58 protein-coding genes and 1 riboswitch (2 of these 59 running past the window's edge) are annotated in these 57671 nt (G+C 71.1%); of the genes, 56 read left to right on the plus strand and 2 right to left on the minus strand.

The features are described 5' to 3' along the window. The 19 genes from aspS to nusB all read left to right on the plus strand — a co-directional run. Positions 1-314 carry the end of an aspartate--tRNA ligase gene (aspS, locus tag HC028_RS17505; protein ID WP_168078418.1) on the plus strand. It extends 1537 nt beyond the left edge of the window, so 314 of the gene's 1851 nt are visible here — the last part of the coding sequence; the start codon falls outside the window, past its left edge; its stop codon occupies positions 312-314. A 116-nt stretch (positions 315-430) separates the two neighbouring features. Then, the gene (locus HC028_RS17510; RefSeq protein WP_373313986.1) at positions 431-1840 is read left to right on the plus strand and encodes a replication-associated recombination protein A; all 1410 of its coding nucleotides are present in this window, start codon (positions 431-433) and stop codon (positions 1838-1840) included. Positions 1841-1924: 84 nt separating this feature from the next. Then, complete coding sequence (locus HC028_RS17515; RefSeq protein WP_168078480.1) at positions 1925-2380, plus strand: DUF948 domain-containing protein; 456 nt, start codon at positions 1925-1927, stop codon at positions 2378-2380. Between the two features lie 12 nt (positions 2381-2392). Next, positions 2393-2647 carry a hypothetical protein gene (locus tag HC028_RS17520; protein ID WP_168078419.1) on the plus strand — a complete coding sequence of 85 codons (255 nt, stop codon included), beginning with the start codon at positions 2393-2395 and terminating at the stop codon, positions 2645-2647. A gap of 5 nt (positions 2648-2652) precedes the next feature. Continuing rightward, the gene (gene alaS, locus HC028_RS17525) at positions 2653-5337 is read left to right on the plus strand and encodes an alanine--tRNA ligase (protein ID WP_168078420.1); all 2685 of its coding nucleotides are present in this window, start codon (positions 2653-2655) and stop codon (positions 5335-5337) included. A gap of 72 nt (positions 5338-5409) precedes the next feature. Continuing rightward, entirely contained in the window at positions 5410-5853 is a 444-nt protein-coding gene (gene ruvX / locus HC028_RS17530; RefSeq protein ID WP_168078481.1) for a Holliday junction resolvase RuvX, read from the plus strand. After that, positions 5853-7049: an endolytic transglycosylase MltG gene (gene mltG, locus HC028_RS17535; RefSeq protein ID WP_168078421.1), complete on the plus strand. Its 1197-nt coding sequence runs from the start codon at positions 5853-5855 to the stop codon at positions 7047-7049. The genes ruvX and mltG overlap by 1 nt, the downstream gene beginning before the upstream one ends. 1 nt (position 7050) lies before the next feature. After that, positions 7051-7863, plus strand: a complete 813-nt coding sequence (locus tag HC028_RS17540) for a shikimate dehydrogenase (protein ID WP_168078422.1) — start codon at positions 7051-7053, stop codon at positions 7861-7863. A gap of 130 nt (positions 7864-7993) precedes the next feature. Then, positions 7994-8857, plus strand: coding sequence for an STAS domain-containing protein (locus HC028_RS17545; RefSeq protein WP_168078423.1), 864 nt, complete (start codon positions 7994-7996; stop codon positions 8855-8857). Next, positions 8857-9270: an STAS domain-containing protein gene (locus HC028_RS17550; RefSeq protein WP_168078424.1), complete on the plus strand. Its 414-nt coding sequence runs from the start codon at positions 8857-8859 to the stop codon at positions 9268-9270. The genes HC028_RS17545 and HC028_RS17550 overlap by 1 nt, the downstream gene beginning before the upstream one ends. A 29-nt stretch (positions 9271-9299) precedes the next feature. Further along, positions 9300-9710 (plus strand): anti-sigma regulatory factor, encoded by a 411-nt coding sequence (locus tag HC028_RS17555; protein WP_168078482.1) that lies wholly within the window; start codon positions 9300-9302, stop codon positions 9708-9710. Beyond that, complete coding sequence (locus HC028_RS17560; RefSeq protein WP_239075610.1) at positions 9698-10741, plus strand: ATP-binding SpoIIE family protein phosphatase; 1044 nt, start codon at positions 9698-9700, stop codon at positions 10739-10741. Before HC028_RS17555 ends, HC028_RS17560 begins: the two co-directional genes overlap by 13 nt. 44 nt (positions 10742-10785) lie before the next feature. Further along, positions 10786-12120 (plus strand): PP2C family protein-serine/threonine phosphatase, encoded by a 1335-nt coding sequence (locus HC028_RS17565; protein ID WP_168078425.1) that lies wholly within the window; start codon positions 10786-10788, stop codon positions 12118-12120. A 131-nt stretch (positions 12121-12251) separates the two neighbouring features. Beyond that, on the plus strand, positions 12252-13430 hold the full coding sequence (gene aroC / locus HC028_RS17570; protein WP_203981458.1) for a chorismate synthase: 1179 nt from the start codon (positions 12252-12254) through the stop codon (positions 13428-13430). Further along, positions 13427-13942, plus strand: coding sequence for a shikimate kinase (locus HC028_RS17575; protein ID WP_203981457.1), 516 nt, complete (start codon positions 13427-13429; stop codon positions 13940-13942). The genes aroC and HC028_RS17575 overlap by 4 nt, the downstream gene beginning before the upstream one ends. Beyond that, on the plus strand, positions 13939-15015 hold the full coding sequence (gene aroB / locus HC028_RS17580) for a 3-dehydroquinate synthase (RefSeq protein ID WP_168078427.1): 1077 nt from the start codon (positions 13939-13941) through the stop codon (positions 15013-15015). The genes HC028_RS17575 and aroB overlap by 4 nt, the downstream gene beginning before the upstream one ends. Then, entirely contained in the window at positions 15012-15452 is a 441-nt protein-coding gene (aroQ, locus tag HC028_RS17585; protein ID WP_168078428.1) for a type II 3-dehydroquinate dehydratase, read from the plus strand. The genes aroB and aroQ overlap by 4 nt, the downstream gene beginning before the upstream one ends. A gap of 404 nt (positions 15453-15856) precedes the next feature. Beyond that, positions 15857-16414, plus strand: coding sequence for an elongation factor P (efp, locus tag HC028_RS17590; protein ID WP_168078429.1), 558 nt, complete (start codon positions 15857-15859; stop codon positions 16412-16414). A 55-nt stretch (positions 16415-16469) separates the two neighbouring features. Next, a complete protein-coding gene (nusB, locus tag HC028_RS17595; protein WP_168078484.1) occupies positions 16470-16880 on the plus strand; it encodes a transcription antitermination factor NusB in 411 nt (136 codons plus the stop codon). A gap of 64 nt (positions 16881-16944) precedes the next feature. Here the strand turns inward: nusB and bldD are convergent, their stop codons facing one another. Further along, positions 16945-17433 (minus strand): transcriptional regulator BldD, encoded by a 489-nt coding sequence (bldD, locus tag HC028_RS17600; protein ID WP_168078430.1) that lies wholly within the window; start codon positions 17431-17433, stop codon positions 16945-16947. Positions 17434-17858: 425 nt separating this feature from the next. Here bldD and pyrR point away from each other — a divergent pair, with 425 nt between their 5' ends. The 22 genes from pyrR to ribH all read left to right on the plus strand — a co-directional run bounded on the left by pyrR (position 17859) and on the right by ribH (position 41394). Next, complete coding sequence (gene pyrR, locus HC028_RS17605; RefSeq protein WP_373313985.1) at positions 17859-18356, plus strand: bifunctional pyr operon transcriptional regulator/uracil phosphoribosyltransferase PyrR; 498 nt, start codon at positions 17859-17861, stop codon at positions 18354-18356. Then, positions 18353-19267, plus strand: coding sequence for an aspartate carbamoyltransferase catalytic subunit (locus tag HC028_RS17610; RefSeq protein WP_168078431.1), 915 nt, complete (start codon positions 18353-18355; stop codon positions 19265-19267). The genes pyrR and HC028_RS17610 overlap by 4 nt, the downstream gene beginning before the upstream one ends. Next, complete coding sequence (locus HC028_RS17615; protein WP_168078432.1) at positions 19264-20547, plus strand: dihydroorotase; 1284 nt, start codon at positions 19264-19266, stop codon at positions 20545-20547. The genes HC028_RS17610 and HC028_RS17615 overlap by 4 nt, the downstream gene beginning before the upstream one ends. After that, positions 20544-21656, plus strand: coding sequence for a glutamine-hydrolyzing carbamoyl-phosphate synthase small subunit (carA, locus tag HC028_RS17620; RefSeq protein WP_168078433.1), 1113 nt, complete (start codon positions 20544-20546; stop codon positions 21654-21656). Before HC028_RS17615 ends, carA begins: the two co-directional genes overlap by 4 nt. Beyond that, positions 21649-25047, plus strand: a complete 3399-nt coding sequence (carB, locus tag HC028_RS17625) for a carbamoyl-phosphate synthase large subunit (protein ID WP_168078434.1) — start codon at positions 21649-21651, stop codon at positions 25045-25047. Before carA ends, carB begins: the two co-directional genes overlap by 8 nt. Before the next feature lie 129 nt (positions 25048-25176). Then, entirely contained in the window at positions 25177-26184 is a 1008-nt protein-coding gene (locus HC028_RS17630) for a quinone-dependent dihydroorotate dehydrogenase (RefSeq protein WP_168078435.1), read from the plus strand. 10 nt (positions 26185-26194) lie between these two features. Next, complete coding sequence (gene pyrF / locus HC028_RS17635; RefSeq protein ID WP_168078436.1) at positions 26195-27043, plus strand: orotidine-5'-phosphate decarboxylase; 849 nt, start codon at positions 26195-26197, stop codon at positions 27041-27043. A 144-nt stretch (positions 27044-27187) separates the two neighbouring features. Beyond that, positions 27188-27511 carry an integration host factor, actinobacterial type gene (gene mihF, locus HC028_RS17640; protein ID WP_168078486.1) on the plus strand — a complete coding sequence of 108 codons (324 nt, stop codon included), beginning with the start codon at positions 27188-27190 and terminating at the stop codon, positions 27509-27511. 20 nt (positions 27512-27531) lie between these two features. Continuing rightward, positions 27532-28119 carry a guanylate kinase gene (gmk, locus tag HC028_RS17645; RefSeq protein ID WP_203981456.1) on the plus strand — a complete coding sequence of 196 codons (588 nt, stop codon included), beginning with the start codon at positions 27532-27534 and terminating at the stop codon, positions 28117-28119. Positions 28120-28156: 37 nt separating this feature from the next. Further along, the gene (gene rpoZ, locus HC028_RS17650; protein WP_168078437.1) at positions 28157-28420 is read left to right on the plus strand and encodes a DNA-directed RNA polymerase subunit omega; all 264 of its coding nucleotides are present in this window, start codon (positions 28157-28159) and stop codon (positions 28418-28420) included. Between the two features lie 71 nt (positions 28421-28491). Next, on the plus strand, positions 28492-29715 hold the full coding sequence (gene coaBC, locus HC028_RS17655; RefSeq protein WP_168078488.1) for a bifunctional phosphopantothenoylcysteine decarboxylase/phosphopantothenate--cysteine ligase CoaBC: 1224 nt from the start codon (positions 28492-28494) through the stop codon (positions 29713-29715). A 71-nt stretch (positions 29716-29786) separates the two neighbouring features. Next, complete coding sequence (gene metK / locus HC028_RS17660; protein ID WP_168078438.1) at positions 29787-30980, plus strand: methionine adenosyltransferase; 1194 nt, start codon at positions 29787-29789, stop codon at positions 30978-30980. A 99-nt stretch (positions 30981-31079) separates the two neighbouring features. Further along, entirely contained in the window at positions 31080-33182 is a 2103-nt protein-coding gene (locus HC028_RS17665; RefSeq protein WP_168078439.1) for a primosomal protein N', read from the plus strand. Positions 33183-33310: 128 nt separating this feature from the next. After that, positions 33311-33862, plus strand: a complete 552-nt coding sequence (def, locus tag HC028_RS17670; RefSeq protein WP_168078440.1) for a peptide deformylase — start codon at positions 33311-33313, stop codon at positions 33860-33862. Between the two features lie 2 nt (positions 33863-33864). Then, positions 33865-34791, plus strand: a complete 927-nt coding sequence (gene fmt / locus HC028_RS17675; RefSeq protein ID WP_168078441.1) for a methionyl-tRNA formyltransferase — start codon at positions 33865-33867, stop codon at positions 34789-34791. Positions 34792-34804: 13 nt separating this feature from the next. Then, positions 34805-36265, plus strand: a complete 1461-nt coding sequence (locus tag HC028_RS17680) for an RsmB/NOP family class I SAM-dependent RNA methyltransferase (RefSeq protein ID WP_168078442.1) — start codon at positions 34805-34807, stop codon at positions 36263-36265. A gap of 98 nt (positions 36266-36363) precedes the next feature. Beyond that, positions 36364-37047 carry a ribulose-phosphate 3-epimerase gene (rpe, locus tag HC028_RS17685; protein WP_168078443.1) on the plus strand — a complete coding sequence of 228 codons (684 nt, stop codon included), beginning with the start codon at positions 36364-36366 and terminating at the stop codon, positions 37045-37047. Positions 37048-37075: 28 nt separating this feature from the next. Beyond that, a complete protein-coding gene (locus HC028_RS17690) occupies positions 37076-38050 on the plus strand; it encodes a GGDEF domain-containing response regulator (protein ID WP_239075609.1) in 975 nt (324 codons plus the stop codon). Positions 38051-38122: 72 nt separating this feature from the next. Next, positions 38123-38271: riboswitch (FMN riboswitch) on the plus strand. Positions 38272-38389: 118 nt separating this feature from the next. Continuing rightward, a complete protein-coding gene (locus HC028_RS17695) occupies positions 38390-38986 on the plus strand; it encodes a riboflavin synthase (protein ID WP_168078444.1) in 597 nt (198 codons plus the stop codon). After that, the gene (gene pnuC, locus HC028_RS17700; protein ID WP_168078490.1) at positions 38986-39681 is read left to right on the plus strand and encodes a nicotinamide riboside transporter PnuC; all 696 of its coding nucleotides are present in this window, start codon (positions 38986-38988) and stop codon (positions 39679-39681) included. Before HC028_RS17695 ends, pnuC begins: the two co-directional genes overlap by 1 nt. Further along, on the plus strand, positions 39678-40913 hold the full coding sequence (locus tag HC028_RS17705; protein WP_168078445.1) for a bifunctional 3,4-dihydroxy-2-butanone-4-phosphate synthase/GTP cyclohydrolase II: 1236 nt from the start codon (positions 39678-39680) through the stop codon (positions 40911-40913). The genes pnuC and HC028_RS17705 overlap by 4 nt, the downstream gene beginning before the upstream one ends. Positions 40914-40917: 4 nt before the next feature. Next, positions 40918-41394 (plus strand): 6,7-dimethyl-8-ribityllumazine synthase, encoded by a 477-nt coding sequence (gene ribH / locus HC028_RS17710; protein ID WP_168078446.1) that lies wholly within the window; start codon positions 40918-40920, stop codon positions 41392-41394. Positions 41395-41425: 31 nt separating this feature from the next. Here ribH and HC028_RS17715 read toward each other — a convergent pair whose 3' ends face one another. Then, positions 41426-42424: a class I SAM-dependent methyltransferase gene (locus tag HC028_RS17715; protein WP_168078447.1), complete on the minus strand. Its 999-nt coding sequence runs from the start codon at positions 42422-42424 to the stop codon at positions 41426-41428. A 40-nt stretch (positions 42425-42464) separates the two neighbouring features. Between HC028_RS17715 and HC028_RS17720 the strand changes: the two genes are divergently transcribed. The 15 genes from HC028_RS17720 to HC028_RS17790 all read left to right on the plus strand — a co-directional run. Continuing rightward, positions 42465-42923: a nitroreductase family deazaflavin-dependent oxidoreductase gene (locus HC028_RS17720; protein ID WP_168078491.1), complete on the plus strand. Its 459-nt coding sequence runs from the start codon at positions 42465-42467 to the stop codon at positions 42921-42923. A 71-nt stretch (positions 42924-42994) separates the two neighbouring features. Further along, positions 42995-43258, plus strand: a complete 264-nt coding sequence (locus tag HC028_RS17725; RefSeq protein ID WP_168078448.1) for a phosphoribosyl-ATP diphosphatase — start codon at positions 42995-42997, stop codon at positions 43256-43258. A gap of 49 nt (positions 43259-43307) precedes the next feature. Beyond that, positions 43308-44156, plus strand: a complete 849-nt coding sequence (hisG, locus tag HC028_RS17730; RefSeq protein WP_168078449.1) for an ATP phosphoribosyltransferase — start codon at positions 43308-43310, stop codon at positions 44154-44156. 29 nt (positions 44157-44185) lie between these two features. Then, positions 44186-44665 carry a PH domain-containing protein gene (locus HC028_RS17735; RefSeq protein ID WP_239075608.1) on the plus strand — a complete coding sequence of 160 codons (480 nt, stop codon included), beginning with the start codon at positions 44186-44188 and terminating at the stop codon, positions 44663-44665. A 329-nt stretch (positions 44666-44994) separates the two neighbouring features. Continuing rightward, positions 44995-45678, plus strand: a complete 684-nt coding sequence (infC, locus tag HC028_RS17740; RefSeq protein WP_168078493.1) for a translation initiation factor IF-3 — start codon at positions 44995-44997, stop codon at positions 45676-45678. A gap of 16 nt (positions 45679-45694) precedes the next feature. Next, positions 45695-45889: a 50S ribosomal protein L35 gene (gene rpmI, locus HC028_RS17745; protein ID WP_168078450.1), complete on the plus strand. Its 195-nt coding sequence runs from the start codon at positions 45695-45697 to the stop codon at positions 45887-45889. A gap of 77 nt (positions 45890-45966) precedes the next feature. Further along, positions 45967-46329, plus strand: a complete 363-nt coding sequence (gene rplT / locus HC028_RS17750; RefSeq protein WP_168078451.1) for a 50S ribosomal protein L20 — start codon at positions 45967-45969, stop codon at positions 46327-46329. A gap of 2 nt (positions 46330-46331) precedes the next feature. Continuing rightward, complete coding sequence (locus HC028_RS17755; RefSeq protein WP_168078452.1) at positions 46332-47156, plus strand: TrmH family RNA methyltransferase; 825 nt, start codon at positions 46332-46334, stop codon at positions 47154-47156. A gap of 144 nt (positions 47157-47300) precedes the next feature. Continuing rightward, complete coding sequence (gene pheS / locus HC028_RS17760; RefSeq protein ID WP_168078453.1) at positions 47301-48383, plus strand: phenylalanine--tRNA ligase subunit alpha; 1083 nt, start codon at positions 47301-47303, stop codon at positions 48381-48383. 1 nt (position 48384) lies between these two features. Next, positions 48385-50859: a phenylalanine--tRNA ligase subunit beta gene (gene pheT / locus HC028_RS17765; RefSeq protein WP_168078454.1), complete on the plus strand. Its 2475-nt coding sequence runs from the start codon at positions 48385-48387 to the stop codon at positions 50857-50859. A 245-nt stretch (positions 50860-51104) separates the two neighbouring features. Next, positions 51105-53831: an AAA family ATPase gene (locus tag HC028_RS28515; protein WP_168078455.1), complete on the plus strand. Its 2727-nt coding sequence runs from the start codon at positions 51105-51107 to the stop codon at positions 53829-53831. Between the two features lie 103 nt (positions 53832-53934). Next, positions 53935-54942 carry an N-acetyl-gamma-glutamyl-phosphate reductase gene (gene argC / locus HC028_RS17775; protein ID WP_168078456.1) on the plus strand — a complete coding sequence of 336 codons (1008 nt, stop codon included), beginning with the start codon at positions 53935-53937 and terminating at the stop codon, positions 54940-54942. Positions 54943-54964: 22 nt separating this feature from the next. Next, on the plus strand, positions 54965-56134 hold the full coding sequence (gene argJ / locus HC028_RS17780; RefSeq protein ID WP_168078457.1) for a bifunctional glutamate N-acetyltransferase/amino-acid acetyltransferase ArgJ: 1170 nt from the start codon (positions 54965-54967) through the stop codon (positions 56132-56134). Next, positions 56131-57015, plus strand: coding sequence for an acetylglutamate kinase (argB, locus tag HC028_RS17785; protein ID WP_168078458.1), 885 nt, complete (start codon positions 56131-56133; stop codon positions 57013-57015). Before argJ ends, argB begins: the two co-directional genes overlap by 4 nt. Then, a protein-coding gene (locus HC028_RS17790) for an acetylornithine transaminase (protein ID WP_168078459.1) crosses the window boundary here: on the plus strand, positions 57012-57671 show its 5' portion. The gene runs 507 nt beyond the window's last position; only the first 660 of its 1167 coding nucleotides appear in the window; its start codon is at positions 57012-57014; its stop codon lies beyond the right edge, outside the window. Before argB ends, HC028_RS17790 begins: the two co-directional genes overlap by 4 nt.

Genomic DNA, 57671 nt, shown 5'->3' on the forward strand with positions numbered 1-57671 from the left:
ACCTGCTGGGCATCTCGCCGGAGGAGGCCGACGAGAAGTTCGGCTTCCTGCTGGAGGCGTTCAAGTACGGCCCGCCGCCGCACGCCGGCATCGCGTTCGGCTGGGACCGGGTCACCATGCTGCTGGCCGGGGCCGACTCGATCCGCGAGGTCATCGCGTTCCCGAAGACCCGCGGTGGGTACGACCCGCTGACCGGCGCGCCCACGCCGATCACTCCGCAGCAGCGGGCCGAGGCCGGCGTGGACGCCAAGCCGAAGACGGCCGCCATCCCGGGCACGTCCGGGGTCGCGGTGCCGGTGGACAACGCCAGCTAGCTGTTTTCTGCGGAGGGCGCCCCTCTTGGGGGCGCCCTCCGCAAGAACAGGGGAACTTAGCCGCACCGTATCCGACCGGGCCGGGGTGGCTCGGTTGCCCAGATAGGGTCTGCGCAGTGGACGACACGGGACTTTTCGAACTCGATGGCTCACGGCCGCGCGCCGACTCCGGTGACGCGGTCGCGAGCGAGATGTTCGCGCCGCCGCCCGGGGACGCCCCGCTGGCCGTGCGCATGCGTCCGCGTACCCTCGACGAACTTGTCGGCCAGGACCACCTGCTCACGCCGGGCGCGCCGCTGCGCCGGCTGGTCGAGGGCGACACCCCGATGTCGGTGATCCTGTGGGGGCCGCCAGGCTGCGGCAAGACCACGATCGCCCACCTGGTCGCCGGTGCCACCAACCGCCGGTTCGTCGCGATGTCGGCGCTGTCGGCCGGCGTCAAGGACGTGCGCGCGGTGATCGCGGAGGCCCGCCGGACCCGGCGCTCCGGTGGCGCGCAGACCGTGCTGTTCATCGACGAGGTGCACCGCTTCTCCAAGACCCAGCAGGACTCGCTGCTCGCGGCGGTGGAGGACCGGACCGTCACGCTGCTCGCCGCGACCACCGAGAACCCGTACTTCTCGGTGATCTCGCCGTTGCTGTCGCGCTGCGTGCTGCTCACGCTGCAGCCTCTCGACGACGACGCGGTCCGTTCGCTGCTTCGGCGCGCGATCACCGACGAGCGCGGCCTCGCCGGCGCCGTCACCCTCGCCGCCGACGCAGAAGATCACCTGGTACGCCTGGCCGGCGGCGACACGCGTAAGGCGCTGACCGCTCTCGAGGCGGCCGCGGGCGGTGCGCTGGCTGTCGGCGCTACGGAGATCGATCTGCCGACCGCGGAGAAGGCGGTCGACGTGGCGGCGCTGCGCTACGACCGGGCCGGCGACGCCCACTACGACGTGGTGAGCGCGTTCATCAAGAGCATGCGCGGCTCTGACGCCGACGCGGCGCTGCACTGGCTGGCCCGCATGCTGGTGGCGGGGGAGGACCCACGGTTCATCGCCCGCCGCATGGTGATCTTCGCGAGCGAGGATGTCGGGATGGCCGACCCGACGGCGCTGGTCGCGGCCAACGCCGCGGCAGCCGCGGTCGAGTACGTCGGGATGCCGGAAGTGCAGCTGAACCTCGCCCAGGCGGTGATCCACCTGGCCACGGCGCCCAAGTCAAACGCGGTCACCACGGCGATCTTCACGGCCATGGCGGACGTGCGGGCCGGGATGGCCGGTCCGGTGCCACGTCACCTGCGGGACGCCCACTACTCCGGCTCCCGTGGCCTTGGTCACGGCGTCGGGTACGCGTACCCGCACGACGACGCGCGTGGCGTGGTGACCCAGCAGTACCCGCCGGACGACGTGGTCGGGCGCGACTACTACCGGCCCACGAGCCACGGCGCCGAGCGCGCGCTGGCCGAACGCCTGCCCAGATTGCGCCGCATCGTGCGGGGCGGCGGGGCCGGATCCGCAAGCGACGGCCGCGACACGGGATAGCCGCGGCGCGCTGTGTCGATGCCAACGGTAGGGTCTTTTCGAAGTTGGCGGATTGTGGAGTGCGCGAGGGAGGAAGTCGTGCAGTTGCATGGCTGGGAGATAGCGCTGCTGATCGTGTCTGGTGCGTTCGCGGTGCTGGTCATCGCTCTGATCGTGCCGATTCTGCGGCTGCGGCACACCGTGGACGCCGCGACCAGGACCCTCCGCGACGTCGCCGACGCCACCGGGCCGATGCTCCGCAACGTCAACGACACCGTCGAGAACGTCAACACCGCCCTGGGCCAGGTGCAGACCTCACTCGACGGCGTCAACGTGCAGCTCGCCCGGCTCGACAACATCACCGGGCACGTGCAGCACGTCACCGCCAACGTGGCCAACCTGTCGACCGTGGTGGCCGCGGCCGCGGCGAACCCGCTCGTGAAGGTCGCCGCCTTCGGCTACGGCGTACGCAGCGCTGCCGCCAAGCGCCGCCACGCCGACGAGGAGGCCGAGGTGCGCAGCGAGCTCAAGCGGCGTCGCCGGCCGCGTCACTCGGCCTGAGAAGGGACTGATATGCGACGCTTGATGTGGCTTGGCGTAGGTCTCGCGGTCGGAGCGCTGGTGGTCCGGGCGGTGAACAAGAAGGCGCAGGCCTTCACCCCCGCCGGCATCGCCGGCTCGGTTCAGCAATCCGCTGTGGGTCTGCTCGACTCGGTGCGTAGCTTTGTAGAGGACGTCCGCGAGGGCATGGCCGAGCGCGAGGCGGAGATTCACGAGGCGTTCACGGCGGGCGCCCTGATCGATGAGCACGAAGAAGAAGGAAAGTAGATCTGATGAGGACAGCGGAGATCAAGCGGCGGTTCCTGAGCCACTTCGAGGCGAACGGCCATGCCGTCGTGCCGAGCGCTCCGCTGCCCGCGATCGACGATCCGAACCTGTTGTTCATCAACGCCGGCATGGTGCAGTTCGTGCCCTACTTCCTGGGCCAGCGCACGCCGCCGTGGAAGCGGGCGACGAGCGTGCAGAAGTGCATCCGTACCCCGGATATCGACGAGGTCGGCAAGACCAGCCGGCACGGCACGTTCTTCCAGATGAACGGCAACTTCTCGTTCGGCGACTACTTCAAGGAAGGTGCGATCACCCTCGCCTGGGACCTGATCACGAAGTCCGTCGAGGAGGGTGGCTTCGGGCTGGACCCGGAGCGCATCTGGGCGACCGTCTACCTCGACGACGACGAGGCGTTCGACATCTGGCACTCCAAGATCGGGCTGCCCGAGGAGCGCATCGTGCGCCGGGGCAAGGCCGACAACTACTGGTCGATGGGCATCCCCGGCCCGTGCGGCCCGTGCTCGGAGATCTACCTCGACCGCGGCCCTGAGTACGGGCGCGAGGGTGGACCCGAGGTCGACGAGGACCGGTACATGGAGTTCTGGAACCTCGTCTTCATGCAGAATGAGCGGGGTCCGGGCGCCGACAAGGAGAACTACCCGATCCTGGGTGAGCTGCCGGCCAAGAACATCGACACCGGCATGGGCCTGGAGCGGATGGCGTCGATCCTGCAGGGCGTCGACAACATCTACGAGATCGACGAGATCCGGCCGATCCTCGACAAGGCCGTCCAGATGACCGGGCGGGAGTACGGGACGCGGTCGGGCCACGTGGCGAGCGAGTCGCACCCCGACGACGTCCGCCTGCGGGTCATCGCCGACCACGTCCGCACCTCGCTGATGCTCATCGCCGACGGCGTCACGCCGTCCAACGAGGGCCGCGGCTACGTGCTGCGCCGCATCATGCGCCGGGCGATCCGGGCCATCCGGCTGCTCGGCTGGCAGGGGCCGGCGCTGCCGGAGCTGCTGCCGGTGGCGCGCGACTGCATGGCGCCGTCGTACCCCGAGGTGGCCAGCGACTTCGAGCGGATCGCCAGCTACGCGTACGCCGAGGAGGAGGCGTTCCTGTCGACGCTGCGCGCCGGCACGACGATCCTCGACACGGCGATGGCGGAGACCAAGCTCGCCGGCGGCACCCGGCTGACCGGGGAGCAGGCGTTCCAGCTGCACGACACGTACGGCTTCCCGATCGACCTCACCCTCGAGATCGCGGCCGAGCAGGGCCTCGCGGTCGACGAGGAGGGCTTCCGGCGGCTGATGAGCGAGCAGCGCCGGCGGGCGAAGGCCGACGCGCAGGCGCGCAAGACCGGCCACGTCGACCTGTCGGCGTACCGGCAGGTGCTTGAGGCGGGCGGCCCGGTGGAGTTCACCGGGTACGAGGAGACCGCGCGCGAGTCGCGGCTGCGGGCGCTGCTGTCCGGCACCGGCGAGGGGCTGACCGGCGCCGGGGTGGGGGACACGATCGAGCTGGTGCTCGACGCCACCCCGTTCTACGCCGAGGGCGGCGGGCAGCAGCCCGACAACGGCATCATCACCGTGGGTGGCGGCAGCATCGAGGTGTTCGACGTCCAGCAGCCGATCCCGGGCCTGATCGTGCACCGTGGACGCGTCGTCGAGGGCGAGGTCCGCGCGGGTGAGACCGGGTACGCGCAGATCGACGTGCTCCGGCGCAAGGCGATCTCGCGCGCGCACACCGCGACCCACCTCGTACACACCGCGATGCGCCAGTTCCTGGGCGAGACGGCCACGCAGGCGGGTTCGCTCAACGCCCCGGGTCGGCTGCGGTTCGACTTCAACACTCCCGGCGCGGTGCCGGCCGGGGTGCTGCACGACGTCGAGCAGCAGGTCAACGAGGTGCTGATGAACGACCTCGACGTGCGCGCGTTCATCACGTCCCTGGCGGAGGCGCGCAAGCTCGGCGCGATGGCGCTCTTCGGGGAGAAGTACGGCAACGAGGTTCGGGTCGTCGAGGTCGGCGACTACGCCCGTGAGCTGTGCGGCGGTACGCACGCGTCCCGCTCCGGCCAGCTGGGCCTGGTCAAGATTCTGAGCGAGTCGTCGATCGGGTCCGGCGTGCGCCGGGTCGAGGCGCTGGTCGGCATGGACGCGTTCGGCTACCTGGCGCGCGAGCACCTGCTGGTGAGCCGGCTCGCGGAGCTCTACCGGGTGCCGAACGATCAGGTGGCCGACCGGGTCGAGCAGACCGTGGCGCAGTTGCGCGACGCGGAGAAGGAGCTCGAGAAGCTGCGGGCCCAGCTCGTCCTGGCGAACGTCGGCGCGCTCGTCGCCGACGCGCGCGACATCGGCGGCGTCGGGTACGTGGGCATCGAGGCGCCGGAGGGCGCGAGCGCGAACGACGTGCGGACGCTCGCCCAGGAGATCCGCGGCCGGATGCCGGCCGACCGGCCGGGCGTCGTGGCGGTGACCGCGCGCGCCGGCGGCAAGGCGTCCCTGGTGGTGGCGACGAACCCGGCCGCCCGTGACCGGGGTCTGTCGGCGGCGGCCCTCGTGAAGGGCGCGCTGTCCGGGCGCGGCGGCGGTAGCCCCGAGCTCGCCCAGGGTGGTGGCGTGCCGGCCGGCGACGCGCCGTCGCTGCTGGCTGCGGTGGAGAAGGCGATTGCTAGTTCGTAGCGCCGGAGCTTGGACGCTTAGACCGGCCATAGACGGGCTGAGCGTCCAAGATCTCGGAGGGAGTCGGTCGTGATCCGTGGCCGGCGTATCGGCGTTGACGTGGGCTCCGTACGGATCGGCGTGGCGGTCTCCGACCCTGACGGAATCCTGGCGACGCCAGTCGCAACAGTGCCTCGCGATGTCACGAAGCGTGATGAACTTCCGTCTGATTTGGTGGAGATCGCCCGCATTGTGGCTGAATACGAGGCCGTCGAGGTTATCGTCGGGCTGCCGGTCAACTTGGCCGGCAAGGAAGGTCCGGCAGCCGCTGCCATCAGGCAATACGCGGAAGGTCTGAAGGCGGTGGTCGATCCCGTGCCGGTGGTGTTCACCGACGAGAGGATGTCCACCGTGACGGCGACGCGTAGGCTGTCCGAGCGAGGCGTACGGGGCAAGCGTCAGCGGGCGGTCGTCGACCAGGCTGCCGCCACGGAGATCCTGCAGACCTGGCTCGACTCACAGCGGAGGCGAACCTGATGTTGGACGAGCTCGAACTCGCCTTCGAGGAGCATGATCGCGAGCGCGGGCGGCATCGGCGCTCGGCAATGCGTCGCAGGAAAGAAAGCGACGGGAGCCTACCCAAGCGGCGCAGCCGGAGCCTCCTCGCGCTAGCGCTGACCTTCGTCCTCCTGGGCGTCCTCGGGGCCGGCGGCTGGTACGGGTACGGCATGGTCAAGAGCTTCTTCGTCGCCCCCGACTACACGGGCGCCGGCGCCGGCCAGGTCGAGATCCAGGTGCGCAACGGCGAGTCCGCCACCGACATCGCCCAGACCCTCTTCGACGCCGGCGTCGTGAAGAGCGCCGGGGCGTTCGTCGAGGCGGCGAAGGCCGATCCGCGCGGGGACCAGATCCAGCCGGGCACCTACCAGCTTCGCAAGCAGATGCGGGCCAAGGACGCCCTGGCGCTGCTGCTGGGCAGCGACAGCAAGCTGGTCACCAAGGTCACGATCCGCGAGGGCCTGACGACCCTCGCCACGTACCAGGAGCTGTCGAAGGCCACCAAGATCCCGGTGGACCAGTTCCAGGCCGCAGCCCAGGACCCGGTCGCGCTCGGCGTGCCGGACTTCTGGTTCAACCGCTCCGACGGTAAGCCGGCCACCAAGAGCGTCGAAGGATTCCTGTTCCCCGACACCTACCAGTTCGACCCCGGGGTGACCGCCAAGCAGATCCTCACGAAGATGGTCGCCAACTTCCTGCGGGTCGCTCAGACGAACAGCATCGTGGACACCGCCCAGGCCAAGCAGATCTCGCCGCACGAGGCGCTCGTGACCGCCTCGCTGGTGCAGGCCGAGGCGGGCAACGCCGCCGACATGCCGAAGGTGGCGCGGGTGGTCTACAACCGGCTCAACCACAAGCCGAACGCGATGCCCCTGGAGTTCGACTCGGCCACCAACTACTGGCGCGAACTGCACGGCCAGGAGCGCAAGCACAACCTGAACAGCGCGGAGCTCAACGACCCGAACAACCCGTATCGCACCTACGGGGTGACCGGGTTGCCGCCGGGGCCGATCAGCAACCCCGGCAAGGAGGCGCTCCTTGCCGCGCTCAACCCGAGCGCCGGTCCGTGGCTGTACTTCGTGCGCATCGACAAGGCCGGAAACTCGGCGTTCGCCGACAACCTGCCCGAACACGAGCGCAACATCGCGACGGCACAGAAGAACGGCGCGTACTGACATGTCCATGCGCCGCGCCGCCGTGCTCGGCAAGCCGATCGCCCACTCGCTGTCGCCGGTGATTCACAACGCCGGGTACGCGGCGGCCGGCCTGTCGGCCTGGAGCTACACGGCGATCGAATGTGTCGAGTCCGAACTGGCCGACCTCGTCGCCGGGCTCGGCCCGGAGTGGGCCGGCCTGTCGCTGACCATGCCACTCAAGGAGGCGGCCCTCACGGTGGCCGAGGCCGTCTCGCCGGTCGCGGCCGCGATCGGTGCGGCTAACACCCTGGTACGCGGGGAGCGCGGCTGGCACGCCGACAACACGGACGCGCCGGGAATGGTCGCCGCCCTCGCCCCGGCCGGCGTCACGGCCGCGGCCGAGGTGGCCGTGCTCGGCGCCGGTGGGACGGCGCGCGCCGCCCTCGCCGCCGCCCGGGACCTGGGTGCGCGGGTCACCGTGTACGCGCGGCGCCGCGCGGCGATCGCCCGGTTGGAGCCGGTGGCCGAGGCGCTCGGCGTGGAGCTGACCGGGGCCGACTGGGTCGAGGCCGCGAAGTGCGCCGATGCGGAGGTCGTCATCTCCACGGTGCCCAAGGGTGCCGCTGACGGCCTGGCCGAGGAGGTCAGGTGGCGGCCCGGGTCGGTGTTGTTCGATGCCCTGTACGACCCGTGGCCGACTCCGCTCGCCGCGGCGGCAGCGGCCGCGGGCTGTCCGGTGGTGTCCGGGCTCGACCTGCTGCTGGCCCAGGCCGTCCTCCAGTTCGAGCGCTTCACGGGCCGGCCCGCGCCCGTCGAATCGATGCGCGCGGCTCTGATCGCCGCCCGGTCCTGACGTAGCGGAATCGCTGGCCGTCATTTTTGCTGGCCAAACGGGTGATAGTGTTTGTCGTCCGAACGGCCGAGTGTTGAGGTTCGCTGCGTCACGTGTGGACAGGGCCGTATGACGTGACCCTGGAGGTTGCATGGCGCTGAACGCGCAGACCGGTAAGACGTTCGACGCGTTGCTGTCCGCGAACGGTGACCGCCTGGTCGACCGCTGGACCGAGCGGGTGGCCCAAACGCTGCGCGGCAGGCTGACCGAGACCGAGCTGCGCCGGCAGATTCTCGAGTTGCACTCCGCCTTGCGGGCAGCTGTCGGCGAGGGCACGTTCGACCTGCCCAGCGAGGGCTCCGCGGAGCTGCGCGCCCTGCTCGGCGAGCTTTCGCGCGAGCGGGCGCGGCGCGGGTTCAGTCCCAGCGAGACGGCGATCAGCGTCTTCGCCCTGAAAGACGCGCTCATCGAGGTGTTCGACTTCGGCGACGGCGATGCCGAGGCGCTGCGTGAGCTGATCGCATTCACCCAGGTGATCGACCAGTTGGGCCTCTACACCTTCGAGACATACGCCCGGGCCCGGGAGGAGTTGATCTCCGGGCAGGGCGAGCAGTTGCTGGAGCTGTCCACCCCGGTGGTCAAGCTGTGGGCGGGCGTCGTGGCGGTGCCGCTGGTCGGCACGCTCGACTCGGCCCGGGCACAGGTCGTCATGGAGAAGCTGCTGCAGAGCCTGGTCGACACCGAATCGACGTACGCGATCATCGACATCACCGGGGTCCCGGCCGTCGACACGCAGGTTGCCCAGCACATCCTCAAGACGGTCGTCGCCGCCCGCCTCATGGGTGCCGAGTGCGTGATCTCGGGTATCCGGCCGCAGATCGCACAGACCATCGTGGCGCTGGGGATCGAGTTCGGCGACATCACGACCAAGGCGAGCCTGGCCGACGCGCTGGTGCACGCGATGCGCGCCAACGGCGTCGACATCGTCAGGCGCACCCCTCGCGAGGAGTCCTGATGGACCGGGTGCCGATTCTCAAGATCGGCGATGTCCTGCTGGTCTCCATCCAGGTCGACCTGGAGGACAAGACGGCGATCCAGCTGCAGGAGGACGTCGCCGATCGGATCGTGGCGAGTGGAGCGCACGGTGTGATCATCGACATCACCGGGCTCGACATCGTCGATTCGTTCGTGGGGCGCATGCTGTCGAGCATCGCGGCCATCTCGCGGGTCCTCGGCGCCGACACCGTGGTGGTGGGCATGCGCCCCGCGGTCGCGATCACCCTCGTCGAGCTGGGGCTGTCGCTGGAGGGGATACAGACCGCGCTGAACGTCGAGCGCGGCATGCGCATCCTGGCGGAGGCCCGCCAGGGCCCGCGCCTGCACCGGGACGAGCGCGGGTCCACCGCCGAGGCTGCGGCACCGCGGTGACGACCGTCAGCGAGCGCGGTGGCGCGCCGGTGGAGCGGACCGAGCTGAGGGAGATCCTGCTTATCGCGGCCGACGAGGACGTCGTGCACGTGCGCCAGCTTGTTCGCAAGGCGGCCGTCGCGGCGAAGCTGTCCCTGGTCGACCAGACGAAGCTGGTCACGGCGGCGAGTGAACTGGCCCGCAACACCCTCGCGTACGGTGGTGGTGGCCAGGTGACCGTGGAGGTCGTCGACGACGGGCGGCGGGTGGGCGTACGCGCCGAGTTCGTCGACGAAGGGCCCGGCATCCCCGACATCGGCCGCGCGATGTCGGACGGCTACACCACCGGTGGTGGCCTCGGGCTGGGGCTGGGCGGAGCGCGCCGACTGGTGGACGAGTTCGAACTCGACACGAAGGTCTCGCTGGGTACCCGCGTCACGGTGACGAAGTGGGCCCGGTGAGCCTCGCCCTACCCGTCGTGGCGGACGTTGCGTGGTTTCGCGTCGACGACGCGGGCGCCGCGGGGACGGTACGGCGGGCCGCGTCGGCGCTGGGCGCCCGGCTGGGCCTTTCGGACGAGCGCGTCGGTGAGCTGGCGATCCTTGCTGCCGAACTGGCCAGCAACCTGTACAAGCACGCCGAGGCCGGCCAGGTGCTGCTGCGGTCGCTGCGGCGCGGCGACGACGCAGGCGTGGGGATCGTCGCGCTGGACGCCGGCCCCGGCATGGCCAACGCCGAGCTGTCCCGGGTCGATGGCCATTCCACCACCGGCACCCTGGGCATCGGGCTGGGCGCCATCGGGCGGCTGGCCACGTCGTCGGACCTGTACTCGCTGCCCGGCCGGGGCACCGTGGTGACCGCCGAGGTCTGGGCGGCGAAGGTACGCGGGGAGACCGCCGCTGTCGACGGGCTGAGCCGGCCGATGAGCGGCGAGTCGGTCAGCGGTGACGCCTGGTCGACCCGGCTCGTCGAGCGGCTGCAGGTCATGGTCTGTGACGGGCTGGGGCACGGCCCGCTGGCTGCCCATGCGTCCCAGACCGCCGTGACGGCGTTCCGCGAGGGGCCGGCGGGCGGGCCGGTCGCGGTGGTGGAGCACCTGCACAGCAACCTGGGCCGGACGCGGGGCGGCGCGCTGGCGGTGGCTGAGTTCGATCCGGACGCGGGGACGCTGCGCTTCGCCGGGCTGGGCAACATCGCCGGCCACCTGGTACGCCCGGGCGGTGCCGCGCTTGAGCGGACCGGCCTGGTTTCGCTGCCCGGCATCGCGGGTCACCAGCGGCGGACGGTGCGCGAATTCACGTACCCGGTCGAGCCGGGAGACCTGGTCGTGCTGCACTCCGACGGGGTCACCGACAAATGGCGGCTGGGCGAATACCCGGGCCTGGCCATGCACACCCCACTCGCCATCGCGGCCACCCTGCTGCGCGACGCTGGAGTACGCCGCGACGACGCGACGGTGGTGGTCGTAAGGGTGCCGTCCACGTCGAGGTGAGCCGAGGGGTGACCATCGACCGCCAATCTAGGATCATGGGAGGCATGGACGGGGTCGAGCACCAGCGCGACGAGCTGACGGAGCGCATTGCTGACGGGATGTCGCGCATCACCGAGCTGGATCAGGCCCACCAGGCCATGGCGGCGCGGTACGCCCAGCTGTCCCATGAGCTGGCGGAGACCAACCGCGGCGTGGTGGCGCTCTATGCCGAGCTGGACGAGCAGTCGCGCCGGCTCGCCGCGCTCGCAGAGACGACCCTCGAGGTGAACCAGGCCGCGACGTACGGCGACCTACTCGAGGCCGCTGTGGCCGGTGCGGCCCGGATGTTCGGTGCCCCGGCCCTGGCCAGCGCGTGCCGCCCCGATGGGGCGCGGCTCGTCGCGGTCGCTCGAGCCGACGGTGCGCCGCCCTCGGCCGGCCCGTGGACCGGGCCACCGCCGCCGGGAATCGCAAACACCAAGGTGGGAGCGGTCATCCGCAGCGAACTGGCCGCCCGCTGGGCGACCCTGCTGCCTGACCTGCCGGGCGAGGCGGTGTCCGTGGCGGCGGTCCGGGTACGCGAAACCCGGCCGCCGGGCTTCATCGCGGTCGGGGTCAGTGACCTGGACGGCGACGACGCCCACGTGCTGCGCCAACTCGCCCAGGCGATGGCGCTCGCGATCGAGGCGATGCGGGTACACGACGAGGAGCGGCAGGTCGCGCTCACCGTTCAGCGGAGCCTGCTGCCCCGTGAGCTTCCGGAGACGCCCGGCTTCGACGTCAGCGTGCGGTACGTGCCGGCCAGCTCGCAGGCCGAGATCGGCGGGGACTTCTACGAACTGGCGATGATCGACGGTCAGCTCGTCGTGGCGATCGGCGATGTCGTCGGCCACTCGCTGCACGCGGCGACCGTGATGGGCGAACTGCGGCACGCGCTCCGGGCGTACGTCATCGAGGGGCACGGCCCGGCGGCGGTGCTGTGGCAGCTGAACCGGCTCATGGTGCGGCTGCTCCCCGACGAGATCGCGACGGTCTGCCTGCTGACGGTCGATCAGGGCACGGGCCGGGTCAGGGCGGCCAACGGGGGCCACCTGCCGCCGTTGGTGATCTTCGACGGTAAGGCGCAGCCGGTCGAGGTGGCCGGGCCGCTGCTGGGCGTCGAGGTCGACCGGCCCGACGATGTCGTGTTCGATCTGCCCTCCGGCGCGATCCTGGTGCTGCTCACCGACGGTCTCGTGGAGCGCTACGACCGGTCGTTCGACGCGGGCTTGGGCCTCGTCCTCGACGCCGCGACCGCGGTCGCGGACGATCTGGAGGCGTTCGCCGACCGGCTGCTCGCAGCCGCGGACGCTGAGACCAGCGAGGACGACATCGCGCTGGTGGTGCTCCGGCGCCGGTGATCTTCCCCTCTTCCTGAGGAGGGCGCCCCCGTCACGGAATCGACCGGAAGAGGGACGCCCTCCTCAGGCAGCGGGCGCATTAGCTGGGATCGGACGCAGGTCCGGTTGTGCGACGTGTCAAACTGTGACCCGTGCTGCGCTGGTTGACCGCTGGAGAATCACATGGCCCGGCGCTCGTGGCGATCCTGGAGGGTGTTCCCGCCGGGATCGCGGTGACGAGCGCTGAGATCGCCCACGAGCTGGGCCGCCGACGCCTGGGCTACGGCCGGGGCGCCCGGATGAGCTTCGAGCAGGACGAGGTCGAGTTCATCGGCGGCGTCCGGCACGGGCTCACCCAGGGCAGCCCGGTCGCCGTACAGGTCGGCAACACCGAGTGGCCCAAGTGGGAGAAGGTCATGTCGGCCGACCCGGTCGACCCCGAGGAGCTTGCGAGCATGGCCCGTAACGCTCCGCTGACCCGTCCCCGGCCCGGCCACGCCGACCTGGCCGGCATGCAGAAGTACGGCCACACCGACGCCCGGCCGATCCTGGAGCGCGCCAGCGCGCGGGAGACCGCCGCGCGGGTGGCCGTGGGTACCGTGGCCAAGTCCTTCCTGCGCCAGGCGCTCGGCATCGAGATCGTCTCGCACGTGGTCGAACTGGGCAGCGTCGCCGTCAAGCCGGGGCTGCAGCCGCGCCCCGAGGACGCCGAGCGCATCGACGCCGACCCGCTGCGCTGCCTGGACCCGGACGCCAGCGCGCGCATGGTCGAGGAGGTCGACGCGGCCAAGAAGGACGCCGACACCCTCGGCGGGATCGTGGAGGTGCTCGCGTACGGGGTGCCGCCGGGCCTGGGCAGCCACGTCCAGTGGGACCGCAAGCTGGACGCCCGCCTCGCGACCGCGCTCATGTCGATCCAGGCGATCAAGGGTGTCGAGATCGGTGACGCCTTTACCCAGGCCCGTTCGCGCGGGTCGGAGGCGCACGACGAGATCATCCCGACGGCCGACGGGGTCCGGCGGGTCACCGACCGGGCCGGCGGCCTGGAGGGTGGCATCACCAACGGCGAGCCGGTACGGGTACGCGCGGCGATGAAGCCCATCTCCTCGCTCAACCGGGCGCTGCAGACGGTGGACGTGACGACCGGCGAGCCGGCGACCGCGATCAACCAGCGTTCGGACGTGTGCGCGGTGCCCGCCGCGGCCGTGGTCGCCGAGGCGATGGTCGCGCTGGTTCTCGCCGAGGCGGCGCTGGAGAAGTTCGGCGGCGACTCGGTGGCCGAGATCCAGCGCAACCTGCGCGGCTACCTCGACAACCTGGTGATCCGGTGACCGCTCCGGTCTGCGTGCTCGTCGGGCCGCCCGGCGCCGGCAAGACCACGGTCGGCCAGCTGGTCGCGGCCGCGCTCGGCGTGCCGTTCACCGATGCCGACGCGGAGATCGAGGCCGTCGCGGGCAAGCCGATCCCCGAGATCTTCATCGACGACGGCGAGGAGCACTTCCGGACCCTGGAGCGGTCGGCCGTGGCGACGGCGCTCGGCACCTTCACCGGTGTCCTGGCCCTCGGCGGCGGGGCGATCCTGGCCGAGGAGACCCGCGAGCGGCTGGCCGGGCACACCGTGGTGTACCTGTCGGTCGAGCTGGCGGACGCGGCGAAGCGCGTCGGGCTCGGCGCCGGCCGTCCCCTCCTGGCCCTGAACCCGCGCGCGACGCTCAAGCACCTGCTCGACCAGCGCCGCCCGCTGTACGAGGAGGTCGCCACGATCGTGGTGGCCACCGACGGCCGCACTCCCGAGGAGGTCGCGGCCGAGGTCACGACCGCGCTGAGGAAGCCCATCCGATGAGCCAGCCCACCGTCATCGAGGTTGCCGGCGACCAGCCCTACCGGGTGCTGGTCGGCCGCGACCTGCTCGGCCACCTGCCCCCGCTGCTGGAGGGCGCCGCCCAGGTTGCGGTGCTGTTCGCGGCGCCGCTGCGGGCGTACGCCGACCGGATCGCCGACGCGCTGCGGGCGGCCGGGATGGCCCCGCTGCCGATCGAGGTTCCCGACGCCGAGGAGGGGAAGGCGATCGAGGTCGCAGCCCGGTGCTGGGACGCGCTCGGCGGGGCGGGCTTCACGCGTACCGATGCGGTTGTCGGCGTCGGCGGGGGAGCCGTGACCGACCTGGCCGGCTTCGTCGCCGCCTGCTGGCTGCGCGGGGTACGCGTGGTGCAGGTGCCGACCAGCCTGCTCGGCATGGTCGACGCCGCGGTCGGCGGGAAGACCGGGGTCAACACCGCAGCCGGTAAGAATCTGGTCGGGGCGTTCCACCCGCCGGCGGGGGTGCTGTGCGACCTGTCGTCCCTCGACACGCTGCCGGCCGACGATCTGCGGGCCGGACTCGCCGAGGTGATCAAGTGCGGGTTCATCGCGGACCCGGCGATTTTGGATATCGTCGAGGCCGACCCGGCCGCGGCGACCGACCCGGGCAGCGCGGCCCTGCGTGACCTGGTCGAGCGGGCCGTCCGGGTGAAGGCCCGGGTAGTCGGGGAGGACCTGCGCGAATCGGGGCTGCGGGAGATCCTCAACTACGGTCACACGCTGGGCCACGCGATCGAGAAGCTCGAGGGGTACCGCTGGAAGCACGGCCACGCCGTCTCCGTCGGCCTGGTCTACGCGGCGGCGCTGGCGCGCCTGGCCGGCCGGCTCGACGAGGCCACCGAGGCCCGGCACGAGCGGGTGCTGAGCTCGGTCGGGTTGCCGGTGTCCTACCACGCCGAGGCGTGGCCCGACCTGCACGCGGCGATGCGCGTGGACAAGAAGGCGCGGGGGGCCCGGCTGCGCTTCGTCGTGCTGGACGCCCTCGCTCAGCCCTCCATTCTGGATTCGCCGTCGGATGAATTGCTGCGCGCCGCTTACTCGGAGGTGTCCGCGTGAAGGTTTACGTGTTGAACGGGCCCAACCTCGGGCGCCTGGGCACCCGTCAACCGGAGGTTTACGGGTCGACCACGCACGCCGACCTGGCCGAACTGTGCGCACGGGTCGGCAAGGAGCGGGGACTCGACGTCGAGGTGCGCCAGACCGACGCCGAGCACGAGATGCTGGGTTGGCTGCACGCGGCCGCCGACGAGGGCGCTGCGGTGGTGCTCAACCCCGGCGCCTGGTCGCACTACTCGTACGCGCTGCGCGACGCCTGCGCCCTGCTGCGCGGCCCGCTCGTCGAGGTGCACATCTCCAACATCCACGCCCGCGAGGAGTTCCGGCACCACTCGGTGGTGTCCGCCGTCGCCACCGGGGTGATCTGCGGACTCGGCATCGACGGGTACCGGCTGGCGCTGGATCACGTGGCCGCTCGGACGGCCTCCGAGGCGTAGCAGTACGAGCGCGACGGCAACGCTGACCGCGCCCGCCGCCATCTCGGCCGGACTGAGATTGCCGTCCGGCATCAGGATGCACCGAGCCGCGACCACCACGGCCGCCGCAGCGGGCAGCGCGCCACAACCGGTGCCTCCGAGCGCCAGCAGGACCGACCCGGCGACGCCTAGCGGTCGGTACGTCGTCATCCGCACCGCGACACGCTGGCAGCATCTGGTGGCCTGGCGGCAATGCGGCGGTGTCGTCTTCGGGCCGACATCTTGGATATGCAGGTCACGCGGCGGGACTAGCGTGAGGATGGGTAGCAGGACAGGCGATCTGGGACCCATCGACGAGTGATCGGCCTCGAGCCGGTACACTTCTTCGGTTCAGTAGACAGCCGGAGACGGAGACGCGCGTACGTATGGCCACCACGAATGACCTCAAGAACGGCCTGGTCCTCAACCTCGACGGCGAACTCTGGTCCGTCGTGGAGTTCCAGCACGTCAAGCCCGGCAAGGGCGGCGCGTTCGTGCGGACCACGCTGAAGAACGTCCTCTCCGGCAAGGTCGTCGACCGCACCTTCAACGCGGGTACCAAGGTCGACACCGCGACCGTCGACAAGCGGACGATGCAGTACCTGTACGCCGACGGCGACGACTTCGTCTTCATGGACCTCGACACCTACGACCAGATCCCGGTGTCCGGCGCGACCGTCGGCGACGCGGCGAAGTACCTGCTGCCCGAGGCCGAGGCGACCGTGGCCACCCACGAGGGCGTGCCGCTGTACGTCGAACTGCCGACGAGCGTGGTCCTGGAAGTCACCTACACCGAGCCCGGCCTGCAGGGTGACCGTTCGACCGGAGGCAACAAGCCGGCGACCGTGGAGACCGGCGCGACGGTGGCGGTGCCGCTGTTCATCTCGACCGGCGAGAAGATCAAGGTCGACACCCGCGACGGACGTTACCTCGGACGGGCGTGAGTTCGCAGTGAGTAAACCACGCGGCAAGAGCTTCACCGGCGACGTCACGTCGACGATGTCGTCGCGCCGCAAGGCCCGTAAGCGCGCGCTGGACGTGCTGTACGAGGCCGACGTCCGCCAGGCGCCGATCACCGACGTGCTGGAGGCCTACGTCGAGCGGCTGCCCGAGCCCAAGCCGGAGCAGCTCGACTACACGGTGGCCCTGGCGAACGGGGTGGCCGGGCAGCGAGACCGCGTCGACGAACTCATCGCCAGCTACGCCGAGGGGTGGACCCTCGACCGCATGCCGGTCGTCGACCGCAACCTCGCCCGCATCGCCGTCTACGAGCTGATGTTCCGCGACGAGATCGACGACGCCGTCGCGATCACCGAGGCGGTCGAGCTGGCGAAGGCGCTGTCTACCGAAGATTCGCCCCGCTTCCTCAACGGTGTGCTCGGGCGGATCGCCGAGTACACCAACCGCTGAAGCCCGTCATAACGATCGAGGGAAGTGGCACCGGCCACTTCCCTCGATCGTTATGACGGGTGAGTCAGGAGTTGAACAGGCTGCGCGGGTCGGCAACGGTCACGCCAGCCTCGGTCAGCCGCTCTACCAGGCCGGACGGGGACGAGTCGTAGACGATGGCGAGCGCCCGGAGGTCGTCGGCCCGGATCGACAGCACCCGGCCGTTGTAGTCGCCGCGCTGCTGCTGGATCGCACGCGCGTACCGGGCGACGTAGGCCAGGTCGTCGCTGGTCTGGTCGTACAGCTTCTCCAGGTCCAGGACGATCTTGTTGGTGGGCTCGTGGCGCACGCCGCTGCCTTCGGGCAGCAGTTCGGCCACCGGTACCCGGTAGAATTCGGCGAGCTCGGCGAGGCGCGAGACGGTCACGGCACGGTCGCCGCGCTCGTACGAGCCGACCACGACGGCCTTCCAGCGCCCGGCCGACTTCTCCTCGACGCCCTGCAGGGAGAGGCCCTGCTGCTGGCGGATGGAGCGCAGGCGGGCACCAAGGGATTTGGCGTACTCAGACGGCATACGGACACTCCCAGTCACTGGCCCGAGGGTTCTCCCGAGCAATCGCTACGGAGCGTGACCGTAATCGGGTTGTGAGATGTGGTCAAGTACTCGTGACCCTTCCGTATCCCTGGTCAGGCGGGTTGCTAGGCTGTGTGACGGCCTGACGTCCTTTAACGACCCGTCCAGTGAGGCGGGGAAGGGGGTCCATTTTGACGTATCCATCGTCCGGTCCGCAGACCGGCGCCGACGCATCGAAGAGCGCTATTTCCCCTGGTACAGGTGGTGTAGCGCCGGGTGGCCCGACAGCCGCCCCCGGGGATGGCGCGCCGACGCCTCCGCAGTTCTCATCGGCATCCGCACCGTCGAAGCCGTCACCCTCCGACGACAAGGCATCCTCCGACGGGCCAGCGAAGACGATCCTTTCCGCTGCCGACATCGTCCGAGTGGTTGACCGGATCGCGCACCAGATTCTGGAGAAGACGTCCGGCGCCGCCGACACGATCCTGCTCGGCGTACCGACCCGTGGCGTCCCGCTCGCCCACCGGCTCGCTGCGCGCATCCACGCCTTCGAGGGTGTCGCCGTGCCCGTCGGTGCGCTCGACGTCACCCTTTACCGCGACGACCTGCGGCTACGCGGCGCCCGAGCGCTCGGGCGCACCGAGTTGCCGCCCGGCGGCGTCGACGGGCGGCGGGTGATCCTCATCGACGACGTCCTGTTCTCCGGCCGTACCGTCCGGGCCGCTCTCGATGCGCTCGGTGACCTCGGCCGTCCACGCTCCGTGCAGTTGGCCGTACTGGTCGACCGTGGTCACCGAGAGTTGCCGATCCGTGCCGACTACGTGGGCAAGAACATCCCCACGGCGCTGGCCGAGAAGGTACGGGTCTCGCTGACGGAGACCGACGGCGCCGACGAGGTACGACTGCTGGGAGGTGCCGCATGATCCGGCACCTGCTGTCTGCCGGGGACCTCGACGCGGCGACCGCCACGCTGGTCCTCGACACCGCCCAGGAGATGGCCTCGCTCGCCGACCGGGAGGTCAAGAAGCTGCCGACGCTGCGCGGCCGTACCGTGGTCAACCTCTTCTACGAGGACTCCACCCGTACCCGGATCTCGTTCGAGGCGGCGGCCAAGCGACTGAGCGCCGACGTGATCAACTTCTCGGCCAAGGGCTCCAGCGTGTCCAAGGGGGAGAGCCTCAAGGACACCGCCCTCACACTGCAGGCGATGGGCGCCGACGCGGTCGTGATCCGCCACTCGGCCTCCGGCGCGCCGCACCGGCTCGCCAACTGGATCGACGGCACCGTGGTCAACGCCGGCGACGGCACGCACGAGCACCCGACGCAGGCGCTGCTCGACGCGTACACGATGCGCTCGCGCCTCGGCCGCCTGTCCGGCCTCAACGTCGCGATCGTCGGCGACGTGTTGCACAGCCGGGTCGCCCGCTCCAACGTCCTGTTGCTGCACACCCTCGGCGCCAAGGTGACCCTGGTCGCGCCGCCGACGCTGCTGCCGGTCGGGGTGGATGCGTGGCCGGCGGAGACCAGCTACCACCTCGACTCCGTGCTGCCCGACGCGGACGTGGTGATGATGCTGCGCGTGCAGCGGGAGCGGATGGACCAGGCGTACTTCCCGTCGGCCCGCGAGTACTCCCGCCGCTACGGGCTGGACGGCGCCCGGATGCGCCGGCTGCCCGAGCACGCCATCGTCATGCACCCGGGCCCGATGAACCGGGGCATGGAGATCACTCCGGAGGTCGCGGACTCCCCGCGCTCCACCATCGTCGAGCAGGTCGCCAACGGCGTGAGCGTCCGGATGGCCGTGCTCTACCTGTTGCTGGGGGGCAAGGTATGACCACCTACCTGATCAAGGGTGCCCGGATCCTCGGCGGCGAGCCCACGGACCTCCTCATCCGCGACGGGGTCGTTGCCGAAATGGGCAGCGGCCTGTCCGCCGCCGGGGCGCGGGTCGTCGACGCCGACGGCCTCGTCGCCCTGCCGGGCCTGGTGGACCTGCACACCCACCTGCGCGAGCCGGGCCGCGAGGACGCCGAGACGGTCGAGACCGGCTCCCGCGCGGCGGCGCTGGGCGGGTACACCGCCGTCTGCGCGATGGCGAACACCTCGCCGGTCGCCGACACGGCGGGCGTGGTCGAGCAGGTCTGGCGGCTGGGCCGGGAGGCCGGGCTGGTTGACGTGCAGCCGATCGGCGCCGTGACCGTCGGCCTGAACGGCGAGCAGCTCGCCGAGCTCGGGGCGATGGCGGACTCGGCCGCCCGCGTACGGATCTTCTCCGACGACGGCTTCTGCGTCGCCGACCCCCGGCTGATGCGCCGGGCACTGGAGTACGTGAAGGCGTTCGACGGGGTGATCGCGCAGCACGCCGAGGAGCCGCGGCTGACCGTAGGCGCGCAGATGCACGAGGGCGAGGTCGCCGCCCGGCTGGGCATGACCGGCTGGCCGGCGGTGGCCGAGGAATCGATCATCGCCCGGGACGTGCTGCTCGCCGAGCACGTCGGCGCGCGGCTGCACGTGTGCCACGTGTCGACCGCCGGCAGCGTCGGGATCCTGCGCTGGGCCAAGGAGCGGGGCATCCGCGTCACCGCCGAGGTCACGCCGCACCACCTGCTGCTCACCGATGAGCGGGCGACCTCGTACGACCCCGTCTACAAGGTCAACCCGCCACTTCGGACGGCGGCGGACGTCGCCGCGCTGCGGGCCGCCCTCGTCGAGGGGGTCGTCGACATCGTGGCGACCGACCACGCGCCGCACGCGGTGGAGGACAAGGAGTGCGAGTGGGCTTACGCACGTCCGGGAATGCTCGGCCTGGAGACGGCGCTGTCGATTGTGATCGACACAGCACTGGACCAGCTCGGCTGGGACGGGATCGCGCAGCGGATGTCGCGTACGCCCGCCCGCATCGCCGGCCTGACCGAGCACGGCCTGGACCCGGCGGTCGGTGTGCCCGCCAACTTCACCCTGGTCGACCCGGCGGCCCGCTGGACCGTCGAGCCGGCCGACCTGGCCAGCCGCAGCCGCAACACCCCGTACGCGGAGACGACTCTCCCGGCCCGGGTGGTCGCGACGTTCCTGCGCGGCGAGCCGACGGTTCTCGATGGAAAGGCAACTAAATGACGAGACGGCGCAGCGCGGTGCTGGTCCTGGAGGACGGCACGACATTCAGGGGCGAGGCGTACGGCGCCATCGGCGAGACGTTCGGTGAGGCCGTCTTCTCCACCGGCATGACCGGCTACCAGGAGACGCTGACCGACCCGTCCTACCACCGGCAGGTCGTCGTCATGACCGCCCCGCACGTGGGCAACACCGGCGTCAACACCGAGGACGACGAGTCGGACAAGATCTGGGTCGCCGGGTACGTCGTCCGCGACCCGTCGCGCAGCTACTCCAACTGGCGCGCCGGTGGCGGCCTGGAGGAGCGGCTCGCGGCCGAGGGCGTCGTCGGCATCTGCGACCTCGACACCCGGGCGCTCACCCGGCACCTGCGCGAGCGCGGCGCGATGCGGGTGGGGATCTCCAGCGTGGACGACGACGTCGCGGGGGTCCTTTCGCGGGTGCGCCAGTCGCCGGAGATGGCCGGCGCCGACCTGGTCGCCGACGTGACCACGGCCAAGCCGTACACGGTGACCGCTTCAGGGGAGCACCGGCTCACCGTCGCCGCGATCGACCTGGGCATCAAGCGCAACACCCCGCGCCGGATGGCCGCCCGCGGCATCACCACGCACGTCCTGCCGGCCACCTCGACCGTCGAGGACGTCCTCGCCACCGGCGCCGACGCGGTGTTCCTCTCCAACGGCCCCGGCGACCCGGCCACCGCCGACCCGCAGGTCGCGCTGACCCGGTCGCTGCTGGAGCGGCAGGTGCCGCTGTTCGGCATCTGCTTCGGCAACCAGATCCTCGGCCGGGCGCTCGGCCTGGGAACGTTCAAGCTCAAGTACGGCCACCGCGGCATCAACCAGCCGGTGCTCGACCGGACCACCGGCAAGGTCGAGGTGACCGCGCACAACCACGGGTTCGCCGTGGACGCGCCCCTGGACGCGAAGGTCGACACGGCCTTCGGCGCGGCTGAGGTCAGCCACGTCTGCCTCAACGACAACGTGGTGGAGGGGCTCCGACTCCTGGACGCGCCGGCCTTCTCGGTGCAGTACCACCCTGAGGCTGCGGCGGGCCCACACGACGCCGACTACCTGTTCGACCGCCTCCTGGAATTGGTGAAGCGTGCCTAAGCGGACCGATATCAAGCACGTCCTGGTCATCGGGTCCGGCCCGATCGTCATCGGCCAGGCCTGCGAGTTCGACTACTCGGGCACTCAGGCCTGCCGGGTGCTGCGCGCCGAGGGGCTGCGGGTCACGCTCGTCAACTCCAACCCGGCGACGATCATGACCGACCCCGAGTACGCGGACGCCACGTACGTGGAACCGATCACGCCCGAGTTCGTCGAGCTGGTGATCGCGCGCGAACGGCCGGATGCGCTCCTTCCGACCCTGGGCGGCCAGACCGCGCTCAACACCGCCGTCGCGCTGCACGAGTCGGGCGTACTGGAGAAGTACGGCGTCGAGCTGATCGGCGCGAACATCGACGCCATCCGCCGCGGCGAGGACCGCCAGCTGTTCAAGGACATCGTCGCAAAAGCCGGTGCTCGCATCGGCTTCAGTGATGCAGCCGGCGGGGACCTTGTTCCTCGTAGCCGGGTCTGCCACTCCATGGACGAGGTGCGCGCGACCGTGGCCGAGCTCGGCCTGCCGGTCGTCATCCGGCCGTCGTTCACGATGGGTGGCCTCGGCTCGGGCATGGCGCACACCGACGACGACCTGGAGCGGATCGCCGGGACCGGCCTGGCCGCCTCGCCGGTGCACGAGGTCCTCATCGAGGAGAGCGTGCTCGGCTGGAAGGAGTACGAGCTGGAGCTGATGCGCGACCGCAACGACAACGTGGTCGTGGTCTGCTCCATCGAGAACGTCGACGCGATGGGTGTGCACACCGGTGACTCGGTCACCGTCGCGCCGGCCATGACGCTCACCGACCGGGAGTACCAGCAGCTGCGCGACCTGGGCATCGCGGTGCTGCGCGAGGTCGGCGTCGACACCGGCGGCTGCAACATCCAGTTCGCGGTCAATCCCGACAACGGGCGTCTCGTCGTCATCGAGATGAACCCCCGGGTGTCGCGCTCGTCGGCGCTCGCCTCGAAGGCGACCGGCTTCCCGATCGCGAAGATCGCCGCGAAGCTGGCCATCGGGTACACCCTCGACGAGATCCCCAACGACATTACCCGGGAGACCCCGGCGGCGTTCGAGCCGACGCTCGACTACGTCGTGGTGAAGATCCCGCGGTTCGCGTTCGAGAAGTTCCCGGGCGCCGACCCCGAGCTGACCACGACGATGAAGTCGGTCGGCGAGGCCATGGCGCTGGGCCGCAACTTCACCGAGGCGCTGGGCAAGGCCATGCGGTCGGTCGAGACCAAGGCGAGCGGCTTCTGGACCCAGCCGGACCCGGTGTTGACCATGCCGGCCGACGCCAGCGCCGACGCGCCTGCCGACCCGATGGCGGCGGCCCGAGCCGAGGTCCTGCGGCGGCTGCGGACGCCCCACGACGGGCGGCTGTACACAGTGGAGTGGGCGCTGCGGCTGGGCGTACCGGCCGCGGAGGTGTCCGAGGCCTCCGGGTTCGACCCGTGGTTCGTCGACCAGATCGCGTCGCTGGTGGACCTGCGGACCGAGATCGAGGCCGCGGCCGTCCTCGACGAGCCGCTGCTGCGCCGGGCCAAGCGTGCCGGGCTGTCGGACAAGCAGATCGCCGCGCTCCGGCCGGAGCTCGCCGGCGAGGACGGGGTGCGCGCGCTGCGCCACCGCCTCGGCCTGCGGCCGGTGTACAAGACGGTCGACACCTGCGCCGCCGAGTTCGCCGCGAAGACCCCGTACCACTACTCGTCGTACGACTTCGAGACCGAGGTCACCGGCTCCGACCGGCCGAAGGTGATGATCCTCGGCTCCGGCCCCAACCGGATCGGCCAGGGCATCGAGTTCGACTACTCGTGCGTACACGCGGTCCTGGCGCTGCGCGAGGCCGGCTACGAGACCGTGATGGTCAACTGCAACCCGGAGACGGTGTCGACCGACTACGACACCGCCGACCGGCTGTACTTCGAGCCGCTGACGTTCGAGGACGTGCTCGAGGTGTTCCGCGCCGAGGACTCGTCCGGCAAGGCGGCCGGCGGACCGGGCGTCGTCGGCGTGATCGTGCAGCTCGGCGGGCAGACCCCGCTCGGGCTCGCGCGCCGGCTGGCCGAGGCCGGGGTGCCGATCGTCGGTACCTCGCCGGAGTCGATCCACCTCGCGGAGGAGCGCGGCGCGTTCGGCAAGCTGCTCGACGAGGCCGGGCTGCGGTCGCCCGCGCACGGCACCGCGACCAGCTTCCCCGAGGCCAAGCGGATCGCCGACGAGATCGGGTACCCGGTCCTGGTCCGCCCTTCGTATGTCCTGGGCGGCCGGGGCATGGAGATCGTGTACGACGAGGCGACGCTGCGCGACTACATCGGCCGCGCCACTGCGATCTCGCCGAACCACCCGGTGCTGGTCGACCGGTTCCTCGACGACGCCATCGAGATCGACGTCGACGCGCTGTGCGACGCCAACGGCGAGGTGTACCTGGGCGGCGTCATGGAGCACATCGAGGAGGCCGGCATCCACTCCGGCGACTCCTCCTGCGCGCTGCCGCCGATCACGCTCGGGGCCGTGCACATCGAGGAGGTACGCCGCTACACCAGCGCGATCGCGCGCGGCATCGGCGTACGCGGGCTGCTCAACGTCCAGTACGCGCTCAAGGACGACGTCCTGTACGTGCTGGAGGCCAACCCGCGCGCCTCGCGTACGGTGCCGTTCGTCTCGAAGGCGACCGCGGTGCCCCTCGCCAAGGCGGCGGCCCGGATCATGCTCGGCGCGACGATCGAGGAGCTGCGGGCCGAGGGGATGCTGCCGCCCACGGGCGACGGCGGGAAGCTGCCGGCGAACGCCCCGGTGGCGGTCAAGGAGGCGGTGCTGCCGTTCAAGCGGTTCCGTACCCGGGCCGGTAAGGGCGTCGACAGCCTGCTCGGGCCGGAGATGAAGTCCACCGGCGAGGTCATGGGCATCGACCGGACGTTCGGGCACGCGTTCGCGAAGTCCCAGGCCGCGGCCTACGGCTCGCTGCCCACGTCCGGGAAGATCTTCGTCACGGTCGCCAACCGGGACAAGCGGGGGATCGTGTTCCCCGCCAAGCGCCTGGCCGACCTGGGCTTCCAGATCCTCGCCACCGATGGCACCGCCTCGGTGCTGCGCCGCTACGGCGTCGAGTGCGAGGTGCTGCGCAAGCACTTCGAGGGCGACGACGGCACCCGCGACGCGGTGGAGCTGATCGCCCACGGCGAGGTCAGCCTGGTCATCAACACGCCGCAGGGCTCCGGGGCGCGGCAGGACGGGTACGAGATCCGCAGCGCCGCCGTTGCCGCGGACATCCCGTGCATCACGACCCTGCCGGGCGCAGCGGCGGCCGTCATGGGCATCGAGGCGCTGATCCGCGGCGAGATGACCGTACGCCCGCTGCAGGAGCTGCACGCCGCGCTGCGCGGCAACGAGGGCTGACGTGCGCTGCTGGGGTCTTCCCCCACAGCTCAGGAAGGTGCCCTTCTTGTTGCGTGGACGCCAAGAGGGGCACCCTCCTGGCGTCAGCGGGCTAAGAGGGGCACCCTCCTGGGGCGAGAGGGGTAGGGCGTGAACGTCTACGAGAAGCTGGCCCGGCCGGTGCTGTTCCGGCTCGGCGGCGGTGACGCCGAGGCCGCCCACGAGGCGACGCTGCGATGGTTGTCGCGGGTCGCGCCGGTGGCTCCCAAGCAGCCGTACGCGCCGCCGGGCGCGGCGACCACGGTCTTCGGGGTGCGGTTCCCCAACCGCATCGGGCTCGCCGCGGGGATGGACAAGGACGGCCGGGCACTGCGCGCGTGGCCGGCGCTCGGCTTCGGCTTCGTCGAGGTCGGCACCGTCACGTGGCACCCGCAGCCGGGCAATGACCGGCCGCGGCTGTACCGGCTGCCCGAGACCAGGGCGATCGTCAACCGGATGGGCTTCAACAACGCCGGCGCGAGGGCCCTGGCGGCCCGGCTGGCGGGCTTAGGGCCGCTGTCGGTGCCGTTGGGTGTCAGCCTGGGCAAGTCGAAGGTCACGCCGCTGGAGGACGCGGTGGCCGACTACGTGGCGTCGCTCAAGCAGCTGTACCCGTACGGGGACTACTTCGCCGTCAACGTCTCGTCGCCCAACACCCCCGGGCTGCGCAGCCTGCAGGACCGGGACCACCTCGACGCGCTGCTGGCCGCGTTGCGGGCGGTCGGACCGAAGCCGCTGCTGGTGAAGGTCGCTCCCGACCTCACCGATGCGGCATTGGGTGAGGTCCTCGAGGTCTGCGAATCCCATCGGGTGGATGGGCTGATCGCGACGAACACCACGCTGTCGCGGGACGGGGTGGCACCGTCCGATGCCGCGACGGCGTCTCAGGCCGGGGGGCTGAGCGGCGCGCCGCTGACCGTACGCGCACGAGACGTGGCGCGGTTCGTCACCCGTGAGACGGGCGGCCGGCTGCCCGTGATCGGGGTGGGGGGCGTCATGTGCCCCGATGACGCGCTGCGCCTGCTGGACGCGGGCGCCAGCCTGGTCCAGCTGTACACCGGTCTGATCTACGGCGGGCCGACCCTCGTACGCGGCTGCGTGCGAGCCCTGAGCCGATGAGGAGCAGTCGATGAGTGGTGACGGTCGGTTCGGCGCGCGGTTGCGCGCCGCGATGGACGCGCGTGGTCCGCTGTGTGTCGGCATCGATCCGCACCCGGGGTTGCTGTCCGCGTGGGGCCTGCCCGACAGCCCGTCCGGCCTGGAAAGATTCACTCGAACGGTGGTGGATGCGCTCGGCGATCGGGCGGCCGTGGTGAAGCCGCAGTCGGCGTTTTTCGAGAGATTTGGATCACAGGGAATCGCCGTCCTTGAGTCGGCTATCCGACAGTTGAGTGAGTCGGGGGCGCTCGTTCTTCTCGACGTCAAGCGCGGCGACATCGGGTCGACGGCGGCGGCGTACGCCGACGCGTACCTCGATCCGGCGAGTCCGCTGCGCGTCGACGCGATCACCGCGAGCCCGTTTCTCGGGTTCGGCTCGCTCACTCCGATGATCGAGAAGGCGGTCGAAACGGGGGCGGGCGTCTTCGTCCTGGCACTGACCTCGAACCCCGAGGGCCCGGCCGTCCAGCACGCGAAAACCGCCGACGGGCGGACCGTCGCGCAGACGATTATCGACGAGGTTTCGCAGGTCAACGCGGGTGTGAGCCCTCTTGGGGACGTCGGTGTCGTCGTCGGTGCGACGATCGGCGAGACTGGGCACGACATGAGTTCGCTGGGCGGTCCGGTGCTCGTTCCGGGTCTCGGCGCGCAGGGCGGCCGGACGGAGGATCTGCGCGCCGTCTTCGGTGATGATCTGAGTTTCGTGCTGCCCTCGTACTCTCGGGAGATCCTGTCCCAGGGCCCGTCGGTGGCGCGGTTGCGGGACTCGCTCGACCGGCTTATGGACGCTTGTCGGAGGACTGTGCAGCCGATCGGGTGACGCGGCCGGATGTGATCAATGCACCCCGGCGTTGCCGAAACCGCCGCCGACCGCTAGTTTTCCCGGCGCTAGCAATAACGCATTTCAGCTAGCACCACGCAATTCATGGACCACCGTTTCGTCAAGGGACCCCTAGGAGACCTGGTGCCGCTCCCGTCATTGAGCCCCGAACAGCGCGCTGCCGCTCTGGAAAAGGCTGCGGAGATTCGCAAAGCTCGTGCAGAGCTCAAAGAGCAGCTCAAGCAGGGCAAGACCACGCTTGCCCAGGTGCTCGAGCAGGCCGAGTCCGACGACGTCGTCGGCAAGCTGAAGGTGTCGGCCGTCCTGCAGGCGATGCCCGGTATCGGCAAGATCCGTGCGACTCAGATCATGGAGAAGCTCAAGATCGCCGACAGCCGGCGCCTGCGTGGCCTCGGCGAGCAGCAGCGCAAAGCACTGCTTGGGGAGTTCTCTGCCAACGGCAACTGACCGTTGTGTAGAAACAAGCAGTGAGCAACGACGACGACGCGCGCCCGGCTTCTGCTCGATTGACTGTTCTGTCCGGCCCCAGCGGGGTCGGCAAGGACAGCGTGATCGAGCTGATCCGGGCGCGCTCTCGCTGGGTGCACCTGTCGGTTTCGGTGACCACCCGGCGCAAGCGTGACTACGAGATCGATGGCACTCACTACCACTTCGTCACCCGGGCCGAGTTCGAGCGGATGGTCGCGGCGGGGGAGTTGCTGGAGTGGGCGGAGTTCGCGGGTAACCTCTACGGCACGCCGCGCGCTCAGGTCGAGGGGCAACTGGCTCTCGGCAACCCGGTGCTGCTGAAGATCGACATCCAGGGTGCCCGGCAGGTCCGGGCGGCGATGCCCGAGGCGCAGCTCGTGTTCCTCGCCCCGCCCAGCGTCGAGGAGCTGGAGCGCCGGCTCGTCGGCCGGGGCACCGAGGATCCCGAGATGATCGCGCGCAGGCTGGAACACGCTCACGACGAGCTTGAAGCAGCCAAGGAGTTCGACGAAATCGTCGTCAACGATTCGATCGAACGCGCGGCGACTGAACTGGTAAGCTTGCTCGGTTCTCCTGCGATCTGCTGAGGACTACCGTCTAGCCCCCGTCTCGAGGATTTTCATCGTGTCCGGAATCGTGGCCAACCCCGAGGGCATCACCAACCCGCCGATCGACGAGCTGCTGGAGAAGACCACCTCCAAGTACGCCCTCGTGATCTTCGCGGCCAAGCGCGCCCGCCAGATCAACGCCTACTACAGCCAGCTCGGCGAAGGCCTGCTGGAGTACGTCGGCCCGCTGGTGGAGACCACACCGCAGGAGAAGCCGCTGTCGATCGCCATGCGCGAGATCAACTCGGCTCTGCTGACCGCTGAGCCGATCGAGGGCTGAGCACTTCACCGAGCGGGGCGGGGTCATGACGCGTACGGCCGTGGTGATGGCCCCGCCTGCGAAGCGGAGCGATCGTGATTGAGGTCGTTCTGGGCGTTTCCGGAGGAATCGCCGCATACAAGGCGTGCGAACTGCTCCGGCTGTTCACCGAGTCCGGACACCGCGTCCGGGTGGTGCCCACCGCAGCGGCGCTGAAGTTCGTCGGCGCGCCCACGTGGGCGGCGCTGTCGGGTCAGCCGGTGAGCACCGAGGTCTGGGACGACGTGCACGAGGTGCCGCACGTGCGGATCGGTAAGAGTGCTGACCTCGTCGTCGTAGCGCCTGCGACCGCGGACGTCCTCGCCAAGGCGGCCACCGGCCAGGCTGACGACCTGCTCACCAACACCCTGCTGACGGCGCGCTGTCCGGTCGTCTACGCCCCGGCGATGCACACGGAGATGTGGGAGCACCCCGCGACCGTGGAGAACGTCGCCACGCTGCGTCGGCGGGGCGCCATCGTCATCGAGCCCGCTGTCGGGCGGCTCACCGGCGTCGACACCGGCAAGGGGCGCCTGCCGGACCCGCAAGCGATCTTCGCGGTCGCGCGGGGCGTCCTCGCCCGGCCCGGCCAGCAGCCCGACCTCGCCGGTCGGCATGTGGTCGTCACCGCCGGCGGCACCCGCGAGCCGATCGACCCGGTCCGGTTCATCGGCAACCGGTCTAGCGGCAAACAGGGGTACGCATTCGCCCGCGCCGCCGTCGCGAGGGGGGCGCGGGTCACGCTCGTGTCGGCCAACGTCGCGCTGCCCGATCCCGCCGGCACGGATGTCGTGCGCGTCGGCACCACCGAAGAGCTGCGGCAGGCCACCCTGAAGGCCGCCGAGGAGGCCGACGTGGTGGTGATGGCGGCCGCGCCCTGTGACTTCCGGCCGGCGCACTATGAGGCCGAGAAGATCAAGAAGAAGGACGGCGAGGACGCGCCGACCCTGCGCCTGGTCGCCAACCCGGACATCGCCGCCGAACTGGGTGCGCGGAAGCGGGCCGATCAGGTGCTGGTCGCGTTCGCCGCGGAGACAGCGGCAGAGCCGGTCGCCCTGGCGAACGCGCGGCAAAAGTTGCTGCGCAAACGCGCAGATCTGATAGTGGTCAACGAGGTCGGGATCGACCGCACGTTCGGCGCCGACGACAACGCGGCAATCGTGCTCGGCGCCGGGATTGAACCGGTCCAGATCGGAAACCGTACCAAGGACGACCTGGCCCAAGCCGTTCTTGACCTGGTTTCCAGTCGGCTCTCTCACATTTGTGAGAACGGGTGAAGTCCGGGCCGAAAGGCAATGTGACGGCTCTATAGACTCTGCCGCAACTCTTCCGGACGTAAAGGAGCACCGTGGCACGGCGAATGTTCACCTCCGAGTCGGTGACGGAGGGCCACCCGGACAAGATCGCTGACCAGATCAGCGACGGCATCCTTGACGCCCTGATCGGTGCCGACCCGCGTAGCCGCGTCGCGGTGGAGACGATGATCACCACCGGGCAGGTGCACGTGGCCGGCGAGGTCACCACCTCGGCATATGCTGATATCCCGGCGATCGTGCGGGAGACGATCCTGGGTATCGGGTACGACTCGTCCAAGAAGGGCTTCGACGGTGCGTCCTGTGGCGTGAGCGTGTCGATCGGCGCCCAGTCGCCCGACATCGCGCAGGGCGTGGACACCGCGCTCGAGCAGCGCATCGGCGAGGCCGGTGATGACCTCGACGCGCAGGGCGCCGGCGACCAGGGCATGATGTTCGGCTTCGCCTGCACCGAGACCCCCGAGCTGATGCCGCTGCCGATCGCGCTGGCGCACCGGCTGGCCCACCGGCTGTCCGTCACCCGCAAGGACGGCACGATTCCGTACCTGCGGCCGGACGGCAAGACCCAGGTGACCGTGGAGTACGAGGGCCTCCGCCCGGTGCGGCTCAACACCGTCGTGGTGTCCTCGCAGCACGCCCCGGACATCTCGCTGGAGTCGCTGCTCGCCCCCGACGTGCGTGAGCACGTGATCGCGCCTGAGCTGGAAAACCTCGGCCTCGACATCGAGGGTTACCGGCTGCTGGTCAACCCCACCGGCCGGTTCGAGATCGGTGGCCCGATGGGCGACGCGGGCCTCACCGGCCGCAAGATCATCGTTGACACCTACGGCGGGTACGCCCGCCACGGTGGCGGCGCCTTCTCCGGCAAGGACCCGTCGAAGGTCGACCGCTCCGCCGCGTACGCGATGCGCTGGGTGGCCAAGAATGTCGTGGCCGCCGGGCTCGCCGACCGCTGCGAGGTGCAGGTGGCGTACGCGATCGGCAAGGCGCACCCGGTCAGCCTGTTCGTGGAGACGTTCGGCACCGAGAACGTGCCGGTCGAGCGGATCGAGAAGGCGATCAGCGAGGTCTTCGACCTGCGCCCGGCCGCGATCATCCGCGACCTCGACCTGCTGCGCCCGATCTACCGGCTGACCTCCACTTACGGCCACTTCGGCCGGGAACTGCCGGAGTTGACCTGGGAACGCACCGACCGCGTCGCCGACCTGAAGTCGGCTGCGGGCGCCTGACCCTCACTTTTCCGCGATCTTGGACACTTGGACCGGCTATGAGCGGTTCAAGTGTCCAAGATCGCGGCATTTTCCGGCTGGTCTGCTAGGACTGGTGTCGTGAGTGAGGCGCCGACGTCCCGTGCCCCGGTCAAGGCACCGGCCCGGCGGGTCGCCCGCGCGCGCCCGGAGCCCGCGGCTTCGCTGCCGGTGGCCCGGATCTCCGTCGACGTACCGCTCCCGCACCTCGACCGGCCGTTCGACTACCTCGTGCCGGCCGCGGAGGACGAGAAGGCCGGGCCCGGCGTCCGGGTACGGGTCCGCTTCGCCGGCCAGCTTGTCGACGGGTACCTGCTCGAGCGCGTCGACGACTCGGCGCACACGGGTCGGCTGGCCTTCCTGGAGCGGGTCGTCTCGCCCGAGCCCGTCCTGCGCCCCGAGATCGTCCGGCTGGCCCGGGCGGTAGCCGACCGGTACGGCGGCGCCTTCGCCGACGTGCTGCGCCTCGCGGTGCCGCCGCGGCACGCCCGTGCCGAGGGGAAGGCTGACCCCGGACCGGTTGACCCCGGATCGGTTGACCCCGGATCGGTTGACCCCGCACCGGCTGACCCCGGATCGGCTGACCCCGCACCGGCTGACGCCGGCGCGCCGGTCGGGCCGGCCCGACCGGTGGACGCCGCCGGCTGGTCGGCGTACCCGGCGGGAGCCGCCTTCCTGCGCGCGGTCGGCGACGGCCGCCCGGCCCGTGCGGTGTGGAGCGCGCTGCCGGGCGAGGACTGGCCGACCCGGCTGGCCGAGGCGGCGGCGGCCGCGGACGCCTCGGGCCGAGGTGCCGTCCTCGTCGTCGCCGACGCCCGCGACCTCGACCGGCTCGACGCCGCGCTCGCCCAAGTGCTCGGACCCGGCCGGCACGTCGCGCTGTCGGCTGCGGTCGGACCGGAGGAGCGCTACCGGCGGTTCCTCGCGGCCAGCCGGGGGCGGGTACGAGTCGTCGCCGGTACGCGGGCGGCGGTGTTCGCCCCGGCGGAGCCGCTGGGCCTGGTGGTGATCTGGGACGACGGCGACGATCTGCACGCCGAGCCGCGGTCGCCCTACCCGCACGCGCGCGAGGTGCTGCTCACCCGCGCCCAGTTGGCCGGCTGCGCGGCGCTGGTGGGTGGCTTCACCCGCAGCGCCGAGGCGCAGCAACTGGTCGAGACGGGGTGGGCCAAGGAGATCGCGGCGCCGCGCGAGGCCGTACGCCGCGCCGCGCCGCACGTACTGCCGGTCGGTGACGACATCCAGCGCGATCGGGACCCGGCGGCGGTCTCGGCGCGGCTGCCCAGCATCGCCTGGCAGGCCGCCCGGGAGGCGCTCGCGGCCGGCGCGCCGGTGCTCGTGCAGGTACCGCGCCGCGGCTACCTGCCGTCGGTCGCCTGCGCCAACTGCCACGCCCCGGCGCGCTGCCCGTCCTGCTCGGGGCCGCTGGCGCTGCGCGAAGCGACCGGCGCGCCCGGGTGCCGCTGGTGTGGGAAGGTCGCTGCGGCGTACGCCTGCCCGCATTGCGGCGGGCGGCGGCTGCGCGCGTCCGTGATCGGCGCCCGGCGTACCGCCGAGGAGCTGGGCCGGGCCTTCCCCGGTACACCGGTCCGTACGAGCGGCCGGGACGGTGTGCTCGCGAGCGTGCCGGCCCAGCCGGCGCTCGTCATCTCCACACCGGGCGCGGAACCGGTCGCCGCGGGCGGCTACGGAGCGGTCCTGCTCCTGGACTCCTGGGCCCTGCTCACCCGGGCCGACCTGCGGGCGTCCGAGGAGGCGCTGCGGCGCTGGTTCGCCGCTGCCGCGCTGGCCCGCCCGGCGCACCGGGGCGGCAAGGTCGTCGTCGTCGCGGACGCGGGCATCCCGACCGTGCAGGCCCTGGTCCGCTGGGACCCGGCCGGGCTGGCCGCCCGGGAGCTGGCCGAGCGGCGGGAGCTTTCCTTCCCGCCCGCAGTGCGGATGGCCTCGCTGACCGGTACCCCGGACGCCGTCGCGGACCTCCTCGCCGCCGCCCAGTTGCCGGACGAGGCCGAGCTGCTCGGCCCGGTACCCGCCGACGACGACCAGGAGCGCATGCTCGTCCGCGTACCGCGCTCGGCCGGCCGGGCGCTCGCCGCCGCCCTGCACGCCGCGGTCGGCGTGCGCAGCGCCAAGAAGGCCCGCGATCCGGTACGCGTCCAGATCGACCCACTCGAGCTGCTGTGATCACCGCACCGCCTCCCATGATCACCGAGAGTTTGCAGCGTCATAGCGCCCCTAACTCTCGGTGATCATGAAGCGAGGGGTCGCGTACACTCGGAAAGTCTTGATACGAGGGGAAGGAGCGTGCCCGGGTGACCGTGCAGCCGATCCGCCTGTTCGGCGACCCGGTGTTGCGTACTCCGGCCGAGCCGGTGGTTGACTTCGACAAGGAGCTGCGCAAACTCGTCGAGGACCTGACCGAGACGATGCGCGATCAGAGCGGCGCCGGTCTGGCTGCCCCGCAGATCGGCGTGGGCCTGCGCGTGTTCACCTTCGACGTCGACGACGTGCTCGGGCACCTGATCAACCCGGTGCTCGATTTTCCCGACGAGGAGGAGCAGGACGGCCCCGAGGGCTGCCTGTCCATTCCGGGGCTGTACTTCGACACGAAGCGCCGGCAGAACGTCATCGCCAAGGGCTTCAACGTGTACGGCGACCCGATGCAGATCGTGGGCACCGGCCTGATGTCCCGCTGCGTCCAGCACGAGACCGACCACCTCGACGGTGTCCTGTTCGTCGACCGGCTCGACCGCTCGGCCCGCAAGGAGGCGCTGCGGGCCATCCGCTCCGCCGACTGGTACGACCCGACAAGCCCGCCCCAGATCAGGGTGAGCCCGCACGGGTCCCGGGGTATCTTCGGCTAGTCATGCGCATCGTCTTCGCCGGTACACCCGCCGTCGCGCTGCCCGCGCTCGACGCCATCGCCGCCTCCCGTCACGAGCTCGTCGCCGTGGTGACCAGGCCTGACGCCCCGGCCGGCCGGGGCCGCCGCCTGCTGCGCTCAGCGGTCGGCGCCTGGGCCGACGAGCGGGGGATCGAGGTGCTGACCCCGCAGCGGCCACGCGAACCCGAGTTCCTCGACCGCCTGCGCGAAATCGCCCCCGACTGCGTGCCCGTGGTCGCCTACGGCGCCCTGGTCCCGCCGGTCGCGCTGGAGATCCCGGGCCACGGCTGGGTCAACCTGCACTTCTCGCTGCTGCCGTCCTGGCGCGGTGCGGCTCCGGTGCAGCACGCGATGCTGCACGGCGACGAGCTGACCGGCGCGAGCGTGTTCCAGCTCGAGGAAGGGTTGGACACCGGGCCGGTCTACGGCACGCTGACCGAGCCGATCAAACCGTCCGACACCGCTGGTGAACTGCTCGACCGGCTCGCGGTCGCGGGTGCGGGGCTGCTGGTCAACGTCCTCGACGGGATCGAGGCGGGTGCGCTCGAGGCGGTGCCCCAGCCGCACGAGGGCGTCACGCTCGCGCCCAAGATCAGTGTCGAGGACGCCATGGTGCGCTGGGCGGATCCGGCCTTCGCGGTCGACCGTCGCATCCGCGCCTGCACTCCCAACCCGGGCGCGTGGACGGAGTTCCGGGGCGAGCGGGTCAAGCTCGGACCGGTGACGATCGCGCAGGGCGGCCCGGCGCTGCCCGCCGGGGAGCTCCTGGTCGAGCGGGGACGCGTGCTCGTGGGCACCGCCACGGACCCGGTGGCGCTGGGCGAGGTGCGCGCAGCGGGCAAGAAACCGATGGCCGCGGACGCGTGGGCGCGGGGAGTGCGCCCCGCCGCCGGGGAGCGACTCGAGTGAACGGCAGCGTGACATGAGCGAGGCGCGACAGCCGGCCCGTCGACCCCGAGACGATCGCCGGCCCAGGGACGACCGCCGGCCCAGGGATGAGCGCGGACGCGGCCGGGGACGCCCACCGGCCGACCCGGCTCGCCGGGCCGCCTACGACGCCGTGGCCGCCGTCCACCGCGACGACGCGTACGCCAACCTGGTCCTGCCGAAGATGCTGCGCGAGCGGGGTCTGCGCGGTCGGGACGCCGCCTTCGCCACTGAGCTGACCTATGGCACCCTGCGCCTGACCGGCACGCTCGACGCGATCATCGCCGCCGCGGCCGACCGGGACATGGCGCGCATCGACCCACCCGTACGCGACGCGCTGCGGCTGGGCGCCTACCAGCTGCTGCGTACGCGAGTCGCGCCGCACGGCGCGGCCAGCACCACGGTGGACCTCGTCCGGGCCGTCGCGCCGGGTGCCGTCGGCTTCGCCAACGCCGTGCTGCGCCGCGTCGGCGAGCAGGACTGGGACAGCTGGATCGATCGGCTCGCCCCGGCTGACGGCACCGACCCGGTCCGGCGGCTCGCTCTCGAACACGCCCATCCCGCCTGGATCGTCCGGGCGATCGGCGACGCGCTGCGCGCCGACGTCGACGAGACCGCCCGGGCCCTCGCGGCCGACAATGAGGCGCCGCCGGTGCAGCTGACCGCCCGCCCGGGCCTGGTGACAGCGGCCGAGCTGGCCGAACAGGTCGGTGGCGAGGTCGGCCGGTACTCGCCGTACGCGGTCTACCTGCCGGGCGGTGCGCCCGGCGACATCCCGGCGATCCGGCAGGGCCGGGCCCACGTACAGGACGAGGGCAGCCAGCTCGTCGCCACCGCTTTGGCGAACGCGCCGGTCGACGGCCGGGACGAGCGCTGGCTGGACCTGTGCGCCGGCCCCGGCGGCAAGGCGGGGCTGCTCGGGGCGATCGCCGCCCAGCGCGGTGCGCGGCTGACCGCCGTCGAGGTGACCCCGCACCGGGCGGAGCTCGTCGAGAACGCCACCCGGAACCTGCCGGTGACGGTGGTCACCGCGGACGGCCGCGACGTCGGCGCCATCGAGGAGCTGCCGGAGCAGGGCTTCGACCGGGTACTGGTAGACGCGCCCTGCACCGGCCTCGGTGCGCTGCGCCGGCGGCCGGAGTCGCGCTGGCGCCGCCAGCCCACGGACCTGCCGCCGCTGACCGGGTTGCAGCGTGAGCTGCTCGGCGCCGCCATCCGCGCGGTCCGCCCGGGCGGCGTCGTCGCGTACGTGACCTGCTCGCCCCATCTGGTGGAGACCGATGTCGGGGTCACCGAAGCGTGCCGGCGGTCAGAGCACCCGGTCGACCTGCTCGACGCCCGCGCGCTGCTGCCGGGGGACGTGCCCGACCTGGGCGGGGGGCCGAGCGTGCAGCTGTGGCCGCACCGGCACGGCACGGACGCGATGTTCCTGGCGGTGCTCCGCCGCGGCGAATGATGATCACCGTGAGTCAGCGGCGTCCTAGCGCTCAAAACTCTCGGTGATCATGGGGTGCGGGGCAGGCCGGGACGAGGGCGCATCCGTACACTGGCCGCGTGGTTGCTTCGTCGCTTATCGTCGCTCCTAGCATTCTCGCCGCGGACTTCGCGCACCTCGCTGACGAGGCGCACGCGGTGGAAGGCGCCGCCGACTGGTTGCACGTCGACGTCATGGACAACCACTTCGTGCCCAACCTGACGATCGGCCTACCGGTCGTGGAGAGCCTATGCAAGGCGACCACGCTGCCGTTCGACTGCCATCTGATGATCGAGGAGCCGGACCGGTGGGCGGTCGGGTACGCCGAGGCCGGCTCGTACAACGTGACCTTCCACGTGGAGGCCGCCGCGGACCCGGTCGGCCTGGCCAAGAACCTGCGCGCGGCCGGTAGCCGGGCCGGCCTGGCGATCGACCGGGACACCCCGGTCGAGCCCTATCTGGAGCTTCTGCCGTACTTCGACACCTTGCTGATCATGACGATCAAGGCGGGCTTCGGCGGTCAGAAGTTCATGCCGGAGCTGCTGGACAAGGTGCGCACCGCCCGGCGGCACCTGGCCAGCGGCCACCTGGAGCTGCGGCTCGAGGTGGACGGCGGGATCGCCGACGACACCATTGCGGCGGCGGCCGAGGCCGGCGCCGACGCGTTCGTCGCGGGCACGGCGGTGTACGGAGCGTCCGATCCGGCGGAGGCGGTCCGGCGGCTGCGTCGCCGGGCGGCGGAAGCGGTCTCCGGCGACCGATGAGGTAGTCGACCTAGACGAGGAGATTGCCGTGAGCGTCGAGGGGGTCGCGGCGGGCGTCGGACTGACCGAGCCGCGTCCGGATCTGTTGATCGTCGTCGATGACGACGTCGACATCGCGCGCTTCGTCGAGGTCAATCTCAAGCTCGAAGGGTACGAGGTGCTGCTCGCCCACGACGGCGAGGAAGCCCTGGTGTCGATCGAACGCCACCAGCCGGCGCTGGCGATCATCGACCTGACGATGCCAAAAATGGACGGGCTCGAGCTGACCCGCCAGCTGCGCGCCAACCCACTGACCTCGGCGATGCCGGTCATCATGCTGACCGCTCGGGGGCTGACCGCCGACAAGGTCCTCGGCCTGACCGCGGGTGCCGACGACTACCTGGTGAAGCCGTTCGACACCATGGAGCTGGTCGCCCGGGTCCGGTCGACCCTGCGGCGCCACCAGGAGGCCCGGGAGATCTCCCCGCTGACCGGGCTGCCGGGCAACACGCGCATCCTGCGGGAGATCGCCGATCGGGTGCACAGCGGCACCGACTACGCGGTGTGCCACATCGACATCGACCGGTTCAAGAGCGTCAACGACGTGTACGGGTTTGCCCGCGGCGACGAGTTCATCACCGCGCTCGCCCGCTCGCTGCACCGCGCCGTCGTCGGGGTGGGCCTGCCGCCCGCGTTCCTCGGCCACATCGGCGGGGACGACTTCATCGTGGTGTGCACCCCGGAGCAGGTGTATCCGGTGACCGAGCGGGCGGTGGTGGACTTCGAGGCCGCGGCTGACGCGCTCTACGACCCCGCGGACCGGGACCGGGGCTACGCCCAGGTCGTCAAGCGAAACGGGGAGGTCCAGCGGGCGGCCCTGGTCACCCTGTCGATCGGGGTCGCGGTGTCGTCCGATCGCCGTAACGCCGGCCCGCGGGAGATCATCGAGATCGCCACGGAGATGAAGACCGTCGCGAAGGGCTACGACGGTTCGTACGTCGCGATGGACCGCCGCCGCGCCTGAAACCGTGTGACGTGTGTCGCTCAGATCGGGTCACGTTGCGGCTCGGTGTGCAAGACTCGCAGGGTACCCACCACGCGCTGGCGGGGCTCGGTGAAAGTCCGAACCGGCGGTGACCGTCCTCCTTCGAGGCCGGCAGCCCGCTACCCGGTCACATCCAGTGACCGGTGGATCCGGTGTGATTCCGGAGCCGACGGTGAAAGTCCGGATGGGAGGCAGCGCGCGGGAGTCGGCCGTTCTCACGGCCGTCGGGTGCCGCGCGCGTTTTCGCGGCAGCCCGTCCCCTCCTGCTCGTCGTCGCCGTGGCATCGCCGGCGCTGCGAGCGTAAGGAGGCTGCTGGCGTGTTCACCGGCATCGTCGAGGAACTGGGCACCGTCGTCGGCTGGGCCGGCGACCATTCACGGCTGATCGTTCGCGGCGACGTCGTCGCCGCCGACGCCCGCCACGGTGACTCGATCGCGGTCAACGGCGTCTGTCTCACCGTCGTCGAGGTCGACGGCGGCGTCTTCACCGCCGACGTCATGCAGGAGACCTTCAACCGCACGTCACTGGCGGCTCTCGTGCCCGACGACCCGGTCAACCTCGAACGCGCCGCGACGCTCGCGACCCGCCTGGGCGGTCACCTCGTGCAGGGGCATGTCGACGGGGTCGGCACGATCGTCAGCCGCCAGCCGGGGGAGCACTGGGAGTCCGTGCGCTTCACCCTCCCGGCCGAGCTGGCGCGGTACGTGGTGGAGAAGGGCTCGATCGCTGTCGACGGGGTGTCGCTGACCGTCGCGGGCGTCGGCCCCGACTTCTTCGAGGTCGGCCTGATCCCGACCACGCTCAAGCTCACCACGCTCGGACACAAGGACGTCGGCGACCCGGTCAACCTGGAGGTCGACGTGATCGCCAAGCACGTCGAGAAGCTGCTGGGCGCGCGCGAGGGGGTCGCGTGATGGGCGCGCTGCGCTGGCTGCTCGACGCCCGCCTGGAGATCGCCGGCTCGGTGGTCCTCTGGCGCGAGATCATCGGTAACGTCTTCGGCCTGGCCTCCGCGCTGCTCGGGATGCGCCGGCTGGTGTGGGCCTGGCCGATCGGCATGATCGGCAACGCCCTGCTGTTCACCGTCTTCCTGGGTGGGGCGTTCGCCACCCCGCAGGCCGTCGACCTGTACGGGCAGGCCGGGCGCCAGGTGTTCTTCTTCGCCGTGAGCGTGTACGGCTGGTGGCGCTGGTCGCGTAACCGCCGGCAGCACGCGTCGCCCGACGAGGGGGCGGTGGTGCCGCGCTGGGCGACCAACTCCGAGCGCCTGGTGCTGCTCGGCACGGTGATCGTCGGGATGGCGGTGGCGTACCCGATCCTCAAGGCGCTGGGGTCGTGGGGGCCGCTGCCGGACTCGTGGATCCTCGTCGGCAGTCTGCTGGCGACGTACGGAATGGCCCGGGGCTGGGTGGAGTTCTGGCTCGTCTGGATAGCCGTCGACGCCGTCGGGGTGCCGCTGCTGCTGCAGGGCGGGTTCTACCCGTCGGCGGCGATGTACGGCGTGTACGGGCTCTTCTGCGTCTGGGGCTTCGTCTCCTGGCTGCGCACCTCGCGTGCGCTGCGCCAGCCACAGGTTCAGGCGCCCAGTTACGTGGAGGGTCGGGTATGAGCGGGTTCGAAGACATCGAGCGGGCGATCGCGGATATCGTCGCCGGCCGGCCGGTGATCGTGGTCGACGACGAGGGCCGGGAGAACGAGGGCGACCTCATCTTCGCCGCGGAGCTGGCGACGCCCGAGTTGCTGGCGTTCACGGTCCGGTACACGTCGGGCTTCATCTGCGTGCCGCTGACCGAGCAGGACGCGGACCGCCTGGAACTGCCGCCGATGTACCACACCAACCAGGACCGGCGCGGCACCGCGTACACGGTGACCGTCGACGCCCGGGAGGGCGTGACCACCGGCATCTCCGCCGCCGACCGGGCGCACACGATCCGCCTGCTCGCCGACCAGGCGACCTCCCCGGCCGAGTTGGCCCGCCCCGGCCACGTCGTACCGCTGCGCGCCCGCAAGGGCGGCGTGCTGCGCCGGCCAGGGCACACCGAGGCCGCGGTGGACCTGGCCGAGCTGGCCGGGCTGCGGCCGGCCGGCGTGCTGTGCGAGCTGGTCAACGACGACGGCACCATGATGCGCCGGCCCGACCTGGAGCGCTTCGCCAAGGAGCACGACCTCACGCTGATCTCGATCGAAGACCTCATCGCGTATCGGCGGCGCACCGGCATCCAGGTCGAGCGGATCGCCGAGGCGCGCATGCCCACCGAGCACGGGGTCTTCCGGGCCGTCGGTTACCGGGCCGACTTCGACGACACCGAGCACGTGGCGCTGGTGTACGGCGACCTCGGCGATGGCGAGGACGTGCTCGTACGGGTGCATTCGGAGTGCCTGACCGGGGACGTGTTCGGCTCGCTGCGCTGCGACTGCGGCCCTCAGCTTTCGGCCGCGCTCGCCCGGGTCGCCGCTGAGGGGCGCGGGGTGGTGCTCTACATGCGCGGACATGAGGGCCGGGGCATCGGGCTGATGCACAAGCTGCAGGCCTACCAGCTCCAGGACCAGGGGCGCGACACGGTCGACGCCAACCTGGAGCTGGGGTTGCCGGCGGACGCGCGCGACTACGGCACCGGGGCCCAGATCCTCGCCGAGCTTGGCATCCAGAGCATGCGGCTTTTGACAAACAATCCCGCTAAAAGAGCGGGTTTGGAAGGGTATGGTCTAAAGATCACCGGTCGGGTGTCCCTGCCCGTGCGCCCGCACCCCGAGAACGTGCGTTACCTGCGCACCAAGCGGGACCGCATGGGACACCTGCTGGAGGACTTAGACCAGATGACGGCGGAAGGGCTGGCATAGCACTATGGCGGGACAGGGGCATCCGGAGCTGGAGGTCGTGGACGCGGCGGGGCTGACCGTCGGCATCGTCGCCAGCCGGTGGCACGAGGAGCTCACCGAACAGATGCTCGACCGCGCCACGGCGGCGAGCAAGGCGTGCGGGGTGGAGCACGTCACCGTCGCCCGGGTGGCCGGCTCGGTCGAGCTGCCCGTGATCGCGCAGGCTCTCGCCCGCCGGTACGACGCCGTCGTCGCGCTCGGCGTGGTGATCCGCGGCGACACCGCGCACTTCGACGTCGTCTGCCAGGCGGTGACCGACGGGCTGACCCGGGTCGCCCTGGATGAGTCGACGCCGGTCGCGCACGGCGTGCTCACGGTGGACACGTACGAGCAGGCGCGCGACCGGGCCGGGTTCCCCGACTCCAACGAGGACAAGGGCTGGTACGCGACGATCGCGGCGCTCGACGCGGCGCTGACGATCCGCCGGGTGCAACGCTCCTGACTCTTCTCGCGATCGTGGACATGTCGACCGGCTACCACCGGTCGACATGTCCACGATCGCTGGGATGGATGACCGTCTTCGCGGTCAGCCGGCCCCGCTCCGGCTCCCGGCTCAGCCGGCCGGCCGCTACCAGTCCCGTGAGGGCGCGCAGGGCGTCCGCCGCGCGGTAGATGGTCGTTGTCCGGGTGTAGTCGCGCAGCTCGCCGGCCGGGCACCCGCCGGTCGCCGCGACCCGGTCTACGAGGGCCCGGCGCAGCGGGCCGAGGTGCGGTTCGAGCGAGATGTCCAGCAGTTCGTGGTCGGGGTCGCGCGGGTCCCGGTACCGCACGCCGGCGAACTCGTCGACCGACCACAGCTCGTCCTTGAACCGGTCGAGGCCGGTGTCCGTGCCGGTGGCGAAGAGCAGGATCTGCGCGTACCCGTCGTCGTCGACGAGTTCGACGTGGGCGACCCGGGTGAGCCCGGCGCGGCGGAGCTCTCCGGAGTAGAGCGGGTCGGCCGGATCGACCGCGACGAGCACGTCGGCATGGTGGCCGGCGCCGACCCGCGCCACGGTCTCGTACCCGGGCGGACGGGCGCCGGTCGCGTCGAGGTACGCGAAGAGCGGCGCGCCGAGCGCGTCAGCACGTTCCAGCGCGGGTACGAGTGCGGAGTCGCAGTCGCCTGCCACCGTGGCGACGCTTACGGCCGGTAGCTCCGCGAGCACCCGGGCGAGCTGTTCGCGCAGCGCGTCGAGCCGGTCGCCATCTTCGCCGACGAGCACTACAGAGACCGGCCCGCGCAGCCGGTCGGCGAACTCGCCGAGCACCCGGAGCGCGGCGATCGCGGAGGCCTCTGGACAAGCGGTGGCACCCGCTGAGCGCCCGGTGGCGTATCCCTCGGCGTAGGTGAACCCGCCGTGCAGCCCGGACACCACCGAGTCCAGTAGGCGTACCAGCAACTCGCGTTTGACGGTCTCGTGTGCCGCGCTCACCCCACGGTTGTACCGCCCCTGCTTCCCGGGTGGCGGCCGGGCCCCGTTCTGGCTCATGCTGGAAGTTCTGGATCATTGCGGAGTGAGCGGAGCTGAGATGACCGACTTCGACCGGCCGACCGACCCGACCGAGGGCTGGCAGGCCGACCACATCAGGCGGTATGTCGAGACCGACGGGCTCGACGGCCACGAGTGGCGGTCGGGGGTATTCACGCTGCTGTTGACCACCCGGGGCCGCCGCTCCGGCCAGGCCCGGCGCAATGCGCTGATCTACGGCCGGGACGGTGACCGGTACGTCGTCGTGGCGTCCAAGGGTGGCCACCCCGAGCACCCGGACTGGTACCGCAACCTCGCCGCCGACCCGAACGTGCGGGTACAGGTCCTGGGGGACAAGTTTGACGCCCGGGCGCGGATGGCGGACGCCGAGGAGCGGAAGCGCCTCTGGCCGGAGATGGCCCGCATCTTCCCGCCGTACGAGGAGTATCAAAAGGGTACGGAACGGGAGATTCCGGTCGTGATCCTGGAGCCGACCGGCTGGCCGGAGGATCGGGCCTGATCAGTCGTGCTCGTCGCACCAGGTGGAACCGGTGTGAAGTCGGGTCGGCGGCCCTGGCACACTTTTGCCTCGTGAAAACGTTCGACGACCTATTCGAGGAGCTGCAGGCCAAGGCCGCAGCGCGTACTCCCGGCTCCGGCACTGTTGCGGCGCTGGAGCGTGGGGTCCACGCGATCGGCAAGAAGGTCGTCGAGGAGGCGGCCGAAGCGTGGATGGCCGCCGAGCATGAGGGGCGCGAGCGCACCGCCGAGGAGATCTCTCAGCTGCTCTACCAGGTACAGGTGCTGATGCTCGCCAGCGGGCTGGAGTTGGAGGACGTGTACCGACATCTGTGACCTCCGCCGTCCGATGTCCCCACGTCCTTCCCACTCAAGGAGCTTGAGAGTGCTGCGTATCGCCGTCCCCAACAAGGGAACCCTGTCCGGTCCGGCCGCCGACATGCTGCGCGAGGCGGGGTACCGCCAGCGGGCCGACAGCCGTGACCTGGTCTGCACCGACGCCGACAACGACGTCGAGTTCTTCTACCTGCGCCCGCGTGACATCGCCACCTACGTCGCCTCCGGCGATCTCGATCTCGGCATCACCGGCCGGGACCTGCTCATCGACGCCGACGTCGACGCCGACGAACTGCTGGACCTCGGGTTCGGTGGCGCGACGTTCCGCTTCGCCGCCCGGCCCGGCTCGCTGACGGCGCCCTCGGACCTCGCCGGCCGGCGCATCGCGACCGCGTACCCGGGCGTGGTCAACCGGTACCTGGCGGAGCGCGCGCTTACCGCGGAGGTCGTCCGGCTCGACGGCGCCGTGGAGAACGCGATCCGGCTCGGGGTGGCCGACGTGATCGCGGACGTGGTGTCGACCGGCGCGACCCTGCGCCAGGCCGGCCTTGAGCCGGTGGGCAAGCCGCTGCTGGAGTCGTCGGCGATCCTGATCCGCCGCCGGGGCGCCGAGGACGTCACGGCCGGCGTCAACCAGCTGCTGCGGCGCCTGCAGGGCGTGCTCGTCGCCCGGCGGTACGTGATGCTCGCCTACGACGTGCGCGCCGACCTGATGGAGCAGGCCTCCGCGCTGACGCCCGGTATCGAGTCGCCGACGATCTCCCCGCTGCACCGGGAGGGCTGGGTCGCGGTGGAGGCCATGGTCCTGCGGGCCGAGGTGCACCGGATCATGGACGAGCTGTACGACCTGGGCGCGCGGGCGATACTCGTGACCGGCATCCACGCCTGCCGGCTGTGATCGCCGGCGGGCGTGGCACACTCGTGAGCGTGTCTGTGAACCAGTCGGTGGTGTTCCGTCCGCGTCGACTCCGCGTGGTGTGCTGGGTGTCAGCGGTCGTGATCGTGATCGTCTTCACCCTGATCTCGTTCGGCCTGCACGGCTCGCTGGGGGAGGGCGTGCCGGGCACGTTCCAGCGCGGCGACCAGGCCGCGATGATCGGGCTCGGGGTGCTGGCGGCCTTGGCGGTTCTCATGTTCACCCGGCCCCGGATCTCCGCCGATGACCGTGGCCTGCACGTGCGCAATGTGCTGGGCGGCTACGACCTGCCGTGGGAGATCATCCGGGCGGTGCGCTTCTCGCGCGGGGCTCCGTGGGCGAGCATCGAGCTCACCGACGACGACGTCGTCAGCGTGCTGGCGGTGCAGGCTGCCGACAAGGAGTACGCGGTGGAGGCCGTGCGGACGCTGCGCGCGATGCTTGAGTCCCACCGGCTGAGCCAGCGCTCAACGCCCGCCAACGGCGGCTGACCTTTTTCACCCGGGCCACTGTTAGCACCGGGTGGCCACCCCTGGTAGTCTTGCAGCGTCGACCACACTGTGCTGCTGTCGTGCAAGCGATCAGTTACGCACGGTGTTTAAAGCGGAGCGTCCCGCTCCCACCCGAGTAGCCACAAGGCGGCCGGGTCCGGTCAGCCGCCGCCGGAATTTCGGTGGGCGGTAGCGCGTTGTGCGCTATGACCGGTCGAGCGGGCCCTGGCATGCGCCGGGGCCTTCTGCTTTTCAGGCCGGCTTGCCAGGGAAGGCCTGGCAAACGAAAGATTTTGACTTTAGGAGGCCACATCAGCACCGAGCCACGCATCAACGAGCAGATCCGGGCACGTGAGGTCCGGCTGGTCGGCCCGGAGGGCGAGCAGGTGGGAATTGTCCCTGTGGAGCGTGCCCTTCAGCTGGCTGCGGACGTCGATCTGGACCTGGTTGAAGTTGCGCCCCTGGCCCGCCCGCCAGTGTGCAAGCTCATGGACTTCGGCAAGTTCAAATACGAGAGTGCACTCAAGGCGCGCGAGGCCCGGCGTAACCAGCAGCAGACCGTCATCAAGGAAATGAAGCTCCGGCCCAAGATCGACCCGCACGACTACGAGACCAAGAAGGGTCACGTCGTCCGGTTCCTCAAGGCCGGTGACAAGGTCAAGGTGACGATCATGTTCCGCGGTCGGGAGCAGAGCCGCCCCGAGCTGGGTTTCCGGCTCCTGCGCCGGCTCTCCGAAGAGATCGCTGAGCTGGGATTTGTGGAGGCTGCTCCGAAGCAGGACGGCCGTAACATGATTATGGTCCTGGCGCCGCACCGCGCGACGAAGGTCGCCGCGTCCGACGCCAAGGTTGCCGCCTCCGAGGCGAAGGCGAGCGCATCGGCGGAGGCGAAGACCGCCGCCGCGGTCGCCAAGGCGACGCAGCGTGAGGCGACGGGTGGCGGGGCATCGGCTCCGTCCGCAGAGACGGTCAACGCCGCGGCCACCGCAGACCGCGGTGCGGGCGAACAGTAGGGGAGAAGCAGTTTCAATGCCGAAGATGAAGAGCCACAGCGGCATGGTGAAGCGGGTCAAGATCACGGCTAAGGGCAAGTTCCTCCGTGAGCCGGCCGGCAAGCGCCACCTTCTGGAGGGCAAGTCCTCCAAGGTCACCCGCCGCATGGACGGCTACGTGGAACTCGACCCGGTCGAGAAGAAGCGGATCAAGAAGCTGCTGGGCCTCTAAGAGGCGCGCCACCAACTGACGAGAACCACTTCGACCGGCCCGCCCACCGGGCCGGTCCTTGATGAGGAGTACGAACCGTGGCACGCGTCAAGCGGGCTGTGAACGCCCAGAAGAAGCGCCGTACCGTCCTTGAGTCCGCCAGCGGCTACCGGGGGCAGCGCTCCCGGCTGTACCGCAAGGCCAAGGAGCAGATGCTGCACTCGATGCAGTACGCCTACCGTGACCGGCGCGACCGCAAGGGTGACTTCCGCCAGCTGTGGATCACCCGGATCAACGCCGCCGCTCGCGCGAACGGCATGACCTACAACCGTCTGATCCAGGGGCTGCGGCTGGCCGGCATCGAGGTCGACCGCAAGATCCTGGCCGACCTCGCGGTCAACGACGACAAGGCCTTCACCGGCCTGGTCGAGGTGGCGCGCAAGGCCGTCACCGCCGCCTGATCATGCAGCACATGCGACCCGGGGTCGAGCCGTTCACGACGCGCACGCCCCGGGTCGTTGCTGCTCGGCGGCTGCAACGCCGCCGGGATCGCACGGAGGCGCGCCGGTTCCTCGCGGAAGGGCCGCAGGCCGTACGGGAGGCGCTGGCCGAAGGCGCCGTCGCGGAACTGTTCACGACGGCCGACGCCGCGCAGCGGTACGCCGACCTGATCGCGGCAGCGGACGACGCCGGCGCCCGCATCTCCCCGGTTGCCGAGGACGCCCTCGCGGCGCTGGCCGAGACGGTGCAGCCGCAGGGCCTGGTCGCCGTCTGCGAGTTCGTCGACGTCCCGCTGGCCGAGGCGCTGGCCAAGCGCCCCCGGCTGGTCGCCGTCCTGGCCGACATCCGCGACCCGGGCAACGCCGGGACCATCCTGCGCACCGCCGACGCCGCGGGCGCCGACGTCGTCGTGTTCGCCGGCAACGCCGTCGACCCGTACAACGGCAAGTGTGTACGGGCGACCGCCGGCAGCCTGTTCCACGTCGACGTCGTCCGGGCCGATGATCCGTTTGTGGTCGTCGAGCAGCTCCGTGACGCCGGCCTGACCGTGTACGCCGCCGACGCCTACGGGGCTCAGGACCTCGATCACGTATCGTGCGCCGGCCCGACCGCGTGGCTGTTCGGCTCCGAGGCGCACGGATTGCCGCCCGAGCTCGCCGACGCCGCCGACGCCCGGGTGCGGGTGCCGATCTACGGCGGCGCCGAGAGCCTGAACCTGGCTGCTGCCGCAGCCGTCTGCCTGTACTCTTGCGCCAGAGCGCAGCGTATGGAGGGGACATCCCGATGAGGCACTTGTTTAGCCAGCCCGCCGGTCGCGGGCTGCGGGGCTGAGTCAACCCCCACGCTCTCTCTGCGCGAATACCGGCGGGCTGCGGCGAAGCCGCGCGCCCTAGACTCTGTCCGGTTGTTTTCCAGAGAAGAGAGCTGCGTTGTGACGTATCGCAACGATCCATACGACCCCAAGCAGGTCGCGCTGCTCGACCAGTCGAGCCTCGATGACGCTGTCGCCGCTGCCGAGAAGGCCTTCGCGGAGGCGGGCGACCTCGACGCGCTCGCGTCGATCAAGCACCTGCACCTCGGCGACCGGGCGCCGGTGTCGCTCGCGCGCCGGGAGATCGGCGCGCTGCCGCCACACGCGAAGTCCGACGCCGGCAAGCGGGTCAACGAGGCCCGGACCGCGATCTCGGCGGCGTTCGAGGCTCGGCAGGCCGAGCTGCGGGCCGACCGGGAGCGTCGCGTCCTCATCGAGGAGACCGTCGACGTCACCCTGCCGACGGCGCGGCGTCCACGCGGCGCCCGGCACCCGCTGACCACCGTGATGGAGCGGATCAGCGACCTCTTCGTCGGCATGGGCTACGAGATCGCCGAGGGGCCCGAGGTCGAGCTCGACTGGTACAACTTCGACGCGCTCAACATCGCGCCCGACCACCCGGCCCGCTCGATGATGGACACGTTCTATCTCGCGGCCGCCGGTGTCGGTAACGAAGAATCTGGCCTTGTGCTGCGCACCCACACCTCGCCGGTGCAGGCGCGCACGATGCTGACCCGCAAGCCACCGATCTACATCGCCTGCCCGGGCCGGGTCTACCGGACCGACGAGCTCGACGCCACCCACACGCCGGTCTTTCACCAGGTCGAAGGTCTGGTTGTCGACAAGGGCATCACGATGGCCCATCTCAAGGGCACGATCGATCACTTCGCGAAGGCGATGCTCGGCGAGGACGTGCGTACCCGCTGGCGGCCCTCGTACTTCCCGTTCACCGAGCCGTCGGCCGAGTTCGACGTGTGGTTCCCGCAGCACCGCGACGGGCCCCGGTGGGTCGAGTGGGGCGGCTGCGGCATGGTCAACCCCCGGGTGCTGATCGCCTGCGGCATCGACCCCGACGAGTACTCGGGGTTCGCGTTCGGTATCGGTATCGAGCGGGCGCTGCAGTTCCGCCACGGGGCGGCCGACATGCGCGACATGGTCGAAGGCGACGTGCGGTTCGCCCGTGCGTTCGGAATGGAGGTCTGAGGTGCGGGTCCCTCTCTCGTGGCTTCGCGAGTACGTCGATCTACCCGCTGACCTCGACGCCGACGCGCTGGAGCAGGCGTTCGTGCGCGTCGGTCTGGAGGTCGAGGAGATCCAGGACCTGCGGACCACCGTCACCGGCCCGCTGGTGGTCGGCCGGGTGCGCTCGATCGAGGAGCTGACCGGCTTCAAGAAGCCCATCCGGTACTGCCTGGTGGACGTCGGAAACTCCGAGCCGCAGGGAATCGTGTGCGGCGCCCGCAACTTCGCCGAGGGCGACCTCGTCGTGGCCTCGCTGCCGGGCGCGGTGCTGCCGGGCGGTTTCGAGATCGCCGCGCGCAGCACGTACGGCCACGTCTCCAACGGCATGATCTGCTCGGCCCGGGAGCTCGGCCTCGGCGAGGACCACTCCGGCATCATCGTGCTGCCGCCGGACACCGACGCCGCGCCGGGGCAGGACGCCCGGCCCGTCGTCGGCCTCGACGAGGTCGTCGTCGAGCTGAACGTCACCCCCGACCGCGGGTACTGCCTGTCCATGCGCGGCGTGGCCCGCGAGCTGGCGCACTCGCTCGGCGTCGGCTACCGCGACCCGGCCGCCGCGGTCCTCCCGCTGACCAGCAGCGAGCCGGGTTACCCGGTACGGGTGGAGGACCCGGTCGGCTGCGACCGGTTCAGCGCGGTCGCGGTTCGCGGCATCAACCCCACCGCTCCGAGCCCGGCGTGGATGCAGCGGCGGCTGAATCTCGCCGGCATCCGGTCGATCTCGCTGCCAGTAGACATCACCAACTACCTCATGCTCGAACTCGGCCAGCCGATGCACGCGTTCGACCTCGGGCGGCTGGCCGGCGAACTGGTGGTGCGCCGCGCGAAGCCCGGTGAGCGACTGACCACACTGGACGGTGCCGACCGGGCTCTCGACCCCGAGGACCTCGTCATCGCCGACGAGACCGGCGTGGTCTCGCTCGCCGCAGTCATGGGAGGAGCGAGTACCGAGGTCTCGGCGCTGACCACCGACCTGCTCTTCGAAGCTGCCCACTGGGACCCGATCACCATCGCCCGGACCGCGCGCCGGCACAAGCTGCCCAGCGAGGCGAGTAAGCGCTTCGAGCGCGGCGTCGACCCGCAGCTCACCCCGGTCGCTCTCGCGCGGGCGGCGGCGCTGCTCGCCGAGTACGCGGGCGGCACCGTCGACGAGCGGGTGACCGACGTGTACGCGGTGACCCCGCCGGCCCCGATCGCGATGCCGGCCGACCTGCCGGCGCGTACCGCCGGGGTGGACTACGCCGATGAACGGGTCGTCGAACTGCTCACCGAGATCGGCGCTTCCGTCGAGCGCGACGGCGACCGGCTGCTGGTCACCCCGCCGACCTGGCGACCCGACCTCACCGACCCGGCCGACCTGGCCGAGGAGGTGATCCGGCTCGACGGGTACGACAAGGTGCCGGCGCGGCTGCCGCTCGCCCCGCCCGGCCGGGGGCTCACTGCGCCGCAGCGCCGCCGCCGTACGGTCGGCCGGGCGCTCGCCGAGGCCGGTTACGTCGAGACGCTCAACTACCCGTTCGTCGGGCAGACCACTCTCGACGCGCTCGGCATCCCGGCCGACGACCCGCGCCGGCAGGCGCTGCGGCTGCGCAACCCGATCTCGTCCGACGAGCCGGAACTGCGCACGACGCTGCTGCCGCCGTTGCTCGCCGCGTTGCGGCGCAACCTCGGCCGCGGTCACCGCGACCTCGCGCTGTACGAGATCGGGATGGTCTTCCACCCCGCCGGAACGCAGGGCACGCCGCCGCGCCTCGGCGTCGACCGGCGCCCCTCGGACGCCGACCTGGAGCGGGCGAACGAGTTCATGCCGCACCAGCCGTGGCACGTCGCGGCGGTGCTGGCCGGTGAGGTCGAGCCGGCGGGCTGGTGGGGCGCCGGCCGCGCGGGTGACTGGTCGGACGCCATCGAGGCAGCGCGGGTGGTCGTCGCCGCGGCGGGTCACACCGCCGAGGTGCGGGCCGCCGCGTACGCCCCGTGGCACCCCGGCCGCTGCGCGGAGATCCTCGTCGACGGCACGGTCGTCGGGCACGCGGGTGAACTACACCCGCAGGCCTGTGCCGCGCTCGATCTCCCTCGGCGCACGGCCGCCATGGAGATCAACCTCGACGCGCTTCCCCTGCGCGAGGTGACGGTCGCGCCGCCGATCTCCGGTTTCCCGCCGGCCCTCATCGACGTCGCGCTCGTCGTGGACCGTGCCACCCCGGCCGCCGCCGTCGAAGCGGCGCTCGTCGAGGGCGCGGGGGACCTGCTGGAAGGCGTGCGACTGTTCGATGTGTACACCGGCGAGCAGGTCGGGTCTGCGCGCAAGAGCCTGGCGTACAAGCTGACGTTCCGGGCGCCGGACCGCACCCTCACCGTCGAGGAGGCGGTGGCCGCGCGGGATGCCGCGGTGGCCGTCGCGGCGGATCGGCTGGGCGCCACGCTCCGCGGCGCCTGACGCTTTTCTATATCGAACGACATAAATCGATCTACGGGAAGTGGCGTTACTTCGGCCACTTCCCGTAGATCGATGAATGTGACCGTACGGTAAGGTAAACGCGTGCCCCGTATCGACGCCGAGCTAATCGTTTTCGGCCGGGGAAACCGGGCTGAGTGAATCGACGTGCACCCGGAGTCGCGCTGCGCTAACAAACTGTCGGGGAGGGTCGCGTGACCACCCCGTTCAGAGGCAGACTCGCATCCGTGGTGAATTCCCGGCCGTCCACCCCTATCGGCCGCGGCGAGATCCTCGACCTGGCCCGTGCCCGGCTCGCCGCGGGCGGCAGCGTCCTGCTGTACGGGCCGGCGGGGATCGGCAAGTCCACCATCCTGCAGGCCCTTGCCGCGGACGCCGACCCCGCCCTGGTCCTGCGGGCCAACGCCGCCGAAGCCGAAGCAGAACTGCCCTACCTCGCACTGGTCGACCTGTTCGACGGCGTACTCGACGAGTACGCCGTCGTGCTTCCCGCGCACTTGCGCGCGGCGCTCGATGGCGCCCTGCTGCGCAGCTCCCTTCCGGACACCGCCCATGACCAGCTGGCCGTCCGGCTCGCCGTGCTCGAACTGATCCGCGCGCTCACCGCCGACCGGCCGGTGCTGCTGGTCCTCGACGACGTGCAGTGGATCGACCAGCCCAGCGCCGGGGTGCTCCGCTTCGTCGCCCGGCGCCTCGGCTCGGTCGACGCGCGGATGCTTGCCGCCGAGCGGGTCTCCGACGGTGGCGAACCGGCGGCCCTCGATCTCTGCCCACCCGCGTGCCTCGAACTCGCCGTGCCGCCGCTGCCCGAGTCCGATGTGGCGGACCTGCTGCGGTCCCGGTTGGGCGGTCCGGTGCCGCGCAGTCGCCTGCACCGCGTCTACACCGCCAGCGGTGGCAACCCGCTGTTCGCGGTGGAGCTCGGCCGGGCGCTGTACGAGCGGGACGCGGACTCGCCGACCGCTCCGCTGCCCGTACCCGACCGGCTGCGGGCGCTGCTCGCCGCCAGGATCGCCACGCTGCCCGGGCATGCCCGCCCCGCCCTCCTGGTCGCGGCGGCCACCGCCCGGCCGACCCGGTCACTGCTGGAGCACTGCGGCGTCGCCATTGACGAGGAGCTGAGTGAGGCGGCCTGCGCCGGAGTCATCTCGGTGGAGGGCGACGCGGTCCGGTTCACCCACCCGCTGCTGCGCGAGATGGTGTACGCCGACGCCAATCCGGCCGAGCGGCGCAAGGCGCACGAGCTTCTCGCCGAGGCGGTCGTCGATCCGGTCGAGCGGGCGCGCCACCTGGCGCAGGCCCGGCCGGAGCCGGACGAGTCCCTGGGGGAGACCCTCGCGGACGCTGCAGCGGTCGCGCGGCTGCGGGGCGCGCCGGCCACCGCGGCCGACCTGGCCGCGCTCGCGTCCGAGCGCACGCCGGCGTCGTTGCCCGGAGTGGCCGCGACCCGCTGGCTGTCGGCCGCCGAGTACGCCTATGACGCCGGCTCGCCCGCCGACGCCACCCGGTACGCGACCGCGGCGCTGCGCCAGGCCACCGATCCCCGTACCCGCGTCGGTGCCCGGCTACTGCTGGTCGACCTCGCTGGTCAGGACAAGTCCGGCGTCGCGCCGCTGCTGGACGCCGCGTTCAAGGACGCGACCGACGATCTCGGGCTGCTCGCGCGGGTGCGGCTCTACCGCGCCGTGAAGGCCCACTACGACCGCGACACCGAGGCGGCCCTCGCTGAGCTCAAGCGCGCCGAGGAGACTGCTGAGCAGGCCGGTGACCTGGACTGCCTGGTCGAGGTGCTGGGTTGGCGGGGTAGCTTCCACGACGGCCCCGAGGGCGACCGGATCCTGGAGCGCGCCGGTGAGATCGCCCTCGGTCTGCCGTTGACCCGCCCGGTCATCGCGGCCAGGCAGTTGGCCGCGATGAGCCGGCTGTTCGGCGGGGACGTTCCCGAGGCCATCCGGCGCATCGAGTCGCTGCGTACCGCGGTCGAGAGTTCGGGTACGGTGCACGACCTCGCCGTCGTGCTCATCTCCGTCGCCGGGATCTACTGGCGGGCCGGCCGCTGCGCCGACGCCCTCGCCGCCGGCCGGTACTGCGCGCGCCTGTACGCCGATGTGGAGACCACTCCCGGGCCTGGCCTGCTGGTCGGCGCGATGAGTGAGCTGCTCGGCGGCACCGCTGAGGAGGCCGCGGTCTTCGCCGAGAAGGCCGTGCGTGCCATCCAGGACGCCGGTGACGAGGACTGGTTGAAGCTGGCGTACGCCACGCAGGGCATGGTGCACCTGCTGCGTGGTGACCCGGTCCTGGCGGCGGACGTGATGCGGCAGGCCTGGGCGCTTGAGCAAAGCCAGGGCCGGGTCGACCCGGGTGCGCTGCCGTGGCATGCCGACTTCATCGAAGCGCTGATCGCTTCGGGTGCGCGCGGCGAGGCCGCCGCCGTTCTCGCGGAGGTACACCGCTGCGCCGAGCAGTTGGGGCGGGACGTGGCGATGCTCGGCCTGGCCCGGGCCCGGGCAGTGCTCGCCGCCGGGGCCGATTCACGGGAGGCTGCCGAGTCGCTCGCGGCGGCGATCGAGAAGTGGGCCGACCACCCGTACCCGCTGGAACAGGCGCGGGCCTGGCACACCCTCGGTGGCCTGGAGCGGCGGGCGCACCGGCGCGGCGCCGCCCGGGCGGCGCTGACCGAGGCGGTCCGCCGGTACACCGCGGCCGAGGCGGCGCCGTGGCGCCAGGTCGCCGCCGCCGAGCTGGCCCGCCTGGACGGCGGCCGGGGCGTCGGCCTGTCCGAGACGGAGCGGCGCATCGTCGAGCTGGTACGCGGAGGAGCCACCAACCGGGAGATCGCCCGGTCGATGTTCCTGTCGATCAAGGCGGTCGAGGCCAACCTGACCCGCCTGTACCGGCGTCTCGGCGTGCGTAACCGGGCGCAATTGGCCCGGGCCCTCGACTCGACCGACTGACACCGCTGCCCGACGCTGTGCCTGCTGTCACCCTTCTCGGTTACCGGTTGCGCTCGCTCCGCGATCTCTATACAGTGGCCTGCATAGTCATACAGGAGGCGGTATGGGAATGCGGGTCGCAGTCGCCGGGGCGAGCGGGTACGCCGGTGGCGAACTGTTGCGCCTGATCGCCGGCCACCCGCACTTCGAGCTTGCCGTCGCGACGGGCCAGAGCCAGGCGGGCTCCCCGCTTGGGGCCGTCCACCCGCACCTCGTCACGTACGCTGACCACGTCCTGGCGCCGACCGATCCCGCCGCCCTGGCAGAAGCGGATCTCGTGTTTCTGGCCCTGCCCCACGGGGAGTCGGCAGCTGTGGCCGCTCAACTTCCGGCCCACACCAAGGTGGTCGACCTCGGCGCCGACCACCGGCTGATCGACCCGGGCGCCTGGACCCGCTACTACCCGGGGCCGCACGCCGGCACCTGGACCTACGGCCTCCCGGAGCTGCCCGGCCAGCGGGCGAAGATCGCCGAGTCCACCCGGGTCGCCGCTACAGGCTGCTACGCCGTGGCCACGATCCTCGCCCTCGCGCCGCTGATCGCGGCGGGCATCGCCAGCCCGGACGACGTCGTCGTCGTCGCCTCGTCGGGCACCTCGGGCGCCGGCAAGTCGCCTAAGGCGCACCTGCTCGGCAGCGAGGTGATGGGCGACCTCAGCCCGTACAAGGTGGGCGCGCACCAGCACGTACCAGAGATCAAGCAGGCGTCCGGGGCGCGGACGCTGTCGTTCACCCCGGTCCTCGCGCCGATGCCGCGGGGCATCCTCTCCACGGTGACCGCGAAGCCGCAAAGCGCGGCCGTCGACGTCCGCCAGGCCCTGCTCGACGCGTACGCGGGCGAGCACTTCGTCCGGGTCCTTCCCGAGGGGCGTTGGCCGCACACGGCCGCCACGTTCGGGTCGAACGCCTGCCACCTGCAGGCCGCCGTCGACGTCGACTCCGGCCGCCTGATCGTGGTCTCCGCCATCGACAATCTCGGCAAGGGCGCGGCCGGCCAGGCGGTCCAGTGCGCCAACCTGATGCTCGGCCTGCCGGAGTCGGCGGGTCTCTCAGCGAACGGAGTAGCTCCATGAGCGAGCGCAGCGAGGTGGCGTCATGAGCGTTACTGCCCCCAAGGGGTTCCGGGCGACCGGCGCGACCGCCGGGCTGAAGCAGTCGGGCAAGCCCGACGTGGCGCTCGTCGTCAACGACGGGCCGGACGCCACCGCCGCCGGTGTCTTCACGGCCAACCGCGTGAAGGCGGCGCCGGTGCTGTGGAGCCAGCAGGTGCTGCGCTCCGGCGTCGTACGCGCGGTCGTGCTCAACTCCGGCGGCGCCAACGCCTGCACCGGCCCCCAGGGCTTCCAGGACGCCCACCGCACCGCCGAACACGTCGCGGAGCGGCTGACAGCCGGCTCCCGGCAGCCGTTCGGCGCGGTGGACGTGGCGATCTGCTCGACCGGTCTGATCGGTGAGCGGCTGCCGATGGACAAGCTGCTGTCCGGGGTGGACGCGGCCGTCCGGGGGCTGGCGCGCGACGGCGGACCGGCCGCCGCGGAAGCGATCATGACGACCGACACCCGGCCCAAGACCACGGTGCAGACCGGCGAGGGGTTCACCGTCGGTGGCATGGCCAAGGGTGCCGGGATGCTCGCTCCCGCCCTCGCCACGATGCTCTGTGTCCTGACCACCGACGCGGTGGCCGACTCGGCGGTTCTCCAGTTGGCGTTGCAGAAGGCATGCCAGGTCACGTTCGACCGGCTCGACTCCGACGGCTGCATGTCGACCAACGACACCGTCCTGCTGCTGGCCAGCGGCGCCTCCGGGATCGAGCCGTCGGCCGACGAGTTGACCGCGATCGTCACCGCGGCCTGCCAGGACCTGGCCCAGCAACTACTCGCCGACGCCGAGGGCGCGACCAAGGACGTCACCATCGAGGTGACCGGCGCCGCGAGCGTGCCCGACGCGGTGGAGGTGGGGCGGACGATCGCCCGCAACAACCTGGTCAAGTGCGCGTTCTTCGGCAACGACCCCAACTGGGGCCGCATCCTCGCCGCCATCGGCACCACCAAGGCCGTGTTCGACCCGGACGCGCTCGACGTGGCGATCAACGGCGTGTGGATCTGCCGTGGGGGAGCCGCCGGTGACGACCGGGGCAAGGTGGACCTGACCGGGCGCAAGATCCACGTACGGGTGGATCTGCATGCCGGAGAGGAGACGGCGACCGTGTGGACGAACGACCTGTCCCTCGGGTACGTGCACGAGAACTCGGCGTACTCGACATGAACGGACGGGATCTCGGCATCGCCCTGGGCAAGGCGACCACCCTTATCGAGGCCCTGCCGTGGCTGAGCGAGTTCCACGGCGCGACGGTCGTCGTCAAGTACGGCGGCAACGCGATGGTCGACGCGGAGCTCAAGCGGGCCTTCGCCGCCGACATGGTGTTCCTCCGGTACGTGGGGCTCAAGCCGATCGTCGTGCACGGCGGTGGGCCTCAGATCTCCTCAATGCTCAAGCGCCTCGACATCGACAGCGAGTTCCGTGGGGGCTTACGGGTGACCACGCCCGAGACGATGGACGTCGTCCGGATGGTCCTGTTCGGGCAGGTCGGCCGGGAGCTGGTCAACCTCATCAACGGGTACGGGCCGTTCGCGGTCGGCATGTCGGGCGAGGACGCACAGCTGTTCACCGCGGTGCGGCGGGCCGCCTTCGTCGAAGGGGAGCCGGTCGACGTCGGGCACGTCGGTGACGTCGCCGAGGTCAACACGTCCGCGATCATCGACCTCGTCGCCGCCGGCCGGATCCCGGTGGTGTCGACGGTCGCGCTCGACGCCGACGGTGTCCTGCACAACCTCAACGCCGACACCGCCGCCGCGGCGCTCGCGGTCGCGCTCGGGGCGCGCAAGCTCGTCGTGCTCACCGACGTCGAAGGCCTGTACGCCGACTGGCCCAACACCGACAGCCTCATCACCCGGCTGACCGCCGCTGAGCTGGACGAGCTGCTGCCCACGCTCGACTCGGGGATGGTGCCCAAAATGGAGGCATGCCTGCGCGCGGTCAAGGGCGGGGTACCCGCGGCGCACGTCGTCGACGGCCGGGTGCCGCACTCGATCCTGCTTGAAGTGTTCACCTCGGAAGGGTTCGGAACGATGGTGGTGCCGTCATGACGTCGATCGTCGGCCAGTGGAACTCCGCGATCATGAACACGTACGGGACTCCGTCGCTGGCCCTGGTGCGCGGTGAGGGCGCCGTTGTCGTCGACGAGGCAGGCAAGTCCTATGTGGACTTCGTCGGCGGGATCGCGGTCAACGCGCTCGGCCACGCCCACCCGGCCGTCGTGCGCGCGGTCACCGAGCAGATCCAGACCCTCGGCCACGTGTCCAACCTGTACGTCTCGCCGCCGGCGCCGGCGCTGGCCGCCCGGTTGCTGGCGCTCGCGGGCAGGCCCGGTGGCGTCTTCTTCGCCAACTCCGGCGCGGAGGCGAACGAGGCCGCGTTCAAGCTGTCCCGGCGTACCGGTCGCAGCCACGTCATCGCCACGGTCAACGCGTTCCACGGCCGGACGATGGGCGCGCTGGCGCTCACCGGACAGCCGACGAAGAGCGATCCATTCCGGCCGTTGCCGGGCGACGTGCAGCACGTGCCGTACGGCGACGTCGACGCGCTCGCCGCCGCCGTCACCGACGAGACAGCCATGGTCATCCTCGAGCCGATCCAGGGCGAGGCCGGCGTGGTCGTACCGCCGGCCGGATACCTCACCGCGGCTCGGGAGATCACCGCGCGGCACGGCGCGCTGCTCGCCCTCGACGAGGTGCAGACCGGT

The organism is Planosporangium flavigriseum, from assembly GCF_011947225.1.
Taxonomy (GTDB): Bacteria; Actinomycetota; Actinomycetes; order Mycobacteriales; family Micromonosporaceae; genus Planosporangium; species Planosporangium flavigriseum.

Coding starts and splice junctions, on each gene's coding strand:
- HC028_RS17520 (WP_168078419.1), top strand. CDS start 2,393: ATGCGACGCTTGATGTGGCTTGGCGTAGGTCTCGCGGTCGGAGCGCTG.
- alaS (WP_168078420.1), top strand. CDS start 2,653: ATGAGGACAGCGGAGATCAAGCGGCGGTTCCTGAGCCACTTCGAGGCG.
- mltG (WP_168078421.1), top strand. CDS start 5,853: ATGTTGGACGAGCTCGAACTCGCCTTCGAGGAGCATGATCGCGAGCGC.
- HC028_RS17540 (WP_168078422.1), top strand. CDS start 7,051: ATGTCCATGCGCCGCGCCGCCGTGCTCGGCAAGCCGATCGCCCACTCG.
- HC028_RS17545 (WP_168078423.1), top strand. CDS start 7,994: ATGGCGCTGAACGCGCAGACCGGTAAGACGTTCGACGCGTTGCTGTCC.
- HC028_RS17550 (WP_168078424.1), top strand. CDS start 8,857: ATGGACCGGGTGCCGATTCTCAAGATCGGCGATGTCCTGCTGGTCTCC.
- HC028_RS17565 (WP_168078425.1), top strand. CDS start 10,786: ATGGACGGGGTCGAGCACCAGCGCGACGAGCTGACGGAGCGCATTGCT.
- aroB (WP_168078427.1), top strand. CDS start 13,939: ATGAGCCAGCCCACCGTCATCGAGGTTGCCGGCGACCAGCCCTACCGG.
- efp (WP_168078429.1), top strand. CDS start 15,857: ATGGCCACCACGAATGACCTCAAGAACGGCCTGGTCCTCAACCTCGAC.
- nusB (WP_168078484.1), top strand. CDS start 16,470: ATGTCGTCGCGCCGCAAGGCCCGTAAGCGCGCGCTGGACGTGCTGTAC.
- bldD (WP_168078430.1), bottom strand. CDS start 17,433: ATGCCGTCTGAGTACGCCAAATCCCTTGGTGCCCGCCTGCGCTCCATC.
- HC028_RS17610 (WP_168078431.1), top strand. CDS start 18,353: ATGATCCGGCACCTGCTGTCTGCCGGGGACCTCGACGCGGCGACCGCC.
- HC028_RS17615 (WP_168078432.1), top strand. CDS start 19,264: ATGACCACCTACCTGATCAAGGGTGCCCGGATCCTCGGCGGCGAGCCC.
- carA (WP_168078433.1), top strand. CDS start 20,544: ATGACGAGACGGCGCAGCGCGGTGCTGGTCCTGGAGGACGGCACGACA.
- pyrF (WP_168078436.1), top strand. CDS start 26,195: ATGAGTGGTGACGGTCGGTTCGGCGCGCGGTTGCGCGCCGCGATGGAC.
- fmt (WP_168078441.1), top strand. CDS start 33,865: ATGCGCATCGTCTTCGCCGGTACACCCGCCGTCGCGCTGCCCGCGCTC.
- HC028_RS17680 (WP_168078442.1), top strand. CDS start 34,805: ATGAGCGAGGCGCGACAGCCGGCCCGTCGACCCCGAGACGATCGCCGG.
- pnuC (WP_168078490.1), top strand. CDS start 38,986: ATGGGCGCGCTGCGCTGGCTGCTCGACGCCCGCCTGGAGATCGCCGGC.
- HC028_RS17705 (WP_168078445.1), top strand. CDS start 39,678: ATGAGCGGGTTCGAAGACATCGAGCGGGCGATCGCGGATATCGTCGCC.
- ribH (WP_168078446.1), top strand. CDS start 40,918: ATGGCGGGACAGGGGCATCCGGAGCTGGAGGTCGTGGACGCGGCGGGG.
- HC028_RS17715 (WP_168078447.1), bottom strand. CDS start 42,424: ATGAGCCAGAACGGGGCCCGGCCGCCACCCGGGAAGCAGGGGCGGTAC.
- HC028_RS17720 (WP_168078491.1), top strand. CDS start 42,465: ATGACCGACTTCGACCGGCCGACCGACCCGACCGAGGGCTGGCAGGCC.
- rpmI (WP_168078450.1), top strand. CDS start 45,695: ATGCCGAAGATGAAGAGCCACAGCGGCATGGTGAAGCGGGTCAAGATC.
- HC028_RS17755 (WP_168078452.1), top strand. CDS start 46,332: ATGCAGCACATGCGACCCGGGGTCGAGCCGTTCACGACGCGCACGCCC.
- argC (WP_168078456.1), top strand. CDS start 53,935: ATGGGAATGCGGGTCGCAGTCGCCGGGGCGAGCGGGTACGCCGGTGGC.
- argJ (WP_168078457.1), top strand. CDS start 54,965: ATGAGCGTTACTGCCCCCAAGGGGTTCCGGGCGACCGGCGCGACCGCC.
- argB (WP_168078458.1), top strand. CDS start 56,131: ATGAACGGACGGGATCTCGGCATCGCCCTGGGCAAGGCGACCACCCTT.